The following is a 51,180-nucleotide window of genomic DNA, read 5'->3' as shown; positions in this document are numbered from 1 at the left end:
TTTGATTGGTATCCAAATTCAATGTCTCTAGAAGAGAAATGCAATCATCAATTTGTTCTTCACTGAAAGCTTTGGGCTTGCTTTCTTCCTGAATTTCTGTCATATATCAATTTTGAAGCCACAAAAATAGTCATGAATATTGAGTAATTTTTATGTTTGGCTAAATATATAGTAGTAATAGTTAAAAACGTGTTGATCTGATATTCCAGTTATATAACTAACTGGACCTCCTAACTAAATAATATTCCACCCTGATTTTATTATGTATAAAAAAGCCTTTAACTCCATTTCTGAAATTAAAGGCTTTTAAACAGATACGGTACTATTCCTGATCAGTAAATTTATACATTTCATCCCTATATAAACTTGGAAAAATATAGGCTGCATTATTATGCACTATTGTTGTGGTATGTGTGACTTCGGGATCATAAATATTACTAATCCTTTCCCAAGTATTGCTAACCGGATCATAGCTAAAAGCATCTCTAGGGGCAATTCCATCTTCACTGTAAGCAGAGCCACCAGCAACATACCCCTTTCCGTTGAGAGCAAAGGAGATGGTGCCATATCGAGTGCCTAGCGGTGTTGTATCATCCAGTTCAGTCCAGGTATCGGTGTCAGGATTGTAAGACCAAAAATCTCCCAATTCTTGTGAAGATGTTCTACCTCCAAAAATGTAAGCAATACCATCAATCACAAAAGAAGCAGCTAACTCACGAGCAGTTCCCGGCATATTAGTCTTTTGCGTCCACGTTTTTGTAATCAAATCAAACTCCCAAAGATCATTACCTAGGCCCCCACTAGCCTTCTGTCCTCCAAAGACATATCCCTTACTACCAATCTGGAAGTAAGAAGTATTACTCCTGCCTTCGCCCGGAAAGTTTGCTAATTGCGTCCAAGTATCAGTGCTTGGATCATATTCCATTACAATATTGGACCAGTTTTGATAACTAAATAAGCCACTTCCTACGTATCCTTTTCCTTCATAAGAAAAAGCAAAAGGAGAATTAGTGGTATTTGGTGTGTCAGCAAGACGAGTTATTTCCCCTGTTGCAGTATTAAATTGATAAAAATCATCATATGATCCTGTTGTGCCAAAACCCGCATAGAGCATCCCATTGATTTCGAAAACAGCCATATTACTAAAAGCACCTCCATTGGGGAATTCTCCTATAGGCTCCCATTTCCCACCATTTATCACCTTGAAATTATAATCGGGAACAAATCTATAGCCGTTTATGGTAAGCTTTACCAGTCCTCCCGAAGCCACTCCATGCGGTAAAATAGTCCTTGCATCAAAAGAGTTTCTAACTGTAACTTCTGATTTTATGTTTCCTTCAAATCTAAGATCATACAAGGTACTATCTGCCGGTAAATCATCTCCTCTAATTTGATATTCCTGCCCGGCACTTCCTTCATTAGGTTGCATAGAATAAACGAAATAAGGTCGGCCAAGCCACTCAAAATCTCCATAAATATCAGAATAGAATGTATCATCTATTGAAATTCTAATCGCTCCTCCTGTCCATTGCCATGGGATTTGTACTGTTAGTTCAGTTTCAGAAGCCTCCAAAATAAGTGCATATTTACCTGTGAAATCTACATTTATTCTAGAGGTATCCGAAATAAAATTTTCTCCAAAAATGGTAACTGTATCGGCCATTTGCCCAACAGCTGGTTCCATAGAGAGAATGAGAGGGTCAGCATCCACTATTACGGAATCCTGATTATTATCATCATTCAAATCAGGATCTGGTGCGTTTTCTTTAGTACAAGAAATGATGACTAGAGGTCCAATAATTAGAAATAGAAAGATAGATTTTAGTTTCGTTTTCATCATTTTAAGAATTTTGATTTGAGAATTATACACTTCAAAAACTAATAATTTAATTTGGGCGGTTGAACTTAATAGAGGTACTAGATTTCTATAAATGAATCCTAGATCATCACATAGAAATAAAAACCATTAAAGTGCAAGCACTATTACCTGCACTTTAATGATGATATATTCCTTCTTTATTTTTCCAGAATAATAAATTCTACTCTTCTGTTTTTGGCTCTACCTTCAGGCGTTAAGTTAGAACCTACAGGTTTACTTTCTCCATATCCTTTGGAGTTAACTCTATCTTCATCAATGCCCAAACCAATAATATAATTGGCCACGGATTCTGCTCTCGATTTAGATAAAGCCATATTATAGCTATCTTTTCCTGAACTATCGGTATATCCACTAATTTCAATTTTTAATGTAGGTACTGCGCGCATAAGATCCGCTACCCTATCAATATCAGTAAAGGATTCTGGCTTAAGCTTGGTGGAGGCCGTTTCAAAGAAAATGTTATTTAACAGAATACTTTCACCAACTTCAAGTGGTACCAGCTGTAAGTCTTTTAGAATTTTAACATTTTCTGTTTCCTGCGTAACGTCAATCACTTCAGAAATAGGGAAATAAGAATCTGCTCGAGCCGTTAGAGTCACTTTGCCACCAAGCGGTATTTTAACACTATAAGTACCTTCTGATGGATTCACTGTACTATTGGTACTGGCTGTTCCATCTACATCAATAGTAAAAGGCTGTTTAATAAGCATTCCTGTCTTTTTATTAAGGACCTTACCTGTAATGGTAGCATATTTTTGCAATGGAGCTGCATATAAATTAAGACTTCTTTGCTCATAATTATTTACATTAAATAAGTCTATTACGGCTACCTCAGGTGCAAATTCATTGGCTTGTACTTGTACCAAATACTTTTTACCCCATGGTAATCGGAGACTGTAGTTTCCATTTACAATGCCTACACTATCCACAACAACCCCATCTACCATTATTTTTGGTTGTGTACTTGGATTGAGTACCTTCCCGCTTTCCTGATTAAGAACCTGCCCAGAAATATCTACATAAGGTATTGCTTTCATTTTTAGATCTTTGAAAACCTTCACCTGCTGCTTCTCATTGCTAACATCAATAATTTCCGGGATAGGAATATAGTTACCAGACTTCACGCTTAATCGATAAGTTTCACCAAGTGGTAATTTAACAGAATAAGTACCTCGCAGCTGATTGATCTTCATGGAATCAACTTTTTGACCGTTGACTAAGACTTCAAAAGGGTCCGTAAGCATGCGGCCATCAACGGTTACACTTCCTGATAAATCAAGGAATGGTACCAAGGCGATTTCTAAGTTCCTTTCCATAGGAAGGTATTCCAACTCATGGCTGGCATCCACAACTAAAGTTTTGGCCACTTTATTATCAGCAATGGCTTTTAATTCATAGCGCTTTCCTAAAGGAAGTTGAACAGCATAGCTTCCATTAAGAGCATCAACATTTACCGAGTCTATTATTTGATCATTAATCATGACCTTAAATGGTGCTTTATAAACTTCTTCGTTGAGGGTAACTAAACCTTTGAGATCCACATAAGGCCTGGGTTCTATCAATTTAACGATGAGAATATCAGAATCGCCTCCAATACTAGCAGAACAATACATAGCCCAATTTTCATCATTAAAGAGCTTATAATAACTTTCCCATTCTTCGGTGTTCACCACATTATCAAGCTTTTTTGGGCTCGACCAATTTTTCTTTAATTTGCCTCCCCTATGCGTGATTTTGTATATGTCGTTTTGGTAATATTGAGCATTTCTATCTCTGAAGGCTGAAAAATATATGGTTTTGCCATCTGCAGCTACAAAGGGGGCGTCAATAGAACCAAACTCTCTGTCCAATACCTTGTTTTTTATCTTCTTAGGCTTTTTCCATTTTCCATTTCGTTTTTTGGTGCTGTATCTTAAATGGTCATTTTCATCCTTTTGCCATTTTTTAGAGTACGCAAGAATAAGTAAACCTCCATCATCACTAATCCCTGCCGAGAAGGTTAAGCCTTCATTCTGTTTTTTGAGTCCTCTTACTTTTAGTTTTTCAGGCCTAGACCACTTACCATCTTTATAATCCACTATGGATAAACCTCTTCTTTTATACCGGCCTTTTTTGGTATAAACTCCAGAAATCAAATATCCTCCATCCTCTAATGCTGCATAAATAGCATTAAATCGGTTATTGTTAAAGCTTGCTTGTACCCTTTTAGCCTTGCTCCAGTGGCCTTCATCATCTTTTGTACTGTACCAAATATCCTGGCTGCGATAATCGCCATAATGATTTTCAGGATGATTGGAACGAGTAAAAAACAAAGTGTTTCCATCGATACTCAGTACTGGATTAAGTTCATCATAGGATGAATTAATGCTATCGCTAATGCTATAAGGAATAAATCGGTTGAGCGTTCCATGCTTGGTTCGCTGCTGAGAGAACCCTAGCTGAATCTGTGCAAAACAAATAAGTATGAAAAAGCTATATATGATATTCTGTTTTTTCACAGTCATAATTAATTAGATGTGGGTTTGTATAAATATTTTCTGAAAGCATCTTTTCGTTTCATAAGTCCTTGTGCCGGGAGCATGCTTTCATTTTTAATTCTTCCGAAAACGAGGTTAATACCAAAGCGAAAATTCACATTTTTCATCTGATAGGGTAATAATAAATCGTTGATACCAAGCTCAGTGTCATTAATATTAACAAAACTAAGGGGTAGCACATTATCCATTATGATATAGGACTGAACCCAACCAGTCTTAAAAACTAAGCCCAGCCCCATGTTGGCAGCACTTTTTCGTAAATACCACCATGAAGTAGTGAAATCAATTCCCTTACCTAATGAAATATTTAATCCTGCCGTTCCTCCTACTGAAATACCTCTAAAAAATTCAGTATATATAGAGCCTGAGGCACGCACTTTAGGGCTCAATTGGTAATGTGCGCTGAGGAAAACAGTTGAAGGTAACCACGTTTGATAAGCCTGTTTTGTAGTATCTGTATTTTCCTTAAAAACTTCCTGGTAATGGTTCGCAACACTGTCAAGATTGTTACCCGAATTATTAAAATCTTCTATCACTATGCCATCATAAGTGGTTGAAAACTTGGATGTATAATTTCTGACATAATTTCCCCAATTAATAAAGCCAACATTGTTCACTGCCAAACCAAAGCTCAGTTTATTAGTATGTTGGTAGGTTACTCCACCGTCAATAGCATAACCTCTGTTCAGATTTACGGCATTTCTATAATCGTTTACGGAATTCAAACTTCCTAAATCATCAGTAAAAGTTTCATCAATCCCCACGCTGCTGTTAACTTCCAGATCAATATCTACCTGATAGTTATAAATATTATCATTGTTAATATTGAGTTCTAAATCTGACCTATTCGTTTGCACATTAGCAATGCCACTAAGCAATTTCAGACGTCCACCATAAGTCCATCTTGAGTCTGGCTTTGCTCTTGTAAAGCCTACTGCGTTTTCAATATAAGTGGACGAGTGAAGGCCAATACCTGTTAAACTATATTGATCCTGAAAGCCTTCACTAACAACCCCTAACAAATCTTGGGGATATAAAAAGCGAGTATCATGGATTAGTCGACTGCTAATTGAAAAGAAATTGTTTGCAACTTTTAGTCGCAGATTAAATAAGTCTACGGAAGCACCAGCACCTAAATAGTTATTAGATTCTTTTAAGCTGGAAACAAATTTGGCGTAATCTACATTTCCACTTTTATCTACAAAAGCTTTAGTGTTGAAAGCAGAATTATTTAAACCAACAAACACGCTTGTACCTGGTAATGTCAAGGAAACCTTGAATTCTGGTACACTGGCAGCATTCAAATAAGTAGACTGACTCAAAACAGGCATATGATATAAGGTAAACTCTTGTTGTGCTGAACTTTTATGAGCACAAAAAATTAAAGTTGCCGCACCTATTATGAATATATATTTTTTCAAAAGCATAATTTTTAAAATTTCGCAGGATCAATAATGGCTTGAGCAGATAACCCAAGGCTGATGGTTAAATAATTATCAGTTGTTACTTTGACACTTTTTGGATTGGCATCATTTGCACCGGGGCTTAAGAGTTTACCCACAAGCTTAATTTTTGAGCTTGTCTTTATTCTCTCATATTTTTCCTGATCAATAGAAATATCAGAGAGAAGCGTAGTAGCACTATTTACAATCCCCTCACCATTTACTTCACCAGCAGGTGAAATAACAGAGGCCTCAAAGCTGTCAAATAAAGAATCAAGTACTATATTTCCTGCTGTCTCAGTAGAGTCCATAAAGTATAGCTGTACTGCAATATTTATAGGAAATGCGTTTTCAGAGACTACGCGAAAGTTAATATTTTCCAAACTAACACTGCCATCATCTGATAAGCTTAAATTCACATTATTGATGGTATCTGTTACTGCATAATTATTAACATAGCCTGTCATAGGCAAAATTAATTGTGCTGATACTGATAAACCACTACTATCTGTAACATAATTATTGGCTTTCACTGTAGTATCAGGGTTGGCCTCAATAAATCCATTAAAATAGACGCTTTCCGGGATATTACTGATAAAATCAACCAAATTATTTGTATTTTCATTTGATACCATAAATATGCTCTCTGCAGATTGACCAGGAGTATTTGAAGCATTTAATATTTGTGACTCCTCTAAATAAGTACCCGTGATCAAAGAGGTATCACCATTTTCTTCAATAACAGAAATTCCGTTAAAGTTAAATCCAAATGGAATACCGGAAGAATTCATGGCGGTTAGCTCTATTTTGGGATCAGTAAAACGAATATTGTCCGGAAAATCATTCTGGGGTAAGCCTAAATCAAACTGTCCATCAAAGTCATCAAACCTATAGGTCTTTAAATCACCTTCAAGATAGGTAAATTCCATATTTTCTAAAGCAAAGGAAAGGGTGAAAGAGCCTGTATCTGAATTTCCGGTTTCTATAATAGTAGAATTTAAGGCATACTCTATTGTATTAACTGTGTCACCATTACTTCCCGTTAAATCCAACTTATAATCAGTTAAAGATTCTGTTATAGCTTCTATATTGTTTAAACTTATGGATAAAGCAACACCATTTTTAGTCAACTTAGGAAAGCTTACATTGGTATTCAGGTCATGATCAAAGTTTTTGTCTTGAGAAATACTAATGGTGCCACCTTTAAAGTTCACTTTTGTCAATTCAGCTGCTGGGTCACTTAAGTCTTTATTGGCTATAGTGAAGGAATTATATTCCTCCGGTGAAGAAATATTCATTTCACCATTAGTAAAACCAACTGATGTAAACGGTATTCTATTTGCAAATTGTTGATTTTTTAAAGAAAAGCGATCGAAAACGGGCAAATTTATAAAGTCTGTATCATAGTAAAATTCTATAACATTTGAAGGTCCTTCTCTTAAAGAGAGGCTATCAAATAAATCACTTAAATTTTCAGTGCTTAATGTTACTGTTCCTATGGGTGCAGAAACTACAGGGGAAACTTTCTCGAATGTCAGACCATCTATTTCATCAGTACAACTGATCAAAAACAGACTGAGAGAAAGTAAACATAAAGAAATCTTTTTCATTGCTATCTTGAATTAAAGAACTGTAATTATTCAACTAACAAAGAAATAGTTTTTTATTAACTTATTTAGAGGTAAAAGCATAAATATATTACACCAAGCTAAAAAAGCCAATAATTTAACCCACTCTTGAGAAAAAAACTGCTTATTCTTATAATTAAATAGTGCTTACTAAAGCCAGTTAAGCGCATAATTAAATCAAGCTGATATCTGGAACACTCCTAATAGAGTCACTTTAAAGTATATTTAAACCTAGCATAATTACTATTTTTTTGTACTTTTGAAAAGACTAAAGATTTATTATTAATAAAAATAATATATGAACAAGGTAAAATACTTAATTATAGATGATGATATAGTATTCAGTAAGTGGCTAAAGACTAGTGTAGAGGATCGATTTTCCAGTTTTGACCATATAAGCTCTAGAAATAATACGTTGGGTGGCTTACTGGATATCCATAGAAATCACCCTGATTTAGTCTTTCTGGATCAATATATTGATGGTTTAAGCGGTTTCGATGTTCTCGATTTGATGAAGCAACAACCTAAAATTATTATGATCTCCTCTGAAGATATTGATCAAAAGAAATTAGAGGAATATCCTAATGTTATTGGTTTCATAGAGAAGCCGATTAATCTTGATAAGTTGGATTCTTTATTACAGAAAAGTGGTTTGATTTAGCCATTCTAATGAGGTTCGATTTCCTAACCGCAAATACCAATTATAATAATTTCCAGCATTTTCTCATAAGCCGTACAATAGGTGAATAGTAGCTTCAGTTATGATCTGAGGCATTGATTAAGTTAATATAATTAAAAATTGAATCTTTTGAACTGATAATAAAGTTCTAATTCTTATCTCTTCTCTTTATTGAGAGTAAAAGATGATGAATAAACTTCATCTTATTAGCTACAGCACTCGAAATCACAAAAGGATAAACATCAGGCACCCCCATTGCACGATTGATGCTGTTCACTGCAAAAGAAAGCGGAACACATGTTTGAATCACAGAATCAAAGTTCAAGACTTGGTAAGGATCAAATGAGACATCCAAATTCATACTTTTTGTCGTGCCTTTTGGATTGGCTTTTATCCCAAAGTAATAAGCGGTCTCTACCATATCCATGATATGCAAGTAATGTGCCCAGGTTTCAGCCCAGTCCTCCCAGGGATGGGAACTCGCATATTTACTTATAAATGTTTGTTGCCACTCTTCAGGAGCTCCCTTCTCATAATATTGCTTTAGGCTCTCGCTATAATCATGGCGTTCGTCACCAAAAGTTAATCTGAATTCTGCCAATATTTTTTCATCATTGCTAATTAAGCGATCCCAGAAGTAATGGCCTACTTCATGCCGCATATGACCAATTAAGGTTCTATACGGCTCCAATAATTGTATTCTGGTTTGTTCACGAAATACAGAGTCGGCCTCCCTTAGTAAAATGGTGATGATCCCATTAGCATGCCCCGTCATCAACTGGCCTGGCTCTTGACTTACCACAAAATCAAAAGCCAAACCCTGCTCATCCTGATGTTTACTGACTATTGGTAAATGCAATTTATGAAGTTGATAAATCAGCCGGTGCTTGCCCACTTCCAGAGTTCTCCAATTTTCAAAATTCTTTTTCTGTGAAAGGTTGGGAATGGTTCTATTAAGCTGACATGCTGAGCAAAAGTCGGCAGAGTCTTCCACAGGGATCAACCAATTGCAGACGTCATATTCCTTATTTTTACAATATTTATAGACATTATGATTTCGGTCTGAAATTAAAGCCGCATTCTCTGGGTCAAAAGTGAGGATTTTGTGACCAATATCATCGTATCCACACAAATGTCCACAATTTTCACAATGATTATTTTCAAAAAATAAAGCATAATGGCAATGACCGCATTCGAATATTTTCATTTCTAGCTACTCTCCTAATTATAAAGAAATTTTGATACTGTAAAGCTATGAAAAAAAGGCTTCACTATTTTATCCACATAAACTTAGCCAAAACAGCCAGTTAAATAAAACTACCCCCCCTGATTTATCTTAGATAAATCTTTTCCTCTCTTCGGAGAATAGAGGGGAGAAATCCCGTGCTAATTAACATTTCTCTATAATTCATTAGGAGCTTAATACTTTTAATAGAGCTATTGGTAAATGCTCAAAATATTCCCCTTCTCTTCGTGAAGAAAAGGGGGCACACCGAAGATGGGTCAGGATGATTTAGAAAAATCAGCTAAAAACTCTAATCATCAAATCTGTTTGCATGGTCATCTTCGCTGCTCCCCTAATGCTTCCTGTGACGGGCATGGTTTTTTCAGGATAGGCACTTACAGCAAATGGCAGGTGGGTATTGCCAGTTAAAATACCATGACTGGGGTCCAATCCTACCCAGCCAGCTCCAGGCAAAAATACTTCTACCCAAGCATGTAATTCATAGTTAGGTTCTTCCTCCATGTCGAAATAATAGTAACCGCTTACAAAACGGGAAGCAATACCCAAATGTCTTAATAACATAATCTGCATCCAGGCTAAATCCCTACAGGAGCCTTTTTGATTCACAAAAGTTTCATCTGGCTGCCAGGGTTCTCCTTCTTCTCTGTAAATCAAGCTAAAATCCTGATGTAATTGATCGGTCAATTGCGTTAAGAAAGGAATTGTTTCTTGTCCAGCCGATTTTTGAATTTTTATACCATATTGATATAATTTTTCAGATATAGCGTGTTTGGCTAATGTAGCATGAAGCAACTTTCTTTCTTGTGGGCTATAACCAAAAGGAAGTTGATTATACCGAAAAGGTGAAACAATAAAGTCGAAAGGATTATAATCTCTGGTCTCAATTATAGTTTCCAATTTAATGGTGAGATTTTGAGTTTTCCCTCCAAACCAACAAAAATTAAGGATATTATTTTCCTCATCCCTAATTACTTTATTGCCCTCGGGTAATGGATTAATATTTAGCGCAATACTTTGAATTTGACTGTAGACTGTACTTCTTGGCTGGAATCTTAAATAATGAGGCTCTAAGAATACTTCCGAATCAAAAGAGTAGTGCGTATCATGGTTTATTTTAATTTGCATTTGAATATTTTTGGCATTCGTTTCACTTCCTAATGAGCTACTATTGATAGTTTTTCGTGATCAATGGAGTAGGTGAGGTATAGGATTCTGCTACTGAAAAGTATGTTTTAAAAAGACTTTCTGAAACATCGTTTAATTTAGACTGAATAGCATCTAAAAATTCGTGTATTCCTAATTCAAATACCTCATTGATATCTGAATACTCTAATTGCGCTCTTAATAAACCTAAGTGTTTTTCTACTTTTGACCGGTAAGGCTTTTCCTGGTCTGCAATGGCCATTAAAGATCGATCAACGCCAATCAAACAGTTTAGGATTGACCTTGGGAAGTGTTTATCAAATATTAGAAATTCACAGATTCCGAGTGCAGTTAATTTACCATATTTTTTTCGATACATATCGTATGCACTCACCGACTTCAACAAGGCAGACCACTGTATAAGATCAAATGGAGAGCCAATTTTGGCCGATTCCGGCAAAAGCATATGATATTTTACATCTAGCACCCGAGAGGTTTTATCTGCACGTTCCATAAGCTGTCCGATTTTACCAAAATGCCAGCCTTCTGATTTAGATATAGTAGAATCAAAAATTCCATAAAGCATTTGGCAGCCCTTTTTTATTTCTATAAAATAATTTCTAGGGTCATTTCTTTCCCACCTTTTCTTTTCAGTGCCTTCCTTCACAAAATAATAAAGATAGTTGATTTGCTCCCAAACCTCTTTCGTTATTTCAGGTCTAATTGCTCGTGCGTTTTCACGTGCATTGATAATACAATTATGGATAGAATTACCGTTCTTGGCATCAAATCCTAAGAAATGGATCACTTTACCTTTATCCACTGTTTTGTGCAAGCGCTCATAGATGGGCCAATCTCCAGTGGTGACCACCAACGGTTTCCACTGAGCCGCTTCATCAGGCTGTAAATCTAGCGATAAATTAAAATTTACGTCCATAAAACGAGCGTAGTTTTCCGCTCTTTCTATGTAACGATTCATCCAGTAAATATGGTCGGCAACTCTGCTTAACATAACATTATTTTTAAGTTTAATAAACACCTATAAACAACTGATGTTTAATTATTTATAAATGATCCATTGATAATTTATTTAATCTAAAACCCAAGTATCCTTGCTTCCTCCGCCCTGTGAAGAATTCACGACAATAGATCCTTTTTTTAGGGCTACTCTTGTCAATGCACCTGGTGTAATCTTTATATCATCGCCATACAAAATATAGGGACGTAAATCCACATGCCTACCCTGAATTTCATCTTCAGTTAAAGTGGGAACACGCGATAAATTAATCATTGGTTGGGCAATGTAATTCCTTGGGTTTGCTTTAATTTTAACTTTAAACTCTTCATGCTCGGCTTTAGTAGCTTTAGGGCCAATAAGCATTCCGTAACCCCCTGAGGCATCCGTTTGCTTTACAACTAGCTGATCTATGTTTTCCAGCACGTATTTCCTATCGTCTTCTTCAGCGCATATATAGGTTTTCACATTATCCAGTATCGCTTCTTCCCCTAAGTAATACTTGATGATTCTAGGGATATAAGCATATACCGCTTTATCATCAGCCACACCTGTTCCAGGCGCATTTACCAAAACCACATTTCCTTTTTTGTAAGCTTTAAACAAGCCGGGTGTTCCCAGTAAAGATTTTTTATTAAAAACCAGCGGGTCTATAAATTCATCATCTACCCTACGGTAAATAACATGCACTCTTTTAAGACCTTTAGTCGTAATCATATACACGAAATCATCTTTCACTACCAGGTCTCTTCCTTCTACCAACTCCGCTCCTATTTGCTGCGCCAAATAGGCGTGCTCAAAATAAGCCGAGTTATAGGCTCCTGGAGTCATTACTGCTATTGTAGCCTCTGATTGAGGCGATAATGACTCTAACATATCCCGCAAATTATGGGCATAATTATTAACAGGTCGCACTTTCAATTTCTCAAATACCTCAGGAAAAGTACGTTTTAGGATTTCTCTATTTTCTAGCATATAGGAAACACCTGAGGGGCAACGTAGATTGTCTTCTAATACGTAAAATTGATTATCATCTCCCTTTATTAAATCGGAACCGGTAATATGACACCAAATATTTTTAGGAGGCTTTAAACCAATACATTCCTTTAAATAAGTAGCACTTGATAAAACCAGTTCTTTGGGAATGATTTTATCTTTTAGCACCTTCTGTTCACCGTAAATATCGGCTATAAATAAATTTAGAGCGATTATTCTTTGTTTTAGTCCTTTTTCCAGAAGATCCCATTCATCTCCCGCAATAATTCTTGGAATAATATCTAGGTGCAGAATTCGCTCCAAGCCTTGATTGTCACTGTACACATTAAATGTCATCCCAAGTGACAGCTGTGCCCTGTCAGTAGAATGTTGCAGAAAGTTCAATTTCTTCCAGCCCATTTTTTCGATTCGCTCACGAAACAAAGTGTATGATGTTCTGATCTGTCCTTTCTCATCCACCATTTCATCTAAGAAATTGGCGGTATCATAATTACTTAAATTTAATTTGGGCATTTTAGTTGTGATAAATTGAAAATAGATGACTTTCAATATACACAAAAGAAATAAAAGATTGAGTTTTACGGACTTAATTCCATTGAACCTGAAAGAATATTTTTTTAAAAAATTAGGTTTAGTGATTTCCAGTTCGGATACTTTTGGAAAAAATTTAGATGAGTAAACTATCAGCCCCCAAAAAAAAGCTTTACATAAAAGCCTGGTTTCACGAGTTCCTTTTTTAAATCAACGTTATCAAGCATGGAAGTTAAAAGCGTTCGAATTGATGAGTTTTTATTGGCTTTATTGACTACAAAATTGAAGAGTTTAGGATACTGGAGTAGCTTTTGAAGCTTACGGCTGATACTTAATTCATTCCACATTTTATGGTAAATCATCTTATCATATTGCCTAAGGAAATCTGCAGTAAAATCCTGATTTTCAATTGATTTAATGATATATTCTGAAGCTATTCTTCCGCTTCTCAGGGCGTTACCAATCCCTTCTCCTGTAAAAGGATCTATCAGGCTGGCAGCATCACCTAACAATAAAAAACGATTCCCTGATATTGGTCTCTTTTTAGAGCCTATAGGCAAGCCAAATCCTTGAGGTTTTTCTAGGGCACTTGCATTTTTAAAGCGCTCTTTTAAGTTTGCTTTGGATTGAATTAAATCATTCAAAGCTTTTTTCAAGTCTATTTTTCTTCTGCTTACTTCACTGGAGAGCATTCCTAATCCCACATTGGCTTGTCCATTAGGCAAAGGAAAAATCCAAAAATAGCCCGGCAAAAGTTCTTTATAAAAATGAAGTTCTATTTGATGATCAGCATTAAAGCCGGTTACGCCTTCGTAATATTGCCTGATTCCTGCACAATAATGATCTTTTTCCACCTTTATGCTTCCTAATTTCTTATTGACTATGGAATTGGCGCCATCAGCACCTATGACCATTTGAGCAGTTAATTGTCTTTGGTCTGTTTCCAACTCAATTCTATCTGAATCACTTTTAATGTCTATGACCTTTTCGCCCTGAAAAACTTCAATATTGGACTGATCTTGAATTTGTTGTAACAGAAAATAATCAAAATCAATTCTTTTGCTGATATAGCCAGCTGCATTTCCATGATTGGGGTTTTTATAATTAATATCCAAAAAGGAATGATTGGGTGCAACAAAACGAACACCATGTGAATCTATTTTCTGAACAAAGCTTTCAAAATTTTCACCTAAAGATTGATCCATACGATTAAGCTGATTAACCACATCCGCACTTAAGGCATCACCGCAAATTTTATCTCTTGGAAATGTAGCTTGATCAATAATGGCGATCTTTAAATCTTGATTTCTTAGCTGATGGGCACAAGCAAATCCAGCAGGCCCTGCTCCTACTATTATGAGATCGAACTCATTTATGTTTTTATTAAATGTATTTCTCAATTAAAATATTAAAGTATAAAAATGAAAATCAATTTATATCTTTTTGTTCTACTTCTAATATCCTATTCATCTTTTTTACGATTACATCTAATTCTTTTGAACTTACAAGTATCAAATCCAACATATTCTTCTTATTTTCTTCAGAAGTTTCCTTTTTTATCAATTGAAGAAGCCCTAAAATTCTTGCCAATGGTGCTCTCACCTCATGGGAATTCATATGGACATATTTCGTAATTCTTTTAAGTTGTTCTTGAACTATTTGCGTTCTTTCTTCTACTATATTTTCTAAATTTGAATTGAGTTCAATTAACTCATTATTTGTTTTTGATAATTCTTCAGTCCTCTGATTTACAATTCTCTCCAAATTCTTATTATTATTTTCTAATTTTCTTCTATAATCCATCTGAACCAAATAAATGGAACTTACAAATGCGGTAGCCATCATTTCAAGCGTTCCAGATATAAAAATAGATTTATAAGAAGGTAAAAAAGCCAAATCCTGATTATAACCAAATAACCAATAGCTTAGGATAAGCATCGGATATAATAAAATACAATAATAAATTAGCGAATTAACAAACCATATTATACCTAAATTTACAGCAGTCAAATCAAATTTTTTAATCCATTGATAGCTATACCATAAGATGAATAATGGTATAGCATGCATCAGAAATATAGGGAATAATCTAAGCTCAAATGGTAAGCCAATTAATGTAAGCACGCAAAGTAAAATGATATAAAGCGGATTTCTTAAATGAAAAATTGCTATTAATAAAGCCACTTCCCTCAAATCGCTATAACTTCCTTCAAAGCCTGGAGTGTCAATTGTAATCAATCCCAAAACCGAAGATAGAAGTCCGAAAATAAGAGAAATAAAAAAGTCTCTGTACTTATTAAAAAATATTAAGCTAATCTCCGTCATTTAACCATATTAGAAAATTTATATATTTCTTAATATAAGTAAATTATTATAAAAATAGAAAACAGAGTTAAAATAGATTTAACCAACTCTACTTTCTGAATATAAATCATATGCCGCTACTAATGATTCTCGGCCTGTGGAGCTTTCATAATGCTCGTATTTGTATATGCTATCCCTTTCTTCCACATAAACGGCCTGATAATCATCATCATAATTATCCCAGATGATAAGCATGTATTTATAGCCTATTTTACTGGCTCTTCCGGTTTCTAGCCAATCTTCAAAAACAGATTCTTCTAAGGCTTTGGGAAATGCTGCTCCGTTAAACATAGTCGTTTTTAAAAGTTCTTAAACTTAAAATTAATGGGTTGTGGTGAGTTTTAACTATAGATTGATATTTTATTCTGAAATATTTTTAAACTTATCTCCAATATTCATAAAATGATTCTACACAAGTTAATGTCTAAAAAAAGCATAAAATATCCTTAATTAAATTAGAAAAATCAGTTTACGCATTCAAACTTCCTAAAAACTCTAAAGTATTACTTCCTTTTCCATCCGTTGGGAGTTGTACTATAAACCTAGTGATTCCTTTTTCATCCGTAACCACTTTCATTCTTCCATTGAGCAATTCGGTAGATTTTTGAACTATATACAAGCCTAAACCATTACCATCTGATTGTTCAGTGCCCACATAAAACATTTCAAATATTTTATGCTTTAAATTATCCTCAACACCAATTCCATTATCTGAAACTGAAATTTTTAATTTTTCATCCTGTGATCTAATGTTTAAAACTACTTCTCCTGCTTTTTCATTATCAATCCAGCTAAAAAAGAATGCATTTTCTAAAAGATGGTAAATCACTACTTCTACCAATTTGGGGATACTAATAACTGAATTTTCTACCTCTATATTTACTTTTAGATTAATCCCACGCTCTTCAATTATGTTCTTGAAAGATGAAATCACTTCTTTACAAATAGCTTTTATGTCAATTTCTTCAAACTCACCAGGTTGATGGATTTCACTGACCGTACTTAACTTTTTAAGTAGCTTGTCCATTCTCTTGTTTGTTTTTAACAAAAGCCCGGTTAATTGCTTATTGTTAATTTCCCGGTTGATTAGGTCGCTAATACCTGCGATAGAGCTGAGAGGTGCACGCAAATCATGAGAAGCTTTATACAAAACTGTATCTAATTCTTTGAAAGTTTTATTTAATAGAAAGGTTCGTTCTAATACAATATTCTCCAGATTTTCATTCGTTAGTTTAACCACCTTATTGGCTTCAATAAGCTCTGCTTTTTGTCTTTTTAACCTTGAACGGAAATAGAATAAAAGAATAATTAGAAATGCAAAAACTAAAACTACAGCTAAAATTATAAATAATCTTTGCTGATAAATTTTTCTTTCTTTTAATCGCTCTCTTTCACTTGCAGACAATCGATTTTCTAACTCTTGTAAATCGAAAAATCGTCTTTTTAACTCATTGATAATATTTAAGTAAATATTCAAATTCTCATTAAATACACTCTTATTATTTTCTAAGATATTTTCTAACTGCTCAATTTCATCTAAAAGATTCGTTTTTGATTCTTCTGACATATTTTCAAAGCCCACATTAAGCTTTTCGCGAACCATTTGAATTTTACCCTCTAATAACCGACTTTGTGCTATGCTTTTGTTATCCTTTCTAGCTTGCTGCAATAGATTGTCAATATCTTCTTCAACCATTGTACTATCAGAAATCCTGTTAAGCGGATCATTAGATTCAGCTAAATTACTGCTATTAAAATCACTCAATAATTCCTCAAATTTCTGGTCTAATCTGGATTGAGTATCCTCATCAATCTGATCTTTAGGTATTTTATTTAACAATCCATAAAATCCTCTCATTGAAGAGATTGTATCTAGTTGCTGAAGTAATAAACCAGTCTGATTATTTTGCTCAGTAATATTGGATTGCTTTTCAATAATCTGTGGTTCGGACTCAATTACTTTCGGTTGAATTTTCTTCACAGTAATGATAGCGATACCTAAATTTTCAAAATTCTGTATATTATATCCAGGGATTTTGAACTGGTCAACGCTTTCAATTTCTTCATTTAAGGCCAAGGGGATTGTTAAAAATCCATCAGTATCTGTGCGCTTGTCTATTTCTTTATTACCTATAAATTGTACTTGGACACCTGCTAGCGCTATTCCATTTTGGTTTATCAGCTTAATTTTCTTATCGATATAGCTTTTCTTCCGAATAATAACCTCTAAAATTCCCTTACTTAAATTCCACGAGGCTACTTCTAATGTTTCATCCTTTAATTTTATAGATTGTATAGGAATATCAGAAGCTTTAAGACTCACAAAAACCACCCCTTTTTCATTCAATTCTATAAACTCTCCTTTATTGATGGACAAGCTAAGATTAGGATAAGGGCTAAGATTTTCTGAAAAGGCTTTAACTTGTACAACCTGATTGTTTTGTGCTTTACTCTTTTGAGAAAAGAAAAAGCTTATTATTACAATTAAAGTTAGTACAATAAAACGGGGAGATTTTTTAGAGATACCAAAATATAAATTACTCATTTTCTTCCCTCAAACTGTTTTTAAAGTCATCATTCACCACCACTATTTCGTAACTTAAATCCTGTTTTGCAAACTTTGGCACTTCAAAACTTACAAATCCATCCAAATCTTCATCCCTAATTCTGATTTTATATTTACTATAATAGGGAACCTTCAAATTAAAATTTCCTTTTGCATCAGATCGGGTTTTAGCTACCACCTTATTTCCAGTGCGGTCAACCAATTCCATTTCAACATTGGAAAGCACTTTCAATTCAGTTGAATCCATCCAATTATGCTCTATAAATTTTATTGTTCCTTCTACTGAAAGCGGATAAATCTGCAGGTCCAGTGCAAATTCATAGATATCGAAATCAAAGCCTTGATTTTTCCTATTGGAACTTAAAAAGCCTTGCTGCCCTAGGCTGTCAATACTAAATGATAACTCATCAAATTTAGAGTTTACCGGATAACCTAAATTCTCCAATTCTTGATAGTTTCCATCCATCAATTTTACCTTATATAAATCAAATCCACCTAAACCAGGATGTCCATTGGAAGAAAAATATAAATTTGATTGATGAAAAAATGGAAATCGCTCATCTCTCTCAGTGTTTATATTGTCACCTAAGTTCTCTGGTTCGCTCCAACCCTCTTCTGTTTTTATGGATACATACAAATCCTTTTCACCCAATCCATTAATGAAATTAGCGCTAAATATCAGTCTATTACCATCATTACTTATGGCAGGTTCAGAGATATTAAATTCGGGATTATTATGTTCATAATCACCGACTTTAACCCATTTCCCTCTTTTCTTTTTAGCAAAATACAGCTGCAAAGGATGGTTTCCTTTTTCATTTTTTTGCTTTGCGGAAGAAGCGTAGACCATTTGATTTCCATCATCAAAAATATTGATAGCAGATAAATGGAATTGGGCTTTTAAATTCTGATCTGCTGGTTTAAGGTTTTCATAATTTAAAGCAACTATAGAAAATGGATCTTCATAAGTTTCGACTTTCCTCAAATTATAAAAGGGCGCATTTTCTTTAATATCTAGTTTCCTAATCATCTCTACTTGAGGTTGATTTGAAACTAAATAAACCTCTTTTTCAGATACTTTAACCATCTGCAATTCACTATAATTGCTATTTAGTTTGGCATAATGGGCCATATTTCTAATTGAATCTTCATATAAGTAGGTCAAATTACTGAGTCTCCATATTCTACCGGCATATAATTCATTATTAGGCTTTTTGTCCAGACAAATTTGATAATAATGCAATGCTCGTTTCCTATCTCCTGTAGAGCTTAATGCTTCAGCAAAATAAAAATAATCCTCTGTGGGAAATTCCAAATTGGTTTTTTCATATTGTCCGTAATGCTGAACGGCTTTTTCATATTGAAATGTGAAAAAATAACTTCTTGCCAAACGGAGATCAATATTATCGGGAGTATTTTCATTTTGAGCTATACTTTCATAAATACTCAAAGCTTTTCTGTAATTTTCCGCAATAAAGGCCTTATCAGCATCAGCTAACGATTGATTAAATGCAGAAAAAACAGATTCTTGAGCTTTTAGGTTGGCGCTAGAAAAAAGCACAACAAGTGTAAATAAAACCGCAATTTTATTGAACATAATGAATATAGATGGTAGATGAATCAATTTCATTGAGGTGAATTGACATTATCATATTTGAATTTAAATATATAGCGAAGCATAATCTCGTTTGAAGCCTGTGCAAATCTACTCACATTTCCAATAGGAAAATCATAAGCATAGGCTACCTGAAATTGAGGTGTAAGGTTAAATCTGATTAAAAAATCAACGGATTCTTGTTTTCTATAAGAAACACCCGCTGTAAGTACACTTTTAAAGGTGGTTAAAAAATTGAGATCATAACTTAATGGAGAGCCTTGATAATATTTCAATAAAAAGCCTGGGCTAAGAATGAAATTATTGCCTACTGGAATATGATATTGAGTAAATAATAAATGATTTAGATTAATAGGATCTAAACTTATAGTGTCATTTACATTGATAGTTCTATTGATAATAGATGGAATGGAGTATCCTGCCTCTAATTTGTTACTCCGGTAATAAAATCCGAAGCCTGCATTGAAATCGGTTCCTGAAAAAAGCGCATCATTTATGGAAGGATCTGGATTACCATTTTGCAAGGATTGATAATCAGAGCGTACATTTAACATTCCGGCCTTAAGACCAAAAGAAAGATATCTTTGTTTACCTAATGGCAAATGATAAGCTAAGTTGGTTGCTAGCTGTACATTCTGATGCACTCCTATGCTTTCTCTATGAACAAAAACACCAGTACCTAATCTTGGATTTTTGAATGGCGAATGAACTGAGAAGGTCTGAGATTGCGGTGCACCTTCCAGTCCGCTCCATTGATCTCTGTGTAGAAATGAAATACTCAAGGCTTCATCTGCTCCCGCATAGGCAGGATTAATAAGAGATCCATCATACATATACTGTGTATATTGTATGCCTTGCTGAGCATGTACAAAAGTGCTAAAGCTACTGATCAGGAGCAGTAGAAGAAAAAAGAATTTTATATAGTGTATCAATTTGTTCACAGGTCTTAATTTATTGATAATTAAGATGATATAATGATTTTATCAAGTAATTTTTAAGCATTTTAAATTTTATCTAAGTACTTCCAGAAAGCCTTTTCGTTCTATACCATCTTCTTCATTTCTTATCGAAATAAAGTAATAATAAGTACCTCTCGAGACTAGCTCACCACTTTTATTTTCACCATTCCAAACCACATCGTTATTATTATAACCGGCTGCAGAATAAATTTCTGTCCCCCATCTGTCTATTATGATTACTTGATTATTTGGAAATTGCTCTATGCCTTCTATCAGCCAGGAATCGTTATTATTATCTCCATTTGGGGTAAGTAACTTGCTGATTTTTACGTCCAGTTCAAGCGGCTCAACCTCTACTTCGAAAGTGCAGCTTAAACTCTGATTATTTTCTTTAATAAAAGTATAAGTGACTAAAGTAATCCCCACCTCAAAAGTGCTTCCCGGTTCATGACTTGCATCAACTGTTATTCCTGAGCATTCTGCTGTAGCAGTCGGAGCTTCCCAACTTACACTTGCAGTACCGGCATTATTTTCAGCTTTAACGATAATATCCTCTGGACAATTACTAATAAGAATATCAGAATCATCCAGAACATTTATTTCAAAACTGCAAATACTTATATTGCCGGCAGCATCTATAAATTCATATTCTACTAAGGTTGTTCCTATTGGGAAAGTACTTCCTGATTCGAAATTTGAATTCATGCTTAAGGATAAGCAATTATCAGTTGCAGAAGGCGGCTCCCATTCCACCAAAGCTTCGCAATTATCTGCTGCATAAACACTTATATCTTGCGGACAATTTATAACTTCAGGTGCTGTTTGATCCACTACTTCCACTTCGAACGTACATACAGATGAAAAACTATTTTCATCTGTAGCAATATATTCAATCATTGTAACGCCAATTGGTAACTCATCTCCTATTTGGAAATTGCTACTGATACTAAGATTGCTACAATCTTCAAAAACTGGCTCTTCCCATTGAGCAATTCCTATACATTCAGCATTTGCATTAAGCACAACATTTTCGGGACAAAATAATACTGAAGGCTCACTGTTATCTCTTACTATAACATCAAAAATACAAGTATTGCTATTTCCAGCATCATCGGTAGCGGTATAAGTAACGGTAGTGGTTCCAAAAGGAAAAACATCACCAGAAGCAAAGTCACTATGTAAATTTACATTAGTATCACAATTATCTGTTACCTCAGGTGTTGTCCATTCTGCTGTTGCTTCACAATCCGTATTGGCATATACAATAATATCAGCCACGCAAGTGGTAAATTGAGGTGCTCGATCATCCTCTACTATTACGTTAAAGCTACAAGTTATTGCATTTCCTGCATCATCAGTAGCAGTATAAGTCACTAGAGTAGTTCCCAAAGGATATTGTTGTCTTGGATTATGAGTAGATGAAATGGTCAAGTTGGTATCGCAATTATCGGAAAACTCAGGAAGAGTCCAATCTACAAGAGACGTACAATTGCCTCGCGCTGAAACCCTTATATCTGCTGGACAACTCACTACTACAGGAGCTGTATTGTCTTCAACCGTAACGGTAAAAGTAGAAATAGTCAAATTTCCAGCATCATCTGTGGCTGTAATTTCTACTGTTGATTCGCCCAATAAAAAGACATCTCCGGAAGTGAAATTACTTGATAAACTGACCGAATTACTGCAGTTATCTTCAGCCAAAACATTATTCCAGCTTACTGTCGCCTGGCAATCATCATTTGCAGTAACTACCAAATCATTAAGCTGCGTGGTAATGACTGGAGCTGTATTGTCTTCCACAATTACTTCAAAGCTACAAGTATTACTATTCCCTGCTTCATCAGTAGCGGTATAAGTGACAGTTGTACTTCCCAATGGAAATACGTCTCCGGAACTGAAATCACTACTTAATGTAATGACGTCACTACAATTATCAGTTACTTCAGGTGCAATCCATTCTGCTGCAGCCTGACACTGAGTATCTGCCGTTACCACTACATTTGCTACACAACTTGTAAATTGCGGTACCACATTATCTTCAACAATTACATTAAAACTACAAGTACTTTGGTTTCCAGTCGAATCCGTTGCAGTATAAGTTACTATAGTAGTTCCCAAGAGAAATACATCTCCCGAATTATGAGTAGAGCTTATTACAGGATTTGCATCGCAATTATCGGAAAAAGTTGGAACTGTCCAATTAGCTATAGCATCACAATTATCAGTAGTTGAGACACTTATATCAGTTGGACAACTTACTATTGCAGGAGCAGTATTATCTTCAACAGTGACTGTAAAAGAAGATAAAGTCTGGTTTCCCGAATCGTCAGTTGCTGTAATATCTACTGTAGTTTCCCCCAAAGGAAAGACATCACCAGAATTGAAATTAGAAACAATGCCTACTGCATTGCTACAGTTATCTACTGCGGTAATTGCATCCCAAGTAACAATGGCTTCACAAGCATTATCATTTGCAGAAACTACTAAATTCGCGGGTTGAGTTGTGATGATAGGAGCTGTATTATCTTCAACTGTTACAATAAAGCTACAGATAGTTTCATTTCCCGCTTGATCTGTAGCCGTGTAACTGACTTCAGTATCACCAAAAAGAAAGGTGTCGCCCGGATTATGTGAAGGAACGATTTGTGGGTTTTCGGCACAGTTATCAGTAAAAGTGGGCAAATCCCAATTTACTATAGCTTCACAATTGTTATCTGCAAAAGCCGTAATGTTGCTAGGACAGCTTGTATTGACAGGTGCTGTATTATCCTCAACAATGACATTAAAACTCTCTATAGTTTCGTTACCATCTATATCAACCGCGCTGTAAGTGACAAGATGTTGACCTAAAATAAATAGATCTCCCGAAATAGCATCGCTGCTAACTATAATGTCAATATCAGCACTGCAATTATCTTCTACCTGAATTGCATCCCAAGTAACAATGGCCCCACAAATTTCATCAGCCGAAGCCCTTATTTCAGTAGGAATATTGAGGAATACAGGGCCTGTGTTATCCACCACTGTAACATCAAATGAGCAGGTAGATTCATTCCCACCTTCATCTGTAGCGGTATACGTAACGGTTGTGGTTCCAATAGGGAAAGTACTACCATTGGCGAAATTAGACGTTAAGGTAGGTTCAAAACCACAGTTATCACTTGCAATTGGTTCAGTCCAATTGGCCACGGCCGCACAATTATTAATATTAGCATCTAAAACAAGATTTGTAGGGCATGAATCGAAAACAGGTGGATAAATATCATTTAGTGTGACTGTGAAACTACAAGTACCATAAATTACACCATTTTTAGATGAGGTATAAAAAACTGTTGTGGTTCCTATTGGAAATAAATCCCCTGGTTGATAATTACTAGCCATTACCAGATCACATGGAACTGTGGGTTCGAACCAAATTTCTCTTCTATCACAATTTTCCTGTAATTCCACTGTTCTATTTGATGGACAACTACTTATCGCATAACTAGCCTCCGGCACCACATCAATAATAAAAGAACAAATATCAGTCGTGTCATTATTAATATCTATTTCAAAATAAGAAACAGTTGTTTTCCCTATTGGAAATGTATCTCCTGAATTATGCGTTGATTCTACTGTTGCTAAAGGATCTGAAGAAAGAGGCGCTATCCAAGTAGCTGAGGCGCTGCATCCAGAACTAATTTGAATTGTTTGATTGCCTGGACAAGTTAAGAATACTAATTCCTCGATATTATTTTTAGGAATATTTTTATTTTTAGAATCCTTTCCGCCTTCTAGAACTTCCTTACCCCCATCTGCTTTAGCGCTCAACAAACTAAGAGAAATGAAGTAAAATATTAGAATAGTTATTTTCTTATACACCCCGGGACAAATTACAGCTTAATAATGTTAAAATTATTATAAATAAGTAATTTATGGAAAAGGAAATGAATAAAAAAGCTAATTCTATTTTAATTATAGATGAATAATGAAAGTAAAATCACTTAAAATGATAATTTGCTTTTGCCAAGTCAGTTTATTGAAGTGAATTATTTATATTTTAGGAAAGCTTCAATTTAATTTAACGGATTATTTCCAGTTTGAAGTTTTGTTTATTTGTCTCTCGAATACCAATATCATAGTTTATGTTTATTATTTGATAAACAAACAATTTAAGCGATTAAACAGATCAAACCATCTAATCGCTTTAGAATTATGCAAAAATAGGTATAGAATTAACTAATAGTCTAAATCCTTAATCTTTTCCATTAAATGGAAAACGAAGCCCAATATTTACACTCAAATAACTGCCTTGATGTAGAACACTAGCTTCTCTCTGCGGTTCATTTTGAAATTGATATTGAATATCAGTTTGTCTTAAATCAGTAAATCCTCTATTGTAAGTGAAAGTAGAGTATATATTAAATTTAGGACTAATTTGAAAGTCAAAACCTGTTTCAGCAGCCGCTGTTATGAAATATTTATCTATAGATGTGTATTGAGTTGTATAAGAATAATTTTCATTACCTCCTACAATTCTACCACCTCCCCCTCCACCTTCGGATGTAAATGTTGTGCCTACACGTGTGGGTTCAGTAACACTCAAATGCATTCCTAAGCTAGCGGTAGCAAATAACCAATCACCAACAAGAGGAATTATTGCTCTGGTCCGTACTGGGATATGGTAGTACGAACCGGCACTTTCAGTTTGCATCCGCCCTGCCTCTTTTTGTAGGGAAAATCCGCTTTTCACAGGTCGGGTTGCAATACCGACTTCCACACTAAAGGTTGAATTTAATTCATAACCAGCTAAAATAGTGGTACCTGGAATATCTAAGGTTCTGATATTGGGTGGCCCTATTGCATCACCTTCATCACTGACCTGATATAAATCATAGATAAAATTACCTTCAGTAGAAAGGTAAAATTTGGATTGAGCATTTGTTTTAAGCGCATAAAAGCTAATCAAAAGGCTTAAAATAAAGATTGACTTTTTCATATTTTAGAGTTTTTATTCATATTAACTATATAGTTAAGAAAATAGTATATTCTAAATGAACAAAGTTCAAAAAAAATAAAGGATTCTTTCAATCTGAGGGCTTGTTTACCAATACAGGCAATTGTTCGTAAAAACTTTTGAAATTCTTAAAATTCAAATGTTAACTTAATACACCGCCTGACCGATAATCTAAGATATAATTATAAAGCGATTAAGCAGATTAAAGTGCATTAAAGACACGTCAGGACATTTGCTATCATAAAAAAGTGATTTGCTTCTTTAAATACTAGGATTCAATAATTCTAGCTAAATATTTTTTTAATTACCCATATAATAATTGCAATTATGACCACTACGATGAGAATTCCTACCCATATACCTGCTTCAAAAACACCTGTAAGTAATTCACAGCTACTTAAAGTGAAGGATAATAGAATAAAAAGGACGATTTGATAAGGCTGTATTTTTTTCATTTTTAAAAAGTTTGGTTCTACAAAATTGAGACTTAATCAATATTGAAAGGTTCGTATATAAATCAACCCTTGTCAATCAGTTTATTGATTTTGAGCGAGTTATAATAATGTACTAATACGAGTTAGTTTTACTTAAGTTTGTTGAAACAGAAATTAGGTTAATTACATGGGACTCAATAATATCTCATCAAGATATGAGTATAAACCTATACTATCTAAATAGCGATGGGAATAGAAGCTTTAAATTCAGTTTCTTTTTCAACTTCTGAATAATTTAAGTTAATGTCTCCATTTAACTTTTTAGTGATAATCTTGCAAATATATAAGCCTAGTCCAGGGCCTTTTGGTAACTCAGACCCAACATAAAATAAGTTAAATATATTTTCTTGTTGCTCTTTTTTAATTCCGATACCATTATCTTTAACACTGATAACTAACTGTTTATCAATTATTTCAATCTTTACTTTAACCCATTTATTCAATTTCAATGGATCATAAAACCGAACTGCGTTTCCTATTAAATTTTTAAATATTAAATGCAATAAGCTAGGATCAATTTGAATGGGTTCCTTAATTTCATTATTCAATTCTATGGATACATTATTAAGGTTTTCCTCGGTTTTGAGTCTATCAAAGACCGTTTCCAATATCATATCGACACTTATTTTTTGAGGAATAATAGGTCTGGCACTTATTTCATATACATTACTTAATCTCTTAAGCATGCTATCCATATGATTGGCGGAATGATTTAAGTGATTTAAATGGTCTGAGATGTCATTATCCTGTTCATATTCCATTTGTATAAGCTGACTCAAACCTTTAAATCGGGCGATTGGGCCTCTTAAATCATGAGCAGACTTATAGATAAATTCATCTAATTCTTTATTCTTGTCTAATAAAAGATTATTGGAAACAGATAACTCTTTAGTCCTTTCCTGAACTTTGTGGTCAAGGTTTCTGGCAATACCCAATAACTTAGTATTCTGACCTTGAATGATTCTTTTAGCTTGTTCCAGTTTGCTTCTTTCGTGGTCTAATAATTCATTCTGTGATTGAATTTCTTCAAAAGCTTCTTTAAGGTCTTTATTTTTAATTAGGAGATCCTGCTGAGCAGTTTCAATTTCCTCTTTTTGTTCTTGAATGAGAGAAAGTGCATCTTTATAAGCTTCATTTTGAGCTTTTAACTGACTGTGTTGTTCTTCGAGTGTTTTAGTCCTATCCTTTACTAAACTTTCCAAATAATCATTATGCCTTTTAATTCGGTTAGAACTTAAATTGATGAAATTAAAGGCAATACCAAAAATTCCAAAACTTAATATTATAAGGGAAATCGTTTTAATAGTGCTCGTAAGGTATAAAGCTTCTGTCTCAAATAAATAGCTAATAATCATAGTCTTGGAACTAACTATGGAAGATTGAATAGCGGATGCCTCAATAGGTTGTATAACTATTAAAAGCAATAAGCTTGTAATTGTAAGAAAAATGGAATAGTTGAAATAGTTTTTCACAAACACTTATCTAAATATAATTCTATTAAAGATAAAAAGTTTAATAGATTTTAAAATAAACTAAACACTTTAATTATCAGCGTTTTACACTTATTTAATTCAAGTGTCAATTTAATAAAATATTATACTTAAAAACAAGAAATGATTATATAAAATTAAAAATATATTTGATTATAATATTAAATATAAAGATTAGTAACCGTACAATTATAGTCTATAATATTGAGAATAAGCTTATTACAAATTTCTATTTCATAAAAAAGCCTGATACTACTAATAAAGTAACATCAGGCTTTTTTTATAAATTCTAAAAAAGAATGTAATAAAACAATTACTTATGAAATATTATTTGCCAAATGGATTAAAACCAGCTAAGCCTCTTTTGCTTCCGCTCATTTTATTCATTGTTTTCATCATCTTTCTCATATCTTTAAATTGCTTCAAAAGATTATTGATTTCCTGTACAGAAGTTCCACTACCAGTGGCAATTCTTTGCTTTCTGCTAGCATTCATCAATTCGGGATTGGTTCGCTCATCCTTAGTCATAGAGCGGATAATAGCTTCAACTGGCTTAAATGCGTCATCATCAATATCCAAGTCCTTAATTTGTTTTCCCATGCCAGGCAACATTCCCAAAAGGTCTTTTACATTACCCATTTTCTTGATCTGTTGCAATTGAGAAAGGAAATCTTCAAAATCAAACTGATTTTTGCGGATTTTCTTAGAAAGTCGGTTGGTTTCTTCTTCGTCAAAAGTCTCCTGAGCTTTCTCAACCAAAGAAACCACATCACCCATTCCGAGAATCCTTTGAGCCATCCTATCTGGATAGAAAAGGTCTATGGCGTCCATTTTCTCACCGCTGCTGACAAACTTGATTGGCTTTTCTACTACATTACGAATAGATAAAGCAGCACCACCACGAGTATCACCATCTAATTTGGTTAAAACAACTCCATCAAAATCTAATTGCTCATTAAAGGTCTTTGCAGTATTAACGGCATCCTGACCTGTCATTGAATCCACTACAAATAATGTCTCCGAAGGCTTTAGCTCTTTTTTCAAGCTTGAAATTTCCTTCATCATGGTTTCATCCACAGCCAAACGACCGGCAGTATCGACTATTACTACACTTTTGCCATTGGCTTTAGCAAATTTAACAGCATTATTAGCAATTTTTACAGCGTCTTTATTATCCGGTTCAGCATAAACCTCTACTCCTATTTGCTCACCTAAAACCTTTAACTGGTCAATAGCGGCCGGTCTGTAGATATCACAGGCAGCAAGTAAAACTTGCTTACCTTGTTTTTTAAGTCGGTTAGCTAATTTTCCAGAGAAAGTAGTTTTACCTGAACCTTGTAAACCTGAAATCAATATAGTAGCAGGAGAACCTTCAATGGAGATATCTTCTTGCTTCTCTCCCATCATTTTGGCTAACTCTTCCTGAGTAATTTTTACCAAAAGCTGACCAGGAGAAACAGAGATAAGGACATCACGTCCTAATGCTTCTTCTTTTATTCTATCTGTAACTTCCTTAGCTACTTTGAAATTCACATCGGCATCTACTAATGCTCTTCTGATTTCTTTAACTGTAGTAGCTACGTTTACTTCAGTAATTTGTCCCTGACCTTTCAGGGTTTTAAAAGCGCGGTCTAATTTATAACTGAGGTTATCGAACATATCTTAATGGATAAATTTTGGGCAAAAGTAAGGAATTTATTGTTTTATTCCGAAGATTTAGAGTTTTGAATATTAATCATTGCAGTATTTCTGAAATGCTTCTATTCCTTTCGTTTCTTGAAGTTCAGCTGAAGCTTTGTAAGCAATACAAGCCTCCTTCAATTGATCATTTAATCTTAAAGTTTCCCCTAGGTAAAAATGTGTTGACGGTAAATCGTTTCTTTTCTCTAAAGCATTTTCTAATTGTCTTGTAGCCCCAGTATAATCGCCTTTTTTAAGAGCAAGGATACCTAGATTTCGATAGACAAATGGATTTTTTTCATCTGACACTATACTTTTTCTTAAATCAGAATATGCTTTGTCAAACTCACCTAAAAAAGTGTAGATATATCCCCTATTATTTAAAAAATAAGGTTGGCCGGCTTGTAATGCTATTGCTTTATTTACGGATTCCAGGGCCTTCTCAAAATTATCTTGCTCTGACTGTACCAATGCTAATAAATTCCAGGCATTCGCCTCATTAGGATTTAATTCCAGCGCATTATCCAGATATTTAATTGCCCCTTCATACTCTTTCTGATAATAAGCAACAGCAGCTAAGTTGGTATGAATTTCAGCATTTTCAGCATCGAGCTCCAAGGCTGTTAAAAATGACTCTTCTGCTTCTTCATAATTCTTTAAGCCAACCAAAGCAAGTCCTTTTGCTAAATGAGCAAAAGCTGAATCTTGATAAGCTTCTAAAACAGGCTCTAAATCATCAAGCGCTCGATAGTATTCTCCTGTTTGATAAAAAGCATTACTTCTATTGAAATATGCTCTTGTATAATCTGTTTTATACTGCACAGCTTTTCCAAATGCCTGTACTGCTTCATAAGGATGACCGTCTTGATAATGGGTTACGCCTAAACCATTCCATGCTGAAGCATTTTCATTATTAATATCAATAGCACTTTGAAAATAATTAAAGGCCTGCTTAGTTTGCCCTCTATCCAAAGATTGATATCCTTTTTGGATCAAACTTTCCTGTCTTTGCTCTTCAGTTGAACAAGCCAAAAACCCTATTAAAAATATAAATAGAATAAAATTTTTCATTTTTAAATTATATCTGCAAATGTGAAATATGTGCTTATGTCAGACATTACAAATGTCGGACATTAATCACTTAGCTTACAGCATATGATTGCCACTGGGTGTGCAAAATTAAACCGTCAGACCGAAAAAAATCAGCCAAATGGAACTGCTTTGATTTTAATTCCTAGCTCTTGTTGGATTTTTTTGATTTGAGTGACTTCATTTTTTGTACAAAGTGCCATACTTACTCCTGTTTTACCTGCTCTGGCAGTTCTTCCACTTCTATGAACATAGTAATCAACTTGCTTAGGAATTTCATAGTGCACTACAAAAGCTAAATTAGCTACATCTATTCCTCTTGCGGCAACATCAGTAGCAATCAGTAAATCAAGCTTTTTATTTTTGAAAGCTCTCATTTCTTTATCTCTTTCTTTTTGGTGCATATCCCCTTCCAAAATTCCTGTTGAAATCTTCTTTGCATTAAGTTTCTCGTGAAGCGCTCTGGCTGAATTTTTAGTATTACAGAAAATAATACCTCTTTCATTTTTCTGAGTCTTCAAGAAATAATCCAGCACCATCATTTTCTCATCCGTATCGCATGGTACGTATTGATGCATAATTTTCTCATTCACTAACTCATTGCCTGATGCTTGTATTTGCTTAGCATTTGGCTCTAAATATTGCTTAATGATATATTTAATGTCCGTAGGAATAGTGGCAGAGAATAACCAAATATCCTTTTTGTGCTTCATAGTATTCAAGATGAATTCCAAATCCTTTTTGAAACCCATGCTTAACATCTCATCTGCTTCATCCAGCACCATTAACTTTGCCTCACGAATATCTATTGCTTTTCTTCTGATTAAATCATTCAATCTTCCGGGAGTAGCTACTAAAATTTGAGTAGGTCTTTTCAAATTTTGAATTTGCTTGTCAATTTTCTCTCCACCAAAAACAACCTCCATAAATACCTGGTCAGAATATTTAGTAAACTTGAAAAGTTGATGTTTGATTTGTTGTGCTAACTCTCTTGTTGGAGATAAAATCACAGCTTGAATTTTATCATCTTTAGGATTGATTCTTTCTAAAATGGGTAATCCAAAAGCAGCAGTTTTACCCGTACCGGTCTGTGCTTGGGCCACTAAATCTCCAGTATTCTGCATTAAATGACCAATAACTAATTCCTGAATCTTGGTCGGATTCTTTATATTCAATTCTGATAAACCTTTGATGAGTTTATCGGATATTCCTAATTCTTTGAATGTCATGTTATATTTTACTGAAATTATTAATTCCTTCTTTTGAAAGATTTTTTCTTTTTAAAACCAGAAGGCTTTCTTTTGCGGGCATTTTCCTCATATTCAGGACCTTGACCAATCTGGTTAGGCAAGCTATTGGTCTTCATGATTGATTTCTCAATCAACCCTTCAATGCGGTTGAATTTCTCCATATCCATTTCATTGATAAAAGTTATGGCTTCACCTTTAGTGGCTGCACGAGCAGTTCTGCCGATTCTATGAACATAATCCTCCGGATCACCAGGGACATCATAATTCACAACTAAGCTTATATTCTCGACATCAATTCCACGAGAAATAATATCTGTACCTATTAATACCTGAACTTTTTTTGCTCTAAAATCACGCATGATTAGTTCTCTTTCCTTTTGATCTAAATCACTGGAAAAAGCTTTTACCGACATGCCAATATCTTTCAAGTCGCGCTCTAAAGATTTTACTTTATCTTTTTTACCTGCAAAAACTATAGCCGTTTCATAGATTCCTGAGCCTAAAATAAATTTTAATAATGGTGTTTTTTGTCCATCATGAGCTAAAAAAGCCTTCTGAGATATTCCAGCAGCAGGTTTTGAAATAGATAAGCTAATTTCTTCAGGGTTATTTAATATAGCTCCCGCTAATTTTTTAATTTTCGGAGGCATAGTAGCTGAAAACAAAAGCGTTTGTCTTTTCTCTGGTAACTGTTTTACAATCCTCATGATATCATCATGAAATCCCATATCCAACATTCTATCGGCTTCATCTAAAACCAGATGCTGAACATTATCCAATTGCGTTTCATTAGAATTAAGTAGCGCAATAAGTCTCCCTGGAGTAGCTACTAAAATATCTACTCCTGCTCTGATAGCTTTCTTCTGTTGCTCCCAGGCTGCACCGTCTCCACCACCATAAATGGCTATACTACTAGCATTGGTGAAATAAGAAAAGCCTTCTATTTGCTGATCAATTTGTTGTACGAGCTCGCGAGTTGGGGCTATTATTAAGGTATTCACACCTTTTGTTTCACCGCCAATAGCAATTTTATGTAATACGGGCAATACAAAAGCGGCTGTTTTACCGGTTCCTGTTTGAGCACAGGCTATTAAATCTTTGCCTTCTAATATTTTAGGAATGGCTTCTGTCTGTATGGGGGTGGCTTTTTGAAAGCCCATCATTTCCAAGCCTTCACTTAGTGTAGGATGAAAGTTTAATTGTTTAAATTCCAATTTCTTAATTTTTTTTGATTTGAAACTTTTCAGTTTGAATCAAAGGTAATGAATAGCAGGGATATATAGCTAAGGATTAGTTAAATTCCCGATTATGAGCAGCATTTTCAGCTAGTTGTGTTCTATTTACAACATCACGGATAATAATATCCAATTGTTCAGCGCTACTTCTTATAGAATGAATCACCTTGATTTTATCAATGTGACTAATATTATGATAATTTTCAAGAAAATTCAATAATCCTAAAAGTCTAGCTAATGGAGCCCTCACTTCATGACTTTGAATCCAAGCAATTTCTTTTAGTTTTTCATTTTGCTTTTGAATTGATTTAACAAAATTCTTCCTTGGGGAAATATCCCGTATTATTCCCTGAATTTGGCGTTCTTCTGTAATCTTACAACTTATTTCAACAGGAATATATTTTCCATTACGGGAAATAAGAACTGCTTCTTCCAATGTAGTCCCAAATTCCTTAATCACATCGGTCAATTTTTGTGTTGGCTTGTCTTGAAGTTTAATAAAATCATTTAGGTTAATAGTATCAATGTTGTCGTTATCAACAGATATAGAAGTCATTTCATGGCCAATTTGGTTAAGCTCTAGTAAATTGCCATTACCTTCAGAAAGAAAAATAGCATCGGAGGCTTGTGATACTAAATTCCTATATTTTTGCTCGCTTTTTTCCAGCTTTTCTGCTGACAATTTACTTTCTGTAACTTCCCGAACCACAGCTAGTACTTTTTCGGAATTTATTGCCATATATCTGGATTCAAAGTATTTTCTTTCTTCATTAATATCCAAATGATACGAATATTCCATAATTTTTTCTGAACTTAAAGCCATTTTAACAGCATTATGAATGTTTTTCGCAAATTCCTCATCAAATAATTCATATGTGGATTTTCCAATAAACTCCTTAGGCTGATAATATAAGAGTGACAACTGATAAGCATGGAAATCAAGGTATCTTGCGTCTTTATCATATACAAATATTAAATCAGGGATTGCTTGAACCATTGATGATAAATATTCATTGTTTTCCTCAATTTCCCGGGTTTTGTCAGACAATAATGATTTCAGTTCAACAGGTTTTTTCAATAATTGATAGGTAAATAATCCAGACCCTATTGATGAAGCCAAGGCCAAAAAAATCACTAATAGCAATATTAAATATACAACAAAGTCTTGTTTATAATAGGCTGTTATTATCCAACCCGATTCTTCAAATGTATAATCTAAGAAAAAATTACTTTTGATTTTATTGGGAGTAAAATTTTCTAATTTAGAAGTATTTGGATTTACTTTTGAAAACTGAAAACTTATATTTTCAATTTTTGAATCGCTTATTCCTGAGAAATTTAAAAAGTCTTCCATATTAATCAATACAGCTGAAAAACCCCAGAATTCGTTTTCATGAAAAATAGGCAATCGACCAATAATACCCTTCCCTCCCTGTTTAAAATCCAACGGACCTGCATAATAAATTCCCTTTTTATCAATGGCGTGCTGCGCCTCCCTTTTTGAAGTTAGATTATCTAAGATATCAAATCCAATCACTGATTGATGTATGTCATAGGGATAGACATATTGAATTTTACCCTTCTTTAAAATTTGGACTCCATAAAGGTAAGGATGTTGTTCTGAAATTTCTTTTGCCACATACTCAAAATTAAGTACGGTATCATGATGTGGATCTACTGTTAAACCAATAGAAAAAGCGGCCAGATTACTATTGGTCATTATTTTTCTGATTTTTTCCGCTACTAAATTTAATTCAGAATGTAATTGTTGGGATTTTTGTTTTTTATAGTATTCATAAATGATTATGATCGTAATAGAAAAAACAAGGGCTACAATTAAACTTACTGCATAAGCAAAAACTAGTGTTTTTTTATCTTTTTTTGGTCGAAAGTTCATTGCCTATATTTAATTACTTATGTAATTTAAACTATTTAAATATTATCTTTTAATATTTCATCATATTTATTTTTGACAAAAAAAGAAATTTCAATTGGTTTAAACTAAAAGAGCTTTGAGTTTACCCCAAAGCTCTTCAAATCCACAAAAATAATAGTTAGACGGCATCTGACAAACTTGTGAAAGTGAAATCACGAATTTTCATTACGGGAATAAGGTTCCCGTTTATTCGTTGTTGCTGTCCTAATTCTTCCAAATTATTTAACATAATAATTGGGCTTTCATTAAAACGCATATTTTTAATGGGATGCTTTATTTTTCCATTTTCAATGTAAAAAGTACCATCACGCGTTAAACCAGTATAAAGTAATGTTTGAGGATCCACTGTTCTGATATACCAAAGTCGAGTTACTAAAATTCCTCTTTTAGTACTTTTAATGAGTTCTTCTGTCGTGGCATCTCCACCAACCATGATTCCATTTGCAGGACCAGGTACAGGCTCTACTCCTTGCTTTTTAGCCCAATAACGACCATAGGACATATTTTTCACCACTCCATTTTCAATCCAGCTTGTGCGCTCTCTTGGTAGGCCTTCTCCATTCCAAGCATTTGCTGGAACTAAATCATTGAAAGGGTCTGAATAAATATTAACTCTCTCATCCACTAGCTTTTCCCCAATTTTGGTTCCGCCTCCTTTTTTAGACAGAAAACTTCTTCCTTCATCAGCTTGTCTTGCACCCATGTTATACAACATATTGCCCAAAAGCTGAACCGAAGCTGCCGGTTCCAGAATTACTGTATATTTTCCAGGCTCAATAGCCTTGGCTTCTCGACTCATGATTGCTTTTTCTAAAGCAACGGCCGATGCTTCTGCACCATTGAAATGATTTACATCATTATAATCTCTTGAAACCCATCCAGAACCTGTTCCATCATTAGTCCGCATAGTTACGGTAAATTCGACTTCCGATTCCTGGGAATAGGCAAATAGGCCTTTAGAATTCATAATACTGGAAAAACCTGAAGTATCCTCCAAATAGCCAGCTGCAGTAACATCCTTTGCTTTTGCAGGCTCGATACTTTTTTTCGCAATTTCAGCTCTATATTCAGGACTGATGTCTGCAGTACTTTTAAAATATGTTTTCGATTCCTTGTAATCCTGAGGAGCCAAGGGCTCCATAAACTCAGGATTCTCAGGAGCTAGTTTAGCCAACTCTTCAGCTCTTTTTACTACTTTTTTTAATGATTCATCATCAAATTCATTGATGGTAGAAGATGCTGATTTTTTTCCAAAATTAGCAGTTACTCCCAAACTGATGTCATCATTAAAGCCACTGGTGGATACTGTATTTCTAGCATAGCGGATATTGCCCCTACCACTGCCCGAAAGACTTGCCTCCAAGCTATCTGCAGTAGAAAAGCCCATTACCTTTTCTAGTATTTGCTTTGCTTCTTCTTTTGATAATATTGCCATTTTTAAAGATTTTAGATTTTAGACTAATAGATTTTAGACCATTTGTAGTCAAAAACCTTAGAATTAGAATTAAATATTTCTTGCAGTATTGATAACATTTACCCCATCGAAACGAGTAGTAGCACTACCATGAGATACTGCACTAATTTGTGATGGCTGTCCCTTTCCGTCAAAGAAAGATCCAAAAGTTTTATAATCACTTTTATCACAAATTTTAGAGCATGAATTCCAAAATTCCTGAGTATTGGATTGGTATGCTACATCATTTACAGGTCCCTTAATTTTCCCGTTTTCAATTTCGAAAAATAAAGTACCACCAAATTGGAAATTATAGCGCTGTTGATCAATTGAATAAGAACCACGTCCTACAATATAAATTCCTTTCTCAACATCCTTAATCATGTTATCTGGGCTATAGTCTGCTTTTCCAGGTTCTAAGGATACATTTGGCATTCTTTGAAATTGAACATCATTCCAACTTTGTGCATAGCAACATCCGTGAGATTCATCTTCATTTATAATGTGAGCCTGGTCTCTAATGGCTTGATAGTTAACTAAGACACCGTCTTTAATTAAATCCCATTTCTTTGTTTGGACTCCTTCATCATCATATCCTACAGCTCCTAAAGAGCCTTCTTGAGTCTTATCAGCAAAGACATTGACAATATCACTTCCATATTTGAAATCTTTACTTTTCCATTTATCTAAAGTGGCAAAGCTCGTTCCTGCATAATTGGCTTCATAGCCCAGAACACGATCTAATTCAGTAGCATGGCCTATACTTTCATGAATAGTTAAACCTAAGTGATTAGGATCTAATACCAAATCATATTTACCTGCTTTAATCGAATCTGCTTTAAGCATTTCTCTGGTTTGCTTACCAGCTAAACCAGCATCTTCTATCATGTCATATCTGTCATAATAGTGCATAGTGCCACCCGGGCCTTCTTTTTTGCTTGAAGCCCTTGGATCCATATATTCAAATCCCATTCCCATAGGAGAACTTAAAGCTTGTCTTGATTTGTATTTACCACTATCAGGATCAATAGAAGTAACATTAAAGTTTGGCCAAATCCTATGAACATCCTGATCGATATACGATCCCTCAGTACTGGCAAAGTATTTTTGTTCGTTAATCATAAATAAGGCACTATTTACATAATTAGCACCATTATTAATGGCTTCTGCGTTGGCAGAAAGCAACAAATCAACTTTTTCCTTTAAAGGAACTGCAACAGCGTTCTTTTCAAGAGGTGTTTTCCAACTTACCTCGCCATAAGATTGTACGGGGGCTAATTGAACTGGCTCTGTTTGTATTTTACCATTTGCTTTGGCAATGGCAGTTGCCGTTTCAGCAGCTTTTTGGATACCAGCATCGCTAACATCTAAAGTGGAAGCAAAACCCCAGGTACCATTAGCAATGACCCTTACTCCTACACCAAAAGATTCAGTATTGACTGCATTTTGTAATTTATCTTCTCTAGTGAAAATATATTGATTCAAATATCGTCCTATACGAACATCAGCATAAGTAGCACCATTAGCCTTAGCTGCATTTAGTCCAATATCAGCAAGCCTTTTTTTCTCTAAAACATCTATCGGATTTTCTAGAAGTCTGTCCATATCTACCGCATTACCTATTAATGGTACGGTTAATAAAGCGCCTCCGACTCCCATTCCTGCTAGTTGTAAAAACTCTCTTCTCCTCATTTGGTTATTATTAAAAATGAATTGATTTATTTTATGAGAAATAATATCCGTTTTATTTCATTATATAGCTAATACAAAAGGATAAACGGTATCAAAAAACTTTAAGCGGATAAGCTTTGGAAGAAGAGAGAGAACGCAAAATAATTCATGTAGATATGGATGCTTTCTATGCATCTGTTGAGCAAATGGACTTTCCTGATCTAAAAGGAAAGCCTGTGGCTGTAGGAGGAAATCGCCAAAGAGGTGTTGTAGCTGCAGCCAGCTATGAAGCCAGAAAATATGGTATTCATTCTGCTATGCCTTCAAAAATAGCGGCATCAAAGTGTAAAAATTTGATTTTTGTAAAACCTCGATTTGAAAGATACAGAGAATTAAGTCATCAGATTAGGGAAATATTCTTTAGATATACTGATTTAGTTGAACCACTTTCACTAGATGAAGCTTATTTAGATGTTACGGAAAATAAAATGGGGATTTCCACTGCAACTGACATTGCTTTAGAAATCAAAGCATCAATTAAAGAAGAAATTGGGCTGACAGCTTCTGCAGGTGTTTCCATCAATAAATTTTTAGCTAAAATAGCTTCTGATTACAGAAAGCCTAATGGCATATTTATTATAAAGCCTCATCAGGTAATTCCATTTATAGAAGATTTGCCTATTGAAAAATTCTTTGGAGTTGGTAAGAAGACTGCTGAAAAGATGTACTCTTTAGATATCAAAACTGGAGCTGATTTACGCGAAAAAACTATAAAAGAATTAGTAAAGCACTTTGGTAAACAAGGCCGCTATTTTTATTCCGTTAGTCGTGGCGAAGATTATAGAAAAGTTAACCCCAATAGGATAAGAAAATCTGTAGGTGCTGAAAATACTTTTTCTGTAAGTTTAAAAACAAAAACTGAAATATGGGAAGCACTACAGCCCATAGCCGAAAAGTGCTGGAAGCGTTATAAACAGAGTGATGCAAATGCCCATACCATAACATTGAAAATTAAATTTGATGATTTTCAGCAAATTACCAGAAGTAAAACATTTGAAGAAGCTATTGATGCAGCCAATCTATTTGATCAAGGTTTGGAAAGCCTAATGGAATCCTTCCAATTACCGCAATATGTTAGATTAGTAGGTTGTTCTTTATCTAATTTTGAAATTGAGGAAAAAGTTGGAGAGAATGGGCAGTTGACTTTAGGTTTTTAATAAAATGAGTTAACTTAATTTCTCCGCAAACAATCTTTTTAACTTATCAACTTTAGGTTTAATCACAAAAGTACAATAAGGCATTCCTTGATTTCTGGTGTAAAAATCTTGATGAACTTCTTCTGCGGGGTAAAAAGCTTCAAATGGTTTGATTTCCGTTACTATTGAATCATCAAAAATACCTGAAGCATCTAATTTAAGCTTCATTTCTTTAGCAATTTTTTCTTGATCTGTATTATGTGTTAAAATAATTGATCGATAATGTTCTCCAACATCCGCTCCTTGTCTATTCAATGTGGTGGGGTCATGTACTTGCCAAAATACCTCTAAAAGTTCTTTATAAGAAATCACATTTGAATCGAAAGTCACTTGGGCTACTTCAGCATGGCCTGTTCTACCTTGTACCACTTCTCTATATGGAGGATTTTTAATAAAGCCTCCAGCAAAACCGGATTCTACTTTGTCAACTCCTTTAAGTTTTCTTAAAACAGCGTCAATACACCAAAAACAGCCAGCACCAAAAGTCGCTTTTTCCATATTTATGTAAATTATATATAACTATTTAAAAACAGCCTTAAATCAAAAAAACGGTAAAATTTTAAATAAAAAAAGGCTACTCATTAGAGTAACCTTTTAAAATTATGTTTGTTGGATTTTATTCTTTTTCTGTCTTTAATTTATCAGCAAGATTCATCATTTCTTCCGCTTTCTCATTTTCACCCAATTGCATGTATACAGTTTGAAGTGTTTCAATAACTGCCAATTCTTCAGGAGCTAACTCTAATGATTTTTCAAAATAAGGCTTAGCTTTTTTAAGATACTCCTTCGCTTCTTTTTCTATTTTTTTACCTTCTTTTCTATATGTTTGTAAATCCATATCTCTAGCTTTCGCTAATAAATCAGCCGCTTTATTGTAATAATAAACTGCATAATTAAAATTAGCATCTAAATAATCTGGATCTAGTTCGATTGCTTTAAGATATGCTTCTTCAGCTTTCTCAGGCTGTTCTAATTGCTCATATAAATAACCTAAATTGAAATATAAATTAGCATTATCCGGCTCCTTTTCAATTGCATCATTTATTCTGTCTTTAGCAACATCTACCTGACCTGAATTAATTAATAGATTAATCTCTTGTTTCTCAAAAACATCTGTGTCTGGAAATTGCTCTTTAGCCATTCTGGTCACTTCTAAGGCTTTTTCAATATCCTCATTACCATATCTTTCAATTGAAATTATACTACCATAGATATCTTCAGAATGATAATCAAGATCCAATAGTCTATAGTAATATTTTAAAGCTTCCTGATTATTCTCCATTTGTTGAGAGGCAATACCTGCATATAAGGTAGCTGTTGTATCCTCTGGAAGTACTAATAGTGCCTTATCAAAAGCTATAACTGCTGCTTCGAAATCCTCAGCTGAATATGCTTCAGAACCTTCATTGATAAATCCACCCCAAAGTTCCTGCACTTTTAAATCAGTTAATGTGTAGTATTTATCACTTTCATCAACCATTGCAAAAACTTTATCATAGCTTTTTGCGGCTTCTTTAACTAATTCCTCAGAATAGCCTTCTTCATTTAAGATCGCCTGATAAATAGTACCTCTTGTATACCATGTTTTTGGATCATCTATGGTTTTCTCATGTTCTGCTGCTTCATTTATAAGCTCTTTGGCTTCTTGTAAATCGCCACTTTCTAAAGCCCTGTCTGCTTTACGAACATTAGAATTCTGCGCAAACGCTTGCCCTACTACTAAAAAGAAGGCGAAAAATAATGCAAGTCTTTTCATCTTTATCATATTTTATTTAAACAATTATTACCTATTATACTATTTTAAATTAATTAAGATTCATTATCGTTGTTTTCCTCCGGCTTTTCCGGATTCTCAACATTTTCTTCTTCATCAATCTCATCTATTTCATCGATTTTTTCAACTTTCTCTACCGATGAAATACTATCATTTTCATTGACTTTTATTAACCTAACACCTTGAGTAGCTCTTCCCATTACCCTTAGACTTTCTACTGCCATTCGGATAGTGATTCCTGATTTATTAATAATCATTAAATCATCAGAATCAATTACTTCTTTTATAGCAACTAACTCACCGGTCTTTTCGGTAACATTTAAAGTTTTTACTCCTTTACCGCCACGTTTGGTGATACGATAATCTTCAATATCAGAACGTTTTCCATAACCTTTCTCAGAAACTACCAATAGATTAGCATTTTCTCTGGTGATGGCTACCATCTCTACTACAATATCTTTGCCATCTTTTAATGTAATGCCTCGAACTCCAGCAGCAGTTCTACCCATTGGTCTTACATTGCTTTCATGGAAACGAATTGCTCTTCCTGAACGCGCTGCAATTATAATGTTATTATCACCATTGGTTAATTTCACATTCAGAAGTCTATCGCCTTCATTAATCGAAATGGCATTGATACCATTAGCTCTTGGTCTTGAATAAGCTTCTAAGGTAGTTTTCTTAATGGTACCCTTTTCGGTACACATTACTAGGAAGTTATTGTTGATATAATCTTCATCATCAAGATTTTCAACATTAATAACTGCCCTAACAGAATCTTCAGATTCAATATTAATTAAATTCTGAATTGCTCTACCTTTAGAAATTTTAGAGCCTTCAGGCAATCTGTAAACCTTAATCCAATATACTTTACCTAATTCAGTGAAAATTAAGAGGTAGTTATGTGTTTTGGCAACAAAAAGCAATTCTGTAAAGTCATCATCTTTACTTCCAGCACCTTTAGAACCTACTCCACCCCTTCCCTGGGTTTTATATTCATTCAATAAAGTCCTTTTGATATATCCCTGATGAGATAGTGTTATCACTACATCTTCATTAGGAATCATGTCCTCATCCGTGAATTCTTCAGCACTATGGATAATTTCGGTTCTTCGTTCATCACCGTATCTATCCTGAATTTCCTGCATCTCATCCTTTATGATCTTCATTCTGAGCTCTTCATCAGCTAAAATAGATTCCAAATACTCGATGAGTTTTTTGATCTCTTCAAATTCCTGAATGATTTTCTCTCTTTCAAGACCAGTCAATCTTTGAAGTCTCATATCCAAAATAGCTTTCGCCTGGATTTCGGATAATTCAAATTTCTCTATTAATCCATTTCTTGCGATTTCCGGATCTCTGGATTCACGAATTAATTTAATTACTGCATCCAGATTATCTAAAGCAATGAGATAACCTTCTAATATATGTGCTCTTTTTTGAGCTTCTTCTAATTCGTATTTTGTTCTTCTGACTATAACATCATGTCGGTGGTTGACATAATGCTTGATCATATCTTTCAAATTCAGGGTTTCTGGTCTTCCTTTTACAAGGGCAACATTATTAACACTAAATGAGGTTTGAAGCTGAGTATATTTATAAAGGTTATTTAAGACAACATTTGGAATAGCATCTTTACGAATTTCGTAAACAATCCTCATCCCGTTTCTATCAGACTCATCTCTAATATCAGAGATGCCTTCTATTTTCTTTTCGTTTACTAAAGCCGCAGTCTTTTCGATCATATTGGCTTTATTCACCATGTAAGGAATTTCAGTAACAATAATTCTTTCCCTACCTGATTTAAGTACTTCAATTTCAGCTTTGGCACGCATCACAATTCTTCCACGACCCGTTTCAAAGGCTGCTTTAACACCTTGATAACCATAAATAGCAGCACCTGTCGGAAAATCAGGAGCAGTTATATGCTCCATTAATTCTGATACAGTAATTTCATTATTATCAATGTAGGCATTAATACCATTCACTACCTCCGTCAAATTATGAGGCGCCATATTAGTGGCCATACCTACTGCAATACCTGAAGCACCATTTAATAATAAATTAGGCACTTTGGCAGGCAATACGGTTGGTTCTTTTAAGGAATCATCAAAGTTGAATTGATAGTCAACCGTATTTTTATTGATATCAGTCAACATTTCTTCTGCAATTCTCTTCAGACGAGCCTCTGTATAACGCATCGCAGCTGGGGAATCACCATCTATAGACCCGAAGTTACCCTGACCGTCCACCATTTGATAGCGAAGAGACCAAGGCTGCGCCATGCGCACCATAGTGTCATAAACAGCTGAATCACCATGTGGGTGATACTTACCCAAAACTTCACCCACTATTCTGGCTGATTTTTTATAAGGTCTATTATGTGCAAGACCCAATTCTTGCATTCCAAAAAGTATTCTTCTGTGTACGGGTTTTAAGCCATCCCTAACGTCAGGCAAAGCCCTAGAAACTATAACCGACATTGAATAATCAATGTAGGCGCCTCTCATTTCATCCTCTATATTAATAGGGATGATTTTTTCATTTTCTCCTTCAGCCATAGATTTGTTTACTGTCTAAAATAAATAAAGTGCAATTTAAAGATTTTTATTAAGCCATGACAAAAATAATCATTTCATTTGCGTTTTAAAAATGGAAATGTCTCTCTTTTTTCATTCGAATTATAGGGATGATTTTCACCTACTTTCGGATTTTGCCATTTGTAAATAGGTTGGCCTCTATATTTTTTATCAATATGATGATGTTCTTTCTGAGCTTCGCAATTACTAATCGGACATTTTTTAAATAGTGGGAAACTTACTCTTACCCCTACTTGAAATTGTAAATTCCACATATTGGTTTTAATTGATTGTCCGGTAGGAATTATGGTATTAATTGATTTTAAATCTACTGAAGGGCGCATTACCAATCTGAAATATTCTGAAAAATTCTTTTCTATCGGAAAACTAATGTTCCAATAATTACTGACAGAAACATTTTCACCAGAAAATGCACTGTTAGATAAACGAAAATTACCATATTCCACATCAGCAAAATAAGAAAAATCCCAAAAGTCATAATAACGCACACCTGCTGTCAAATAATACTTACTAGTGAAGAATCTTGAAAAATCTGATTGATAGCTTGCTATAAAATCAGGGAAGCCTTTTAGATTAAGATCTGCTTTAGAATTAATTTCAAATGTTGCCCCTGCTCCAACTCTAAATCTATCATAATTAATATGAACTTTTAAATGAACTGGTATAGCATTCCCACCTCCAACTAGTCTTTTTTCCAAACTATCAATAACATAGCTTCTATTTTGATCTGACTCATTCAAATTATTTTGATAAAAAATTGCAGAAGAGGTATCCAAAGTATCCGTTACTAGTGGTCGATTAAGCCAGTTTGCAATTCCTACAGTATTTCCCAATGAATCTTCGGCTAGTAAAAAAAGCTGTGAGTTATTGCTATATATTTGATATTCATCAAGATTTTGTCTGTATCGTGTGGAGCCATATCCTATGGCTACCTCAGCAGAAAAATGATTAGCAATTTTACGTAAAAAATTAGCATCAATATCCTTATCATTAGGCGGAGGCCCCCAAGGATTAAATACCTGTCCCATCGTAGGCATAACAACAAAACAGCCTAAAAATAGAAAGATGTAAAATGATGATTTTATATTAAATTGGTTTCTCCCCAACGAATGATCTTTTTAGTAGCACAAAAATACAAAAATTATGCTAAAGCATGTTAAAACATTCATTTAACCTCAAAAGCTTCAATAAACTCATTAAATAAAGTCAATTTGGCTAAACCTGTTTTCTCTCCTATCGATTTTATTTTCTCAAATTCTATTTTCCGAATTCTCCCTGGATTCAAAATATCCTCTTCTCGTTCTAAAAACATAGAAGAAATAAATCGAACTAAAATATAAGGGGCTTCCATCACTCGAATTCGATAAGAAACTGAGGTATTATTAGCCTTATCAAGTGTTTCTTGTTCAAAAAGAATATGAAATATCTTATTTATTGCGCCATAAAAGTCATCTTCCCATTGATCAAATTTCTTAATTAAGAATTTCATACAATCTGCCACAGGATCTTTAGAAAGGAAAAAGCCACCTTTCGATAGTTTACGAGCCTTTTTTTGTAAAGACATTTCTTCTTTAAAGCTGATATTATTATTGGCCATTGCCTTACCTACCACAGGGCTCAAAAGAATCAATGACAAAAAATCATGATTGCTAATTTCAAAATAAGGCGCTGTTTTTTCCAGAAAATCTTTTCGAAGATGATCGGTAATTTTTTCAATCTCTTGATTTTCAATGATTACGGCTATTTCTGCTTCAGTGAACATAATTCGAATTCGTTTTATAAAAGGAAAAATACATTAAATAATTGCAGAATACAATTTTAATAGATGCAGCAGTAAAAAATTTAGAAGGAAATTATAAAAACGGTTGACGAGCTATTTGATTTTGTTGTTTATAACTACTTGCTAACGTATTATATTCTGTTTTTGCTAAATATTCAAAAGTCCATTTTCTACTGTAGGTGTTTTCAGAATTCACATCATATTTGTATTCCAATTCAGTTACTTTATTTAGTGTCTTATCCCACATTATTACTACTTGATCTGTTTTTTGCTTTAAATCAAAAATCCATTTCATACTTTTTTCATTAATTTCTTGCTCAGTTATTCTAACTGAATCTGCTTCAATTTTAAATAGTAATTCAGGATTTATAAGAATAGGGCTATGTAAACTATCCGCTATCAAATCGACATCACTATAATCAAAACTATTACTTGACAATTCAGATATCCATTCGTGTTTCAAATAAATTGAATGCAAATAGTTCGGCATGTTCTTATCACTTAGTCCGAAATAGGCTGATGATATACCACTTTCTGAATTTCTATTTAATGATACCGTTCCATATAAGCTAGAAATCATTCCCTCCTGAGGTTTAAGGATACTATATTCTACATTATAGTAAAATTGTTTCTGCTCTGACAAAGATTTAAAAACATCAGACAAATCAGTATGCTTTTCAGGCACTGAACAAGAAATACCAGCAAGAAGAATTAAAATAAAATATATGGAATTGTTCATAATCGTGTTTTTGTTTAAATATAACTAAAAGTAAATTAGTTTAAAATTTGAAAACTCTCCAACCACTATGGCGTTTACTTTTTGAAACAAAAATTAATTATGAAATCATTTGAATTTAGAAATCCGACTAAAATAATATTTGGAGAAGGTGAAATAAAAAAGTTAGCTGATAATATTCCTGCTGGAAGTCATGTTCTATTGGCTTATGGTGGCGGAAGCATCAAGAAAAACGGTGTTTATGAACAGGTAATTGAAGCCAGTAAGGATTTTAAAGTGACTGAATTTTCAGGAATAGAACCTAACCCTCATTTTGAAACTTTGATGAAAGCAGTTAAAATCATTAGAGAAGAAAAAATTGATTTTATTCTAGCAGTTGGCGGTGGTTCAGTAATTGATGGATGCAAATTTCTTTCTGCCGCTACTTTTTATGAAGGAGATGAATGGGATTTAGTTTCGAAAGGATTGTCAAGAAAACAAGAAAAAGTTTTGCCTTTTGGAACGGTATTAACGCTGCCTGCTACAGGTTCTGAAATGAATTCTGGAGCTGTGGTTACTAAAGCTTCCACTCAGGAAAAGAGAACTTTCGGTGGACCCCAATACTTTCCAGCTTTTTCAATTTGTGACCCAACAGTTATACAATCCTTACCAAAAAGGCAAATAGCAAACGGAATTGTTGATGCTTATGCACATACTTTAGAGCAATATTTAACTTATCAGCATGATGCAATTTTACAGGATAGAATTGCCGAGGGAATTTTACAAACACTGATTGAGATAGGCCCTAAAGTCATGGAAGACCCATCTGACTATAAAGCAGCCTCTAATTTCATGTGGTCGGCTACCATGGCTCTAAATGGAATTTTAAGATTAGGCGTTCCTACTGATTGGGCCACCCATATGATTGCACATGAATTAACAGCCTTACATGGAATTGATCATGCCAGGACATTGGCGATTATCGCTCCAAACCTATACAAAAAACTTTTTGATGATAAAAAGGATAAATTAGTACAATACGGAAAAAGAGTTTGGGGCTTAACAGGTGAATCTGACATTGAGATTGCGGAAAAAGCTATTGAAATGACGGTTTCTTTCTTCCAATCATTGGGAATTGATACCAAACTATCAGATTATACATCGGAATATCAGAATACTGCACAGACCGTATATGATAGATTTACCGAACGTAAATGGATGGGATTAGGAGAAACACAAAAAGTCGATCCTGATATGGCTAAAGAAATAGTGGAAATGAGTATTTAAGGCCTCATTTTTAGCCACTTTTAAATTAATTGGAGGGATTTGTATATTAATCAAAATTGATTTAAATAATATAGGAAACTGAACATTCTAAGATTTTTGAATTTTTATTTGCAGTTTTTCAAATTGTGAATGTTCAGTTTCCACATCTCTCACTTGCTCATTAATGGTTTGATCTGACTCTAATTTAAGACGGATCTCCTTAATGGTGATATCCAGAATCTTTACCTCATCTTTCAGCATATTTATAATTGCTTCTTTCTCTTTTATCTCCTCAGAATAATCTAATAAATTACATAAACCTAGCATAGTTGCAACTGGAGCCCTCAACTGGTGTCCATTAATAAAAGTGTATTCAGCTAGTTTTTCATTTTTAAGTTGTAATTCTCTAGTTCGCTCTATCACTTTATCTTCTAAATGATTATTCAATCCTTTCAATGATTCATTGAGAGATTGTAATTCTTCCGATTGCGTTACAATTTCCTTTTGTTGATGAGTTACCTTTCTATTAATAATCTGAATGTTTTTTGAGAACTTATAGCTGATGTAAGCAATGGAAATGAAGTGAATTAAAGCGTATCCTAAAGATAAATGAAGCATTAGATCCGGTAAACTATTCTTAATTTGAAATCCATATATCGGAAATGTTAATAAATAGCCAACTGGAATTAGAAGCATTCTATAAACTTTATGAAAACCTCTTGAGGCTACATAATTGCAGACTAAACCTAAAATAAATACAAAGGTAGGAATATAAATTAGTTGAATTAGGCCGACAAACCATCCAACTACCAAGAAATCAACCATATTCTGTCTAATAGCGATCCCTTTATCATTATCATGCTTTACGTAAAATATGAATATTGAATATGGAAGAATGACGGCCATTAAAATCGAAAAATAATGCCATATATCTAACGGGATATCATAAAACTTTAAAAATATGATTAAATAAATAGCATTGAATAAATAAGCGGCATATCGAAACAGTAAGGAAGCTTGCCCGAAAAAATCACACTTTTGCCAGTAATATTTTATGTTCAATAATTGCACATTCCAAAGTAAAAACCTATTCCTAATTCACCAATTAAATATTGTAATATTTAAAAGCATGAGTTGTGCATACCAAAATACGACATTTTAAATACTATTATTTCAATAATTGATATTTTTTTATTTGACGATGTTTATTTGAACAAATATTTAATTATTATAGTTGTTAACGAATAAATATTTAGTAATATTCAAATAACGTAGATTTAACTTGCCATTCTTATTAATTTGAATTGCATAAGATCAATTTTAAATGCCTAAAATAGATAAAGAACAAAAATTCTTTGACTTTTCAGATTATGGAAGAAGTCCGGCTATTTATCTTTCAAGTTTATTTAAAGACACTTCTCTTACTCCAATTCATGTTACATTAGCATTTGGTATTATTGGTTTAATATCTGCTTATTCTATTTTGATGGAATATTATTTTATTGCAGGTTTGGGTTTGATTCTAAAATCAATAGTGGATGCAATGGATGGTGAACTTGCGAGGATAAAGGAAAGACCCTCCTATTCAGGTAGATATTTGGATTCAATTTTTGACAGCACCTTAAATCTAATATTTATATTGGCCATTAGTTATAAAAGTACAAGCCCATTATGGTTGGCGGTAATTGCTTATTTGTGCATTCAACTTCAAGGAACACTATACAATTATTACTATGTGATACTAAGACACCGTTCTATTGGAGGTGATACAACTAGTAAGATTTTTGAATTAAAGCCGCCTACAGCCTTTGCTGGGGAAAGTCAAACCACAGTGAATATACTGTTTAAAATATTTCAAGTATTATATTTCCCTTTTGATTGGTTAATGTACCAGTTTGATAAGGAGGCTTATAGAATTCGGCAATTCCCTAACTGGTTTATGACTTTTATATCCGTTTATGGATTGGGTTTTCAATTAATGATAATGGCAGTTATGCTTTCTATGGGCTTGATAAATTACATTATACCCTTTTTTATAGGTTACACCACCATAACCATTCTCTTCATCGGCATAAGAAAATTATTAGTTAAATAATCTCCATAAAACTTTAGGATACCTCCATTTACTTCATAAATGATTTTATTGTTTCTTCTCCTTTTTAACGGTAGTTATTGGCTGACCAATTAACTCCGAATAATTTTTAATGAACATGGCTACGAAATAAAAGATAAATGATACGTAGAAAACAAATAACATTATTAGAACAATACTACTAGAGGCACCAAATATTCCTTTAATATTACTATTGAATAAAATTAATTCGATCAAAACCTGACCAATTTTGAACAATATAGAAGACATTATTCCTCCAACTATAGCTGGTTTCCAGGGTAATTTGGCATTAGGCAGTATCTTAAATAATAAGGTGAACCAAGCTGAAAAAGTAAGAAGTGAAAATAATATACTGATAATTCTGATTAAATAGGTTTTAATATTGGGTAAAATGTGGTTAATCTTATCTCCTACAAATGCAATAGCTATATCAGAGAGAATAGCCACTAATATTATGGCACCACCAATTATAACAAGAATAATGGCGGTAAGTCTTCCTCGCAAATGTGAGGTAAATTTCTGATTGCTTTTGGAAGGGACGTCCCAAACTTGATTAATATTAAGTTGAACCAGAAAAAACAAATTTGTACCAATAAACAACAAAAACAAAAACACCAAAATAGAAGTAAGAAGATCATCCGGTAGTTCTTGAAAATTTTGAAATATCTGCTTTATCTGTTCAGTCCCTGAACTTCCTAAAATATTACTGATCTGGTTAAAAATTTCATCATTCAAAAACTCTGGCTTAATAAAAATACCGAGCGTATTAATTAAAATAACCAAAATTGGGGGTATGGCAAATAGACTAAAAAATGCTGTTGAAGACGCTAATTGCATCGGATTCTTATCTCTTAAGTCCTTTAAAGACTTAGGTACTAATTTCAAAATTGCTAATAATTTTCCCTTCATTTATAAGCTATAGATTGCTTTTACGCATTACAATAAATAAAAAAACCGGAGTTGATAATACTCCGGTATCTAATAAATAAATATTATGTTAAAATTACTCTAAATCATTCTCAATTTTTTCACCTAAAGCATTTAATTCATTTTCAATGTCTTCAAATGCATTATTGACATCATTCTTTACTTCAGCCCATGTATTTTTAGTTGATTTTTCAATCTTATCCAAATTATTTTCAAGCTCACGCTTAGTATTTTCAAGTTTCTGTTCTAATTCAGAATCAGCTTCTGCCTTTTCAATTCGTTTTTCAACTTCTTCAATCTCAGCTTTAAGTTTAGCTTCCCACTCATTTTTCTTTTCACGGAAATCATCTTTTACTTCCTCGGTTCTTTCCTCAACAGTAGCATTTTCATTTTGCTTTTTCTCAGACTGACATGCAATAGCTGAAGAAAATACAATTGCAATCACTAATGTTTTAATTCCAAGTTTCATAGTTATAGATTTTAGTTTATAAAATACTTCTCTATTGTAACGAACATTTAGGAAAAGGGTTAAAACCGAATAAAATAGGCAGTTTTATAATTTAAAAAAATACTTAAACAAACAGCATAATTATCTTGATCTATCTTAAAGCGAAGATGGTACTGATTAATTAGGGCTTGCTGAAAAACGCATTCCCCCCTAAAAACTGACTTTTAACAATAATATATGTTAAAAACTATTACACTGTTGATAACAAGTGCATGGCTTTTTTTAGATTTCCCCACTTTTCCTTGCACTTCAAAAAATGCGAAATCGAATTTTTTTTTGAGCTAGCCTCAGGTACGCCACCTACTGCCCGGTCGAAGATTGAGGTATAAGCATACATCTTCACTTCG

Annotated in this window: 38 protein-coding genes; 4 read left to right on the top strand and 34 right to left on the bottom strand. The window is 33.9% G+C overall.

Features of this window, described 5'->3' with window-relative positions; all coding sequences use genetic code 11:
- Window positions 1-322: 322 nt before the first annotated feature.
- From Q0L29_RS02220 to Q0L29_RS02205, 4 genes are all read right to left on the bottom strand, one after another.
- A complete protein-coding gene (locus Q0L29_RS02220) occupies window positions 323-1,840 on the bottom strand; it encodes a kelch repeat-containing protein (RefSeq protein ID WP_296618693.1) in 1,518 nt (505 codons plus the stop codon).
- A gap of 176 nt (window positions 1,841-2,016) precedes the next feature.
- Window positions 2,017-4,383, bottom strand: a complete 2,367-nt coding sequence (locus Q0L29_RS02215) for an OmpA family protein (RefSeq protein ID WP_296618691.1) — start codon at window positions 4,381-4,383, stop codon at window positions 2,017-2,019.
- Window positions 4,384-4,385: 2 nt separating this feature from the next.
- Window positions 4,386-5,837 (bottom strand): DUF5723 family protein, encoded by a 1,452-nt coding sequence (locus Q0L29_RS02210; RefSeq protein WP_296618689.1) that lies wholly within the window; start codon window positions 5,835-5,837, stop codon window positions 4,386-4,388.
- Window positions 5,838-5,848: 11 nt separating this feature from the next.
- A complete protein-coding gene (locus Q0L29_RS02205; RefSeq protein ID WP_296618688.1) occupies window positions 5,849-7,468 on the bottom strand; it encodes a hypothetical protein in 1,620 nt (539 codons plus the stop codon).
- Between the two features lie 316 nt (window positions 7,469-7,784).
- Here Q0L29_RS02205 and Q0L29_RS02200 point away from each other — a divergent pair, with 316 nt between their 5' ends.
- Entirely contained in the window at window positions 7,785-8,147 is a 363-nt protein-coding gene (locus Q0L29_RS02200) for a response regulator (RefSeq protein WP_296618686.1), read from the top strand.
- 166 nt (window positions 8,148-8,313) lie between these two features.
- On the opposite strand, the gene Q0L29_RS02195 is transcribed toward Q0L29_RS02200, so the two are convergent.
- From Q0L29_RS02195 to Q0L29_RS02095, 21 genes are all read right to left on the bottom strand, one after another.
- Complete coding sequence (locus tag Q0L29_RS02195; RefSeq protein WP_296618685.1) at window positions 8,314-9,372, bottom strand: putative zinc-binding metallopeptidase; 1,059 nt, start codon at window positions 9,370-9,372, stop codon at window positions 8,314-8,316.
- A gap of 315 nt (window positions 9,373-9,687) precedes the next feature.
- On the bottom strand, window positions 9,688-10,536 hold the full coding sequence (locus Q0L29_RS02190; RefSeq protein WP_296618683.1) for a transglutaminase family protein: 849 nt from the start codon (window positions 10,534-10,536) through the stop codon (window positions 9,688-9,690).
- A 40-nt stretch (window positions 10,537-10,576) separates the two neighbouring features.
- Window positions 10,577-11,566, bottom strand: coding sequence for an alpha-E domain-containing protein (locus tag Q0L29_RS02185; RefSeq protein ID WP_296618682.1), 990 nt, complete (start codon window positions 11,564-11,566; stop codon window positions 10,577-10,579).
- Between the two features lie 78 nt (window positions 11,567-11,644).
- Window positions 11,645-13,078 carry a circularly permuted type 2 ATP-grasp protein gene (locus Q0L29_RS02180; protein WP_296618680.1) on the bottom strand — a complete coding sequence of 478 codons (1,434 nt, stop codon included), beginning with the start codon at window positions 13,076-13,078 and terminating at the stop codon, window positions 11,645-11,647.
- 170 nt (window positions 13,079-13,248) lie between these two features.
- A complete protein-coding gene (locus Q0L29_RS02175) occupies window positions 13,249-14,496 on the bottom strand; it encodes an NAD(P)/FAD-dependent oxidoreductase (protein ID WP_296618679.1) in 1,248 nt (415 codons plus the stop codon).
- A 28-nt stretch (window positions 14,497-14,524) separates the two neighbouring features.
- Entirely contained in the window at window positions 14,525-15,421 is an 897-nt protein-coding gene (locus tag Q0L29_RS02170) for a histidine kinase dimerization/phospho-acceptor domain-containing protein (protein ID WP_296618677.1), read from the bottom strand.
- A gap of 78 nt (window positions 15,422-15,499) precedes the next feature.
- Window positions 15,500-15,751: a hypothetical protein gene (locus Q0L29_RS02165; protein WP_296618676.1), complete on the bottom strand. Its 252-nt coding sequence runs from the start codon at window positions 15,749-15,751 to the stop codon at window positions 15,500-15,502.
- 178 nt (window positions 15,752-15,929) lie between these two features.
- Window positions 15,930-18,005, bottom strand: a complete 2,076-nt coding sequence (locus Q0L29_RS02160) for a HAMP domain-containing sensor histidine kinase (protein WP_296618674.1) — start codon at window positions 18,003-18,005, stop codon at window positions 15,930-15,932.
- Entirely contained in the window at window positions 17,998-19,656 is a 1,659-nt protein-coding gene (locus tag Q0L29_RS02155) for a tetratricopeptide repeat protein (RefSeq protein ID WP_296618673.1), read from the bottom strand. Before Q0L29_RS02155 ends, Q0L29_RS02160 begins: the two co-directional genes overlap by 8 nt.
- Window positions 19,653-20,582, bottom strand: a complete 930-nt coding sequence (locus Q0L29_RS02150; RefSeq protein ID WP_296618671.1) for a type IX secretion system membrane protein PorP/SprF — start codon at window positions 20,580-20,582, stop codon at window positions 19,653-19,655. The genes Q0L29_RS02155 and Q0L29_RS02150 overlap by 4 nt, the downstream gene beginning before the upstream one ends.
- A gap of 69 nt (window positions 20,583-20,651) precedes the next feature.
- Window positions 20,652-24,413: an HYR domain-containing protein gene (locus Q0L29_RS02145; protein ID WP_296618670.1), complete on the bottom strand. Its 3,762-nt coding sequence runs from the start codon at window positions 24,411-24,413 to the stop codon at window positions 20,652-20,654.
- Window positions 24,414-24,834: 421 nt separating this feature from the next.
- The gene (locus tag Q0L29_RS02140; protein WP_296618668.1) at window positions 24,835-25,578 is read right to left on the bottom strand and encodes an outer membrane beta-barrel protein; all 744 of its coding nucleotides are present in this window, start codon (window positions 25,576-25,578) and stop codon (window positions 24,835-24,837) included.
- Between the two features lie 302 nt (window positions 25,579-25,880).
- Window positions 25,881-26,051 (bottom strand): hypothetical protein, encoded by a 171-nt coding sequence (locus tag Q0L29_RS02135; protein WP_296618666.1) that lies wholly within the window; start codon window positions 26,049-26,051, stop codon window positions 25,881-25,883.
- A gap of 215 nt (window positions 26,052-26,266) precedes the next feature.
- Entirely contained in the window at window positions 26,267-27,562 is a 1,296-nt protein-coding gene (locus tag Q0L29_RS02130; protein WP_296618665.1) for an ATP-binding protein, read from the bottom strand.
- A 345-nt stretch (window positions 27,563-27,907) separates the two neighbouring features.
- Window positions 27,908-29,239: a signal recognition particle protein gene (gene ffh, locus Q0L29_RS02125; protein WP_296618663.1), complete on the bottom strand. Its 1,332-nt coding sequence runs from the start codon at window positions 29,237-29,239 to the stop codon at window positions 27,908-27,910.
- A gap of 72 nt (window positions 29,240-29,311) precedes the next feature.
- Window positions 29,312-30,331 (bottom strand): tetratricopeptide repeat protein, encoded by a 1,020-nt coding sequence (locus Q0L29_RS02120; protein WP_296618662.1) that lies wholly within the window; start codon window positions 30,329-30,331, stop codon window positions 29,312-29,314.
- Window positions 30,332-30,462: 131 nt separating this feature from the next.
- Window positions 30,463-31,578: a DEAD/DEAH box helicase gene (locus Q0L29_RS02115; RefSeq protein ID WP_296618660.1), complete on the bottom strand. Its 1,116-nt coding sequence runs from the start codon at window positions 31,576-31,578 to the stop codon at window positions 30,463-30,465.
- A 20-nt stretch (window positions 31,579-31,598) separates the two neighbouring features.
- Entirely contained in the window at window positions 31,599-32,813 is a 1,215-nt protein-coding gene (locus Q0L29_RS02110; protein WP_296618658.1) for a DEAD/DEAH box helicase, read from the bottom strand.
- A gap of 76 nt (window positions 32,814-32,889) precedes the next feature.
- Window positions 32,890-34,731: a PAS domain S-box protein gene (locus tag Q0L29_RS02105; RefSeq protein WP_296618657.1), complete on the bottom strand. Its 1,842-nt coding sequence runs from the start codon at window positions 34,729-34,731 to the stop codon at window positions 32,890-32,892.
- A gap of 157 nt (window positions 34,732-34,888) precedes the next feature.
- Complete coding sequence (locus Q0L29_RS02100; RefSeq protein WP_296618655.1) at window positions 34,889-36,205, bottom strand: TldD/PmbA family protein; 1,317 nt, start codon at window positions 36,203-36,205, stop codon at window positions 34,889-34,891.
- A 69-nt stretch (window positions 36,206-36,274) separates the two neighbouring features.
- The gene (locus tag Q0L29_RS02095) at window positions 36,275-37,915 is read right to left on the bottom strand and encodes a TldD/PmbA family protein (protein ID WP_296618653.1); all 1,641 of its coding nucleotides are present in this window, start codon (window positions 37,913-37,915) and stop codon (window positions 36,275-36,277) included.
- A gap of 116 nt (window positions 37,916-38,031) precedes the next feature.
- On the opposite strand from Q0L29_RS02095, the gene dinB reads away from it, so the two are divergent.
- On the top strand, window positions 38,032-39,111 hold the full coding sequence (gene dinB, locus Q0L29_RS02090) for a DNA polymerase IV (RefSeq protein WP_296618652.1): 1,080 nt from the start codon (window positions 38,032-38,034) through the stop codon (window positions 39,109-39,111).
- A 9-nt stretch (window positions 39,112-39,120) separates the two neighbouring features.
- On the opposite strand, the gene msrA is transcribed toward dinB, so the two are convergent.
- The 6 genes from msrA to Q0L29_RS02060 all read right to left on the bottom strand — a co-directional run bounded on the left by msrA (window position 39,121) and on the right by Q0L29_RS02060 (window position 46,043).
- Entirely contained in the window at window positions 39,121-39,648 is a 528-nt protein-coding gene (gene msrA / locus Q0L29_RS02085; protein WP_296618649.1) for a peptide-methionine (S)-S-oxide reductase MsrA, read from the bottom strand.
- 118 nt (window positions 39,649-39,766) lie between these two features.
- Complete coding sequence (locus tag Q0L29_RS02080; RefSeq protein ID WP_296618648.1) at window positions 39,767-40,906, bottom strand: tetratricopeptide repeat protein; 1,140 nt, start codon at window positions 40,904-40,906, stop codon at window positions 39,767-39,769.
- Window positions 40,907-40,959: 53 nt separating this feature from the next.
- The gene (gyrA, locus tag Q0L29_RS02075; RefSeq protein ID WP_296618647.1) at window positions 40,960-43,485 is read right to left on the bottom strand and encodes a DNA gyrase subunit A; all 2,526 of its coding nucleotides are present in this window, start codon (window positions 43,483-43,485) and stop codon (window positions 40,960-40,962) included.
- Window positions 43,486-43,559: 74 nt separating this feature from the next.
- A complete protein-coding gene (locus Q0L29_RS02070; RefSeq protein ID WP_296618645.1) occupies window positions 43,560-44,561 on the bottom strand; it encodes a hypothetical protein in 1,002 nt (333 codons plus the stop codon).
- Between the two features lie 128 nt (window positions 44,562-44,689).
- Entirely contained in the window at window positions 44,690-45,286 is a 597-nt protein-coding gene (locus tag Q0L29_RS02065; RefSeq protein ID WP_296618644.1) for a hypothetical protein, read from the bottom strand.
- Between the two features lie 91 nt (window positions 45,287-45,377).
- A complete protein-coding gene (locus Q0L29_RS02060; protein ID WP_296618642.1) occupies window positions 45,378-46,043 on the bottom strand; it encodes a hypothetical protein in 666 nt (221 codons plus the stop codon).
- A gap of 99 nt (window positions 46,044-46,142) precedes the next feature.
- Here Q0L29_RS02060 and Q0L29_RS02055 point away from each other — a divergent pair, with 99 nt between their 5' ends.
- Window positions 46,143-47,306: an iron-containing alcohol dehydrogenase gene (locus Q0L29_RS02055; protein WP_296618641.1), complete on the top strand. Its 1,164-nt coding sequence runs from the start codon at window positions 46,143-46,145 to the stop codon at window positions 47,304-47,306.
- A gap of 87 nt (window positions 47,307-47,393) precedes the next feature.
- Here Q0L29_RS02055 and Q0L29_RS02050 read toward each other — a convergent pair whose 3' ends face one another.
- On the bottom strand, window positions 47,394-48,356 hold the full coding sequence (locus Q0L29_RS02050; RefSeq protein ID WP_296618639.1) for a hypothetical protein: 963 nt from the start codon (window positions 48,354-48,356) through the stop codon (window positions 47,394-47,396).
- Window positions 48,357-48,609: 253 nt separating this feature from the next.
- On the opposite strand from Q0L29_RS02050, the gene Q0L29_RS02045 reads away from it, so the two are divergent.
- The gene (locus tag Q0L29_RS02045) at window positions 48,610-49,380 is read left to right on the top strand and encodes a CDP-alcohol phosphatidyltransferase family protein (protein WP_296618638.1); all 771 of its coding nucleotides are present in this window, start codon (window positions 48,610-48,612) and stop codon (window positions 49,378-49,380) included.
- A gap of 45 nt (window positions 49,381-49,425) precedes the next feature.
- Here Q0L29_RS02045 and Q0L29_RS02040 read toward each other — a convergent pair whose 3' ends face one another.
- A complete protein-coding gene (locus tag Q0L29_RS02040; RefSeq protein ID WP_296618636.1) occupies window positions 49,426-50,307 on the bottom strand; it encodes a YihY/virulence factor BrkB family protein in 882 nt (293 codons plus the stop codon).
- Between the two features lie 94 nt (window positions 50,308-50,401).
- The gene (locus Q0L29_RS02035) at window positions 50,402-50,794 is read right to left on the bottom strand and encodes a hypothetical protein (RefSeq protein ID WP_296618635.1); all 393 of its coding nucleotides are present in this window, start codon (window positions 50,792-50,794) and stop codon (window positions 50,402-50,404) included.
- Window positions 50,795-51,180 lie beyond the last annotated feature (386 nt).

The organism is Marivirga sp., from assembly GCF_024636815.1.
Classification (GTDB): Bacteria; Bacteroidota; Bacteroidia; order Cytophagales; family Cyclobacteriaceae; genus Marivirga.
Note: the sequence above shows the minus strand (reverse complement) of the source record. Positions and strands in the feature narration are given on the sequence as shown.

What these genes read in the sequence shown, in the direction of transcription:
- Q0L29_RS02220 (WP_296618693.1), bottom strand. Translation starts at nt 1,840, where the DNA reads ATGATGAAAACGAAACTAAAATCTATCTTTCTATTTCTAATTATTGGA.
- Q0L29_RS02215 (WP_296618691.1), bottom strand. Translation starts at nt 4,383, where the DNA reads ATGACTGTGAAAAAACAGAATATCATATATAGCTTTTTCATACTTATT.
- Q0L29_RS02205 (WP_296618688.1), bottom strand. Translation starts at nt 7,468, where the DNA reads ATGAAAAAGATTTCTTTATGTTTACTTTCTCTCAGTCTGTTTTTGATC.
- Q0L29_RS02200 (WP_296618686.1), top strand. Translation starts at nt 7,785, where the DNA reads ATGAACAAGGTAAAATACTTAATTATAGATGATGATATAGTATTCAGT.
- Q0L29_RS02195 (WP_296618685.1), bottom strand. Translation starts at nt 9,372, where the DNA reads ATGAAAATATTCGAATGCGGTCATTGCCATTATGCTTTATTTTTTGAA.
- Q0L29_RS02190 (WP_296618683.1), bottom strand. Translation starts at nt 10,536, where the DNA reads ATGCAAATTAAAATAAACCATGATACGCACTACTCTTTTGATTCGGAA.
- Q0L29_RS02185 (WP_296618682.1), bottom strand. Translation starts at nt 11,566, where the DNA reads ATGTTAAGCAGAGTTGCCGACCATATTTACTGGATGAATCGTTACATA.
- Q0L29_RS02180 (WP_296618680.1), bottom strand. Translation starts at nt 13,078, where the DNA reads ATGCCCAAATTAAATTTAAGTAATTATGATACCGCCAATTTCTTAGAT.
- Q0L29_RS02170 (WP_296618677.1), bottom strand. Translation starts at nt 15,421, where the DNA reads ATGACGGAGATTAGCTTAATATTTTTTAATAAGTACAGAGACTTTTTT.
- Q0L29_RS02165 (WP_296618676.1), bottom strand. Translation starts at nt 15,751, where the DNA reads ATGTTTAACGGAGCAGCATTTCCCAAAGCCTTAGAAGAATCTGTTTTT.
- Q0L29_RS02160 (WP_296618674.1), bottom strand. Translation starts at nt 18,005, where the DNA reads ATGAGTAATTTATATTTTGGTATCTCTAAAAAATCTCCCCGTTTTATT.
- Q0L29_RS02155 (WP_296618673.1), bottom strand. Translation starts at nt 19,656, where the DNA reads ATGAAATTGATTCATCTACCATCTATATTCATTATGTTCAATAAAATT.
- Q0L29_RS02140 (WP_296618668.1), bottom strand. Translation starts at nt 25,578, where the DNA reads ATGAAAAAGTCAATCTTTATTTTAAGCCTTTTGATTAGCTTTTATGCG.
- Q0L29_RS02135 (WP_296618666.1), bottom strand. Translation starts at nt 26,051, where the DNA reads ATGAAAAAAATACAGCCTTATCAAATCGTCCTTTTTATTCTATTATCC.
- ffh (WP_296618663.1), bottom strand. Translation starts at nt 29,239, where the DNA reads ATGTTCGATAACCTCAGTTATAAATTAGACCGCGCTTTTAAAACCCTG.
- Q0L29_RS02120 (WP_296618662.1), bottom strand. Translation starts at nt 30,331, where the DNA reads ATGAAAAATTTTATTCTATTTATATTTTTAATAGGGTTTTTGGCTTGT.
- Q0L29_RS02115 (WP_296618660.1), bottom strand. Translation starts at nt 31,578, where the DNA reads ATGACATTCAAAGAATTAGGAATATCCGATAAACTCATCAAAGGTTTA.
- Q0L29_RS02105 (WP_296618657.1), bottom strand. Translation starts at nt 34,731, where the DNA reads ATGAACTTTCGACCAAAAAAAGATAAAAAAACACTAGTTTTTGCTTAT.
- Q0L29_RS02100 (WP_296618655.1), bottom strand. Translation starts at nt 36,205, where the DNA reads ATGGCAATATTATCAAAAGAAGAAGCAAAGCAAATACTAGAAAAGGTA.
- Q0L29_RS02095 (WP_296618653.1), bottom strand. Translation starts at nt 37,915, where the DNA reads ATGAGGAGAAGAGAGTTTTTACAACTAGCAGGAATGGGAGTCGGAGGC.
- msrA (WP_296618649.1), bottom strand. Translation starts at nt 39,648, where the DNA reads ATGGAAAAAGCGACTTTTGGTGCTGGCTGTTTTTGGTGTATTGACGCT.
- Q0L29_RS02080 (WP_296618648.1), bottom strand. Translation starts at nt 40,906, where the DNA reads ATGAAAAGACTTGCATTATTTTTCGCCTTCTTTTTAGTAGTAGGGCAA.
- gyrA (WP_296618647.1), bottom strand. Translation starts at nt 43,485, where the DNA reads ATGGCTGAAGGAGAAAATGAAAAAATCATCCCTATTAATATAGAGGAT.
- Q0L29_RS02070 (WP_296618645.1), bottom strand. Translation starts at nt 44,561, where the DNA reads ATGCCTACGATGGGACAGGTATTTAATCCTTGGGGGCCTCCGCCTAAT.
- Q0L29_RS02065 (WP_296618644.1), bottom strand. Translation starts at nt 45,286, where the DNA reads ATGTTCACTGAAGCAGAAATAGCCGTAATCATTGAAAATCAAGAGATT.
- Q0L29_RS02060 (WP_296618642.1), bottom strand. Translation starts at nt 46,043, where the DNA reads ATGAACAATTCCATATATTTTATTTTAATTCTTCTTGCTGGTATTTCT.
- Q0L29_RS02055 (WP_296618641.1), top strand. Translation starts at nt 46,143, where the DNA reads ATGAAATCATTTGAATTTAGAAATCCGACTAAAATAATATTTGGAGAA.
- Q0L29_RS02045 (WP_296618638.1), top strand. Translation starts at nt 48,610, where the DNA reads ATGCCTAAAATAGATAAAGAACAAAAATTCTTTGACTTTTCAGATTAT.
- Q0L29_RS02040 (WP_296618636.1), bottom strand. Translation starts at nt 50,307, where the DNA reads ATGAAGGGAAAATTATTAGCAATTTTGAAATTAGTACCTAAGTCTTTA.
- Q0L29_RS02035 (WP_296618635.1), bottom strand. Translation starts at nt 50,794, where the DNA reads ATGAAACTTGGAATTAAAACATTAGTGATTGCAATTGTATTTTCTTCA.